Source organism: Promicromonospora panici (assembly GCF_900608595.1).
GTDB classification, from domain to species: Bacteria; Actinomycetota; Actinomycetes; order Actinomycetales; family Cellulomonadaceae; genus Promicromonospora; species Promicromonospora panici.
On sequence record NZ_UWYY01000018.1, the window covers coordinates 57,216 to 114,886 of the forward strand.

Consider the following 57,671-nt stretch of genomic DNA (forward strand, 5'->3'; position numbering starts at 1 on the left):
CGCGAGGACGTCACGGTGCCGGTGCGGGACGGCAGCCACCTGGTGTGCCAGCTGTACCGCCCGGGGATCTCCCCGACAGCCCCGGCCGAGGGTACGTACCCCGGGATCGTCTACGAGTTCACCGCCTACGCCCAGAACGCCGAGGCGTTCGGCGAGGGCGCGCGGTACTTCGTGGAGCGCGGGTACAACGCGCTGGTCTGCCAGGCGCGCGGCTCCGGTGACTCGCCCGGCACGCTCGACCCCTTCGGCCCGCAGGAGCAGCGCGACAACTACGACGTGATCGAGTGGCTCGCGGCGCACCCGGCGTCGACGGGCGACATCGGGCAGATGGGGGTCAGCTACGGCGGGCACAGCACGCTGCTGGCCGCCGTCAACCAGCCGCCGCACCTGCGGGCGATCATCCCGATCAACGCGATCCACGACTGGTACGAGAACACGATCTACCGCGGCGGCATCCCCAACGCGGCGATCCGGGACTGGCAGCGGAGCACCGCGCCCGACACCTTGGTGACCTATCCGCGGCACCCGCTGTACGACGACTTCTGGCGCGAGCGCAGCGTGATGTCCCGCTGGGACCGGCTGACGATCCCGACGCTGGAGATCAACGGCTGGTACGACCGGTACCGCGACGGCATGGTGAAGAACTACCAGGCCCGGCCCGACAACGTCTGGCTGGTGAGCGGCCCGTGGCAGCACGGGTACCCCGAGGGGCAGCCCGCCGACATCGGCCGCGGCGGCTACCTCGCGTGGTGGGACCGCTGGCTCCGGCACGACGACGGGGCGCCGCTCCCGGAGGCGCGGGTGATGTCGTACGAGGTGCCCGGCAGCGGCTGGCACCAGTTCGACGAGTGGCCGCCCGCCCAGGCCCGGGACGTGACGCTCGCGCTCACGCGCGGCGGGTCGCTCTCGACGTCGTCCGGGCGGCCGGGCCGCGCGGGGCCCGGGACCACCACGTTCGAGGTCAACACCGATCCTGCTTCGCCCGCACCCGGGGAGCAGCTGCTCTTCGCGACCGCCCCGGTGCGTGACGACGTCGTCCTGGCGGGCAGCCCGCGCGCCGAGATCCGCGCGGCGTTCACGGCCACGGACGGCAACATCGCCGCGATCGTCTACGACGAGGCGCCCGACGGCACCCGCACCCGGATCACCCAGGGCTGGCTCAAGGCGAGCCACCGGCAGTCGCATGCCGAGCCGGTGCCGGTCGAGCCGGGCAGGACGTACACGCTGGGCGTGCACGTCTGGCCCACCCACTACCGGCTCGACGCCGGGCACCGCCTGGTGCTGCGGGTCTCCAGCGACGACTACCCGGAGATCGACTCGGTGGCACCGACCGGAGTCGTCTCGGTGCGGGTCGGCGCGCGCGGCTCGACCCTGACCGTCCCGGTGCTGGAGGGTTCGCTGCGCTGAGGGCCCTGCGGCCCATCGATCAGGAATCGAGAAGCCCGACCTCGTCGTCGCGCATAACTTGGGAACCACTACCAGCGACCGAAGGGATCCACGCACGATGAGCGACACCTCGAAGACCAACGACCAGCGCGCCGACTCCCGAGCCGATCATCCGGCGGGGACGTTCTCCGAGCAGGAGCGTGCCGCGATGAAGGCGCGCGCCGCGGAGCTGAAGGCGGAGGCGCGCGGCAGCCGCGCCGAGAAGAAGGCGGCCAAGGACGAGGCGGCCTGCCTGTCCAAGATCGCCGACATGGCGTCGCCGGACCGGGAGGTGGCCACCCGCGTGCACGACATCGTCACCAACACCGCCCCGGAGCTGGCGCCGACGACCTGGTACGGGCAGCCCGCCTACGCGAAGGACGGCAAGGTGGTGTGCTTCTTCCGCAGCGGGCTGCTGGACAAGGAGCGCTACTCGACGCTGGGGTTCAGCGTCGAGGCGAACCTTGACGAGGACGGCGGCCTGTGGCCGACGTCGTACGCCGTGGCCGGGCTGGACGATGCGGGCGAGGCCACGATCGCGGAGCTGGTCAGGAAGGCTTTGCGCTGACGCGGCGGGCGCTCAGAGGCTCTGCGGAAAGTCGAAGACCCGGTCCGGGTCGTACCGTCGCTTGAGCCGCTCGAGGCGGTCCGCCGCTGACCCGTAGTACGCGCGGCGCCAGTCCGGGAGGCGAGGATCGAAGTCGTTCTGATACGCCTCCCCGGAGGCGTACGGCCGCATGGCGGAGTGGATCGCACCCAGCCATTCCTCGGCGGCGGCAGCAGCATCGGCATCGGCCGGCGTCGGGCGACCGACGCCCGCGTCGTCGAACGGGTCCCAGCTCGCCTCGTACTGCGCGAGAAAGCGGTGGTGGCGATGGACGAACGCCGTCTCGTGCGCGGGCCGCCGGTTCATCGCGCCGCCCATGGCGACGGCAGCCATGGACGCATCGACGTCGGCAGGGGCGTTCTCCACGGTCGTGATCGCCGCACCGATCGCCTCGGCGGGAAGCGACGCCGCGACGAAGTCGCTCCGGACGTCGTAGCACGGCCGGTCGGCCGGCCCGGGTATGTCCCCGGCGAACCGCCGGATCGTGTCGAAGTGCGGCTCGGTGCGGACCCCGTGGCGGGTGCGGCCGTCGGGGAGGGCCGCCAGCCGCGCGGCGAGGTCGTCGTGGCCGCCGAGCCCGAAGGCGACGACGGAGACCGAGGGGCCGCTCGCGTCCTTCTGGAGACGCAGGGCCGACCACATCTCGTCCGGCAGTTCGGGTGCCCAGTCCTGCCACGCGGCCAGCACGTCGGCCGCCCGCGACCACGGCCACGCCAGGTCCGCGGACGAGGACTCGTGGACGGCGTGCGTGCTCAGCCGCAGCTCCGTGACAACACCGAAGCTACCGTTCCCCGCGCCGCGCAGCGCCCAGAACAGATCGGGTTCCTGGTCCGGGCCGCAGGTCCGGACCGTGCCGTCCGCCGTCACCACGGTCGCCTCGAGGAGGTTGTCGCACGAGAGGCCGTACGCTCGCGACAGCAGGCCGTGCCCACCGCCGAGCGTCAGCCCCGATACGCCGACTGACGGGCAGGTGCCGCCGGAGATCGTGACGCCGTGCTCGGCGAGCACCGCATAGACGTCGCCGAGGCATGCACCGGCGCCGACGAGGGCGGCGCCCGGCTGGACGGTGATGTCGTCCATCCGTCGTACGTCGACGACCAGCCGGCCGTTCCCGCTGGACCAGCCGGCGTAGGAGTGGCCACCGCTCCGGACCGCCGGCGGTATGCCGTGTGCCCGGGCGAACCTCAGGCACTCCGCGACGTCGGCGGCCGAGGTCACGAAGGCGACAGCAGCCGGGCGGACGTCGTCGAACCGGCGGTTGAACAGCCGGCTCGCCTCGGCGTACCCGGCGGCGTCGGGCCGCAGCACCTCGCCGCCGATCGAGTGCTCCAGAGCCCGCCACGCGCTCGCGCTCGCCGCGCCGGACGCCGTCGTGTCCGAAGTCGTCGTGATGTGCGGTCTGCGGTGCGGCCGGTCTCGTGTCATGCCTGCCGATTCTGCCCGGGTCAGGAACCCAGGGCCTGCTGACGACGCAGCGCCAGGGCCTCCTCCACGCGTCGCACGTCACGCGGGTACACGCGATAGAGGGCACCGAGGACCAGTGCGTTCACGAGCATCAGGCCGACGAGGATCCACAGGAACACGGACTGGATGCCCAGTGAGTTCGCCAGCTGTCCTGCGCCGAGGGAGAACATTGCCCAGCCGATGGTCTCGAACACGGTGATGAAGATGGCGAACGCCTGGCCGCGCAGCTCGGGGACGATCACCGAGGCCACGATCGGCCGGTTGACCGGCGGGTTCAGGCCCTGGGCGATGCCCATCAGCGCCCAGAAGACCCCGTAGACCTCGATCCGCTCGTGGTCGAACTGCGTCCCGAAGAAGGCGGCGAGCGCGAACGCGACCTGCGCGGCCTGGATGTAGACGATGCGGCCCCGGTTCGGCAGGACGGCGTCCAGGCGGCCGACGATCCAGCCTCCGCCGAGCGTCCCGGCGACGTAGCCGACGCCGAAGGGGATCAGGACGACCGCCGCGGTCGGATTGTCGAAGCCGCGCTCGGTGACGAGGAACTGGATCCCGAAGACGCCGATCAGCAGGTGCCCCGACAGCAGCCGCGAGGCCATCATGATCGAGAACGTGGGGACGCGGAACAGGCCCAGCACCTCGCGGACGGAGACGCGGCGCCGCACCCGCTGCTCCTCGGAGATGTCCGTCAGCTGGGCCTCGGAGGCGCCCACCCCGGGGTCCTTGAACACCAGCGCCTGGGCCAGGGCGGCCAGCAGGCAGATGACGCCGACGGTGAACAGCCCGTACCGCCACCCGTCCGGGTCGCGGGTGAACAGGGCCAGCGCCGGCCCGAGGAACGCGGACACGGCGCTGATGGCCCCGTAGTAGTAGCTGATCGCGCGGCCGCGGCTCCGGTCGTCGAAGCTGTCCATGATGACGGCGTTCGCGATCGGCGCCCCGCCGATGATGGACGCCGCCAGCAGCGTGTTGAGGATCAGCAGCTGTGCGAAGTCCTGCGCGAATCCCGAGGCGATGCCGAAGACGCCGCCCAGCACCGACGTGAGCACGAGGACGAACTTCCGCGACGTCCTGGTCCCCAGCCACACCCACATCGGCCCGGCGGGAGCGGAGACCAGCTTGCCGAGCGCGGCGAGCGTACCGAGGTGACCGCTGTCGAGCCGCAGCGCGGCGGCGATCGCCGGGAACAGGGTGCTGGTGAGGCTGTTCTCGGTGTTGTCGACGATCGTCGCCCCGGTCAGCACCGACAGGTTGCGCCATCGGTAGGGCACTTTCACAGGGCTCGCGGCGGGGGTCGTGCGGCTGGACGTGGGGTCCGGCGTCGGGCCTGAGGCTGGTTCCGAGGCGGGCGCCGCAGAGGTGGGCTGAGTCATCAGGGTTCCTGTCGTCGTTGACAAAGGGGGGTTCGAACAGGCGGTCCGAGCTGCCGGGAGGTCAGCTGGTCGTGAGCGCCGCGAGGTCGTCGTCGAGTGCTCGCAGCACGGCGGCGGGGATGGTGGCGTGCGCGGCCAGGTCGAGCACGCTGAGCTGGACGGGAACCGCCACGAGCTCCGTGCCGCCGAGGTCCGGTGCGTGCCGTTCGACCGCGGCGCGCGCGGCCGGGATCTGGAGCAGCTCGACCAGCGGCAGCTCCAGGAGGTCCGCGGCGCGCAGCGTCGAGGTCGCCGGGAGCGGCTCGGCGACGTCGGCGGCCCGGCCGGCGTGCAGGCGCACGTGCAGATGTGTGGCGTCAGGGGCTCCCGTGACGGGCAGGCCGAGCCGCTGGAACTGGCTCACGGGCGCCTCGTTGGCGCGCATCAGGTCGAGCAGGAGCCCGATCATGCGCAGCTCCACTTCGTCGTCGGCGAGCGGGTGCTCCTGCCCGGGGTCGGTCTCCAGGTCGAACAGGAGCGTTCCGTGCTGCCACGGGCTCATCCACATCGCCGGGGCCGAGGTGCGCATGGTGCGCAGCCCTTTGGTGAACCCGAACGGCTCGGCCGGCTGCCACCCGGCCAGCTCGGTGGGGGAGAAGCGGGCACGCATCCGGGTGGGCATCAGGGTGAACTCCTCCAGCGGCGAGTTCGTGGCGTCGTCCGCGGCGCGCATGTAGACGTAGCGGCCGTCCGTGACGTTGACGTGCCCGCCGTGGATGCCGAACAGGGCGCCGTCCCGGGCGGGCGCGGCACTGCCGTCGGTCCTGGCTCCGCCGTCGTCGGCGTCAGGGCTCATCAGGCCGAGATCCCGGCCCTGCATGTCCGGCGTCGGCTCGACGCCGAAGAAGCGCAGCATGGTGGGGGCGATGTCGATGGTCTGGGCCAGCTCGCCGCGGCGGGAGTCCTGGCCGCTCAGCGCGCCGCGGGCGCGCGGGTCCCACAGGAACATGGGCAGGTGGACCAGCTCGTTGAACCACGGCTGCACCGACTTGGCCCACCAGCCGTGCTCGCCGAGCAGGAAGCCGTGGTCGGTGTTGACGATCAGCATCGTGTCGTCCCACAGGTCGTGGGCGTCCATCGCGTCGAGCACCCGGCCCAGCGAGCGGTCGCACATCGAGACCAGCGCGGCGTACTCCAGGCGGGCATGCTCGACCTGACCGGGGTCCTCGGTGACCTTCTTGTACCGGGGCCAGTCGAACTCCGGCCCGTCGTAGGAGTGCGGGTAGAGGTCCTTGTACCGCTGGTGGCTGAAGAACGGCTCGTGCGGGTCGAACAGCTCGATCTGGAGCATCCACCGGTCGGCGTCGGCATTCGTCTCCAGGAAGTGGAGCCCGGCGTCGACCGTCCGCGTCTGCGAGTGCTCCGCCTCGGTCGGCATGTAGGACCGGTTGATCGCGTCCTGCCGCCGCATCGGGTGGCCCTCGCCGCGCAGCGCGTCGGCGTCGCCCTTCCAGGGGTCGCCCTCCTGGCCGCGGAAGAACTCCCAGGTCGTGTAACGCGTGTGGTAGGTGGCGCCGCCGTCCTCCCAGTAGTGCGGGTGGTCGGAGGCCAGGTGCGTGTGCACGCCGGCCTCGCCGAGCAGCTGCGGCATCGAGTCGTCGAACGGCTCCAGCGGGCCCCAGCCCCGGTGCAGAAAGTTGTACCGGCCCGTGTGCAGCTCCCGGCGGGCCGGCATGCACGGCATCGACCCGGCGTAGAAGTTGTCGAACGTGACCGCACGCTCGGCCAGCCGGGCGAAGTTCGGGGCGTCCACGAAGGTGTGGCCATAGGGCGCGAGCAGGTGGCGGTTGAGGCTGTCGAACATCAGGACGATGGCGCGCACTCGGGTCTCCTTCGGGGCGGGTCAGGGCGTGCTGGGACCGGCGAGCTGCTCGCTCGCCTCGACGGGGTGGATCGGCTTACCGGGTGGGTCGGGTCAGGCTGGGGTCGTGGCCTCGTCGGCACGGTCCGACGTCGGCTCGGGAGCTGGGGACGACGCGCGGTCGAGCAGTACGCCGCGCAGCTCGTGCAGCCGGGCGACGTGGGCATCGATGGAGTCGGCGCCCTTGCGGTGGCTCCACCCCGCGACGAGGTCGCCGAGCTCGAGGTCGACGGGGACCGTCGTGTCCCAGGTGAGCGACCGGTCGCGATCGCGAAAGCGCGCGATCTGCGCCAGGCGCGCGTCGATCTCGATGTCGAGGAGCCGCAGCACCTGGTCGACCGACATGAACGCGGCGAACGAGAGGCGGACCCCGAAGTCCGGGTCCTCGAAGCGCGACGGAGGCGTGTACGGGCCCGTGAGCCAGTCGAGGAACACGGTCGCGCCCTCGTCCGTGACCCGGAACGTCTTCGCGTTCTGCGCACCCGGGCGGTGCTCGACGGCGTGCGTGACCCAGCCACGCTCCTCCATGCTGCCGAGCACGCGATACACCTGGCTCATCGTGGTGTTCGACCGCATGAACCGGCCCCCGACGTCCAGGAACTTCTTCAGGTCGTAGCCCGTGCTCGGCTGCCGCAGCAGCGTGCCCAGCAAGATGTGCTCCAGCTTCATTGCCGTCCTCCCGTCACGACGCCGTGGCTCCACGGGAGGCGGCCGGGCCGTCTGACTACCCCACTAGTGGAATGCCTCGACCATGACACAAGTGGAATGTGGAGTCAAGGGTCCGGAAATTCGGAGCCTGTGTCCGTGAGTCGGTACGGTGCATCGAGATCGGTCCAGTGCTGGACCGATCTCGATGCGACCGGCCGACCTCGTGGTCGGGCTGCCGGCCCGGGCGACCGGCGGCGCGCGCTGGGGGCGGGGACCCTACGCCGCCGCCGCGTCCCGCACGAGCGCCGTGTCGACGAACTGCTCGAACCGCACGATGAGCCCGCCCCGCACGACGAAATGGTGGGCGACGCGCACGTTCAGCGCCTTGCCGGTGCCGCGGTGCGCGGCGGTGTACCGCGCGAGCACCACCACGTTCTCGCCGTCGACCACATAGGTGTCGTCGTGCGCCGCCCAGCCGTCCCAGTCCTGCGCGAGCTTCGTCATGACGTTCGCGGTGACGCCGTCGGGCGTCCGGTAAGTGCCGGCCAGCGGGAACCCGGCCATCTCGGTCCACTCGACGTCGGGCGCGAGGGTGGCGCGCAGGGCGTCGAGGTCACCGGCCGCGGAGGCCAGGTACTGCCGGCGGACGACGTCGCGGGGCGCTGTGGAGGCCTCGAGCTCTGCGGTCCCCGGCGAGCTCTCGGTCAGTCCTGTGTCGTTCAGCCCCACGTCATCTCGCCCTTCGCGACCTTCGGCCCGAGCTGGGCGGCGATGAGCATGCCGGACTCCGGATAGGCCTCCACCAGTGCTGCCGTCGTGGCGGCTCCGTCGGCGGATCCGGCCAGGATGCGCTCGAAGTCTCGCAGGTACGTGCGGGTGTAGTCGATGGCGCTCGCGTCGTTGGCCGTGCCGGGCAGGCGGTGCCCGGCGACGACGAACGCGGGGTCGAGCGACTGCATCTGGTCGAGCAGCTCGATCCAGGCGGCGCGCTGCTCCGGCGTCGCCGTGTCCGCGACCCACACGTGCTCCTGCTGGAACAGGAGGACGCCGCCGATGACCGCGCGGTGCTCGGCGTTCCACAGGTAGTGCCGGTCGGGCAGGACGGCGTTGCCGCCCCTGAGCTCGAACCGGGCGCCGTCGACCTCGATGGCGTCGCCGTCGAGCGGCTCGATCTTCGCCAGGCGCGTCGGGAGGTTCGCGCCGAGCGCGGCCCATGCCTTCAGCTTGCCCTCGAACGAGGCCTCGATGTGCTCGATGACGACCGGCGTGGCGACGACCTTCGCGTCGGGGAAGGCGTCGGCGACAACTTCGAGCCCGAAGTAGAAGTCCGGGTCGGCGTGGCTCACGAACACGGTGGCGAGCGTCTTGCCGGAGTCGAGGACTGCCGCGACGAGACGGTGTCCGTCGGCCCGTGTGAAGCCGGCGTCGACGAGGAGGGCCTCGTTCTCGCCCGTGACGAGCACGGCGGACTTGTTCTTCGAACCGGCAGGGAAGTCGAGGTCGAAGACCTCGAAGGACAGCGACATGGTGGTTCCTCTCTCGGGGCGCCCGGGGGACCGGACGGCACGGCGTGGTGGCCGTGTGCCGAGGTAACAAAGGCTGACTAGTCAGCTATTCCCGAGACCGTCTTCGGTCCCTGATCGGCCCTTCGACGGCGGGTCGCGGGCTCGGCGCGCGCCACTACGGCATGACGGGGAGCTGCTGCTCGGCGTTCTTGCTGAGCGTGCGGATGGCGACGGCGAACACCTCGGCCTGGTCGGCCGGCAGCACGTCGACGAGGTACCGCTCGATGTTCCGCGCGTGGACCGCGCTCGCCCGGAGCAGCAGCTCTTCGCCGGCGGGTGTGAGGAGGATGAGCTGCACGCGCCTGTCCGCCGCGGACGGCTTGCGCTCGATGAGACCCTGCTCAGCCGCCCGCTGGACGAGGCGCGTCGCGCCGCCCGAGGTGAGGACGCGCGCCTGGGCGATGTCGCGCACCGGCGCGCCGTCTGGCCCGGCGCGGCCCACCACGAGCAGCAGCTCGAACAGCGTGTGGCTCAGGCCGGTCTCCTCCTCGAGGGCCCGGCCCAGGATGTACTCCAGCCGGTTTGCGGCGCCGAGCAGGCGGCCGAACACCAGGATCCGAGGGTCGTAGGCGGCCTCGCGGGGCGATGAGAACTCTGGCGGCGTGCTCATCAGGTCAGCGTAGGTGCAGGTCACGCGCTGCGCGTGCAGGCGGGTTGCGGGCCAACAACAACGCACGTTCTGTGTAAAGAAATGCATGTGCATGAACGGTTGAAACGCGTTCAGATTCTACTTCCGAAATTGATATTGACGATGTTCTGTATCTGCTGGCAGGCTGTCGCCCCCACCGATCGAGCTGGGTGTCACACAAGATCGCAAGATGTGCGCGACGTGGATCGGAAGGTCACGACAGAGAGAAGAAGTCAATGGGCAACGTGATTGCCGAGGGCGTCCGGGTGAGGGTCACCGGAATGTCGAGCACCGAGCGCGGTGCTGAGGGAATCGTGAAGACGATCCGGCGCGGGTGGACGGGGAAGGAAGCGGTGGTGGTGGCCCCCGGCGCTCTGCGGCCGCGAGAGTTCACCGTTCCGCTGGCCGACCTGTCGAGGAGCTGAGCCGGCGGGCACGCCGTGTGGTGCGCACGAGTCGGCGAGCCGTGCTGGGCTTTCCTTTATCGGCACATTGCTTCGGCTCGATCGTTGGCGCCTATCCACGTGGTGAAGAACAAATAGTATTGCTCAGGTCGTGCTCAATTGAGTCGAGATTGTCGTCCCTGATCGAGCCTGGACTATGCCGAGACGTAAGTCGCCCGGAAAGTAGGTGGCGAGAGCTCCGGCCGACGCATCACACTGGCCCGATGACTGACGTGACGGCCGGCGAAGGCGCCGGTCTGGGATCCCGGATCGGGTCACCACATCGCGCCGGGCCTGGTCGACGTCGTCCACCACGAAGGTCGTCCGGGCCTCGTGCTGGAGCGCATCACCGGGGCGGAGATGCTTGGACTCCTGCAGCGCCGGCCGTGGCGCATGCAAACACTCGGGCGGGGACTGGCCGAAGCGCATCTCGCCATCCACGGCGACCGGCTCAGCGTCATCGACTGGCCGAACGCGGCCCGGGGCGTGCCCGAGGCCGACCACGCGCGGGCGATCCTCCTGCTGCGGTGGGCGGACCCGCTGCCCGGCACACCGCTGGTGATCCGCGGGCTGGTGGCGGCGGGGCGTTCGCTCCTCGCCCGTACCTACGTGCGGGCCTACGCCCACGGTTCGCCGCGCCCGCCGCAGCAGGTCGAGTCGTGGCTGTTTGCGAGCAAGGTGCCGTGCTCAAGGCGCCGTGGGCGGTGTGTTCGTTGACTCGTAGGCGAGATACCGGCCCGGCTTGTCGGGCTCCTCGATCTCGAAACGTAGCTCGAGGCCGGCCCGTTCGATCATGCCGACCTGTTGGGCGAACTGTTCGTTGGTGACGAAGAGATGCCCGCCGAGGCTCCAGTCCTGCGCGAGCCACGTCCGAAGAGTGTCGAGCAGTGCGCGATCCGTCTCTGTCGCCAGGCGGGACCTGCGAACCCAGAAGTAGACCGCCGCGCCGTAGTCGTCCCACTGGCGGTCTGCTACCGGGGTGATGCGCGCCCCGGCGAACGTACGTGCATCGGGCGGCATGAGGTACACGCAGCCAAGACATTCGGCCCCAGCGGGGTCCAAGACCGTGTAGGTGAAGGCCTGGCGGCTCGCATGACGTTGCTCGAGCTTCTCCAGGTCCTCCCGGTTGGCGCCCACCGTGAAGTCATCCGCGGGCCAGCTCGACTGTTCCCACGTTCGCAGGTACTCCCGGCTCTCCATCACGGCCGCGTAGTCCATCTCGGCATCGGCGGCCGTGATCGGCCGGAGCACGAAGTCGTCCGTCTTCAGGCCGTCGGGTACGTCGAACTGCAGGTTCTCGAACAGCATGTCCTCACACCCCGGTCGCGTCCACGGTGACATCCATGGCGCAAACCCTGGCATGGTCGCCACCGCGGACCCAGGTCTTTTTCACCGGATCGCCTTTCTGGCAGATCGACTCCGGGACGGACCCGGTCGTCCGACGTCGTCATTCGATCCGCGTCAGGTCCTTGCCGCCGGCCCTGCTGTTCGTCCCGCTGTTCGTCCTGTCGTTCCCCAGGTCGATTCCCCGGTCGTTTCCCCTGGTGATCGCGCGGTCCCGGTCGCGGTCCGGCACCGGGACGACGTGCCCCGTGCCGAATCGCCGAGAGAGAGCGCCGCGCAGACGCTCGCCCCCGCGCAGCCGGCCGTTGCCGTCCCGGTGGCCCGGCGCGGGCGGGACCGGGACCACGGAGAGCAGCGCCCGCTCGGTCTCGTCGGCAGGCACGTGAACCTCGGCGTATCCGCCGTTCGGCATCCGGACTATCCGGCCCGACTCGTGCCCGTGCCGCACGATCTCGCGGTCCTTGCGCTGCAGCCCGACGCAGATCCGCCGCGTGACCTCGAACGCCAGCGGGGGACCGACGAGGAGCAGGACCTGCAGCGCCGTGATGACCGACTCGAAGCTGACGCCGAACTCGGTGGAGACGATATCGGCGCTCGCGGCACCCCACAGGATGCCGTAGAAGAGGGCGCCCGCCACGCCGATCCCGGTGCGGACCGGGACGTTCCGCGGCCGGTCGAGCACGTTGTGCGGCTCGCGGTCCTGGTTGACCCACGCCTCGACGTACGGGTAGACGATCAGGAGCCCGAAGTATGCGGCGACGACGAGCAGGGGGACCAGGGTCGCGAAGGTCACCGTCCAGCCCATCCACTCCGTCTCCCAGCCGACCGGGACGAGGCGCAGCGCACCGTCCAGGAACCCCATGTACCAGTCCGGCTGGCTTCCCGCACCGACCTCGCCCACGGACACCGGTCCGTACGCCCAGACCGGGCTGATCGTCGACGTCGCGCCGAGCAGGACGAGCACGGCGCCGGTGATCCCCGTCATTCCCAGGGCGCGGAGCGCGGCGTCGGGCCACAGCCGCAGCCCCAGCGAGCCCGACGCCGGGCCGGGCTGGTCCGCCTGCCCGTGCCGGAGTGCGAGCGCCGCGCGCGCGGCGATGACCACCGCGATCAGCGCCGGGGCGATCGCCACGTGCAGGGGGTACAGGTTCTCCAGGATCTGGCCCGGGAACCGCCCGCCGAACATCAGGTCGGCCCCCCAGGTGCCGATGAACGGGATGCTGAGGACGACACCCTCGACGATCCGCAGGCCGGTGCCCGAGAGCATGTCGTCGGGCAGGGCGTACCCGCTCCAGCCGGCGGCGAGCGTCAGGACGAAGACCCCGACCAGCAGGACCCAGCTCAGCTGCCGCGGACGGCGGAACCCGCCCGTGAAGAACGTGACGAGAAGCTGCATGATCACCGACGCGGGCATGACGAGCGCCGCCCAGTGGTGCGTCTGGCGCACCAGGAGGCCGCCGGCCTGCTCGAACGAGATGCGCATCGTCGAGTCGTAGGCGGCCGTCACGGTCGAGCCCTGAAGCGGTTCGTAGGGCCCGTCGTAGGTGACGAGCTCGTTCGACGGCGTGTACCAGAGCGCCAGCAGCACACCGGTGACCGTCAGGACGAGCAGGCAGGCGAACGTTACGACGCCGAACAGGTTCGACCAGCGCAGGTGCACGCGACGCCGGCTCAGGCCGGAGGCGAACGTGCGGAGGGCGGCGACCGTCGCGCGCGGGGTGGGGCGGGCGCGACGTCCGCCTGGGTCAGCTCGCATCGCGCACCACGCTCAGCTCGGGCTTCGCGCCGTCCGGCCCCGCGAACGGGTCGCCGCCCGCGAGGAACGCGGCCCGCGGCCGCTGCACCGTGGCGAGCGGGATGATGTCCCGTCCGAAGAACAGCGCGGACACCCAGACCAGCAGCACCCGGATCTTGCGCTCCCACGTCGGTACGGCCAGGACGTGGTATCCACGGTGCATCAGCCAGGCCAGGAAGCCCTTGATGACCAGGCGGCGGTACTGGAAGATGCCGCGCCCGATGCCGAGGGTGGCGACGACGCCGAGGCTGTGGTGGATGTAGGGGCGCACCTTCCTGCCGCGCAGGTCGGCGACCAGGTTGGCGGCCAGCAGCTTGCCCTGGCGCACGGCGTGCTGTGCGTTCGGCACGGTGCGCGCGCCCGGGACCGGCGAGGCCAGATCGGGCACGGCGGCGTTGTCGCCGGCGGCCCAGGCGTGGGGCACGGTCGCCTCGTCGGTGCTGGGGTCGCTGCTGACGCGGAGGTCGGCCCGGACGCGGACCAGGCCCCGCTCGTCGACGGGCAGGTCCGTATTGCGCGCGACGACGGGGTTGCTGCCGTTGCCGGCGGCCCAGATCAGCAGCCCGTTGCCGTACGACTCGCCGGTGGACAGCATGATCCGGCCGTCCGCGGCCGAGACGACCTGCGTGCCGAGGTGGATGTTCCCGCCCCGGCGCTTCAGGTGATCCACGACCCAGCGGCCGGGCTCGTCGGTCACCTCGGGCAGGATCCGGTCGTTCGCGTCGACGAGGTGGAAGCTCAGGTCGTCCAGGTCGAGCTCCGGATAGGACCGCAGCAGGCTCGTGGCCAGGGACAGCAGCTCGCCGAAGACCTCGACCCCGGTGAACCCGCCGCCGACGACGGTCACCGTCAGCAGGCGACGGCGCTCGACGCCCGGCGGAAGCAGGGCGGCCCGGTCGAACGCGGTGAGGAGCTGGTCGCGGATCGCGACGGCCTCCTCCACGTGCTTGAGGCCGATGGCTTCCTGCTCGATCCCGGGGACCGGGAACGTGCGGGTCACCGCGCCCGCGGTGACGACGATCGTGTCGTACCCGATCTCCCGCAGGGCGCCGTCGTTGGTCCGGACGGTGGCCGTGCGGTGCGCGTGGTCGATGGACGTCGTATGGCCGGCGATGATGGTGGTGCGCCGCAGGTGCCTGCGCAGCGACACCATGACGTGCCGCGCCTCGATCGAACCGGCGGTGACCTCGGGCAGGAACGGCTGGTAGGTCATGTAACCGTGCGGGTCGACGAGGGTGACCTCGGCCTCGCCCCGGCGCAGCTTCTTCTCCAGCTTCCACGCGGTGTAGAAGCCGGCGTAGCCGCCGCCGACGATCAGGATCTTCTCGATGCTCTTCGCCATGACAACCCTCCTGGTGGTCTTACTTGTTCGACAACACAGGGGGAGGAGATGTGACGTGGCGGTGGTCACATAACGGGCACGTCAGGGGAGCGACAGGGGAGCCGCGGGAGCCACGGACAACCTGAACCTGGATCCGGTCCCGGGCCGCGCACACGCTGGTGAGGACACACCAGACAGCCGCGAGAGGAACCCCTGTGAGCAAGAACCAGCCAGCCCCGACGAGCCCGGCCCGGAAGCGGCGGTACACCGACGTCGTCGTGCCGGACCTGACCGGCAAACGCGCCGTCGTCACCGGAGCCAGCGACGGGATCGGGCTCGGCCTCGCGGAGCGCCTCGGGCGCGCCGGCGCCGAGCTCGTGCTGCCGGTGCGGAACCCCGCCAAGGGCGCGGCGGCCGTCGAGCGGCTGCGGGCCGCCGTCCCGGGCGTGGTCGTCACGACCCGCCCGGGAGACCTCGCGTCGCTCGAGTCGGTGGCGGCACTCGCCGACGGCCTCCTGGCCGATGGCCGGCCCATCGACCTGCTGATCGCGAACGCCGGGGTGATGACCCCGCCGGTCCGGAACACGACGGCGGACGGGTTCGAGCTCCAGCTCGGCACCAACCACCTGGGGCACATGGCCCTGGTGGGCCGGCTTCTGCCGCTGTTGAGCAGCTCCCGGGCGCGCGTGACCACCATGTCCAGCGAGGCCGCCCGGTTCGGGCGCGTCGACTGGAGCGATCTGAACAGCGAGCGGGCCTACTCGGCCGTGCGCGCCTACAACTTCTCGAAGCTCGCCCAGCTCATGTTCGCCCTGGAGCTGGACCGCCGGAGCCGGGCGCAGGGCTGGGGGATCGTGAGCAACGCCGCCCACCCGGGCACCACGTACAGCGGCCTCTACTCCGCGGGCCCAGCTCTCACGGGCAGCAGGCAGGGAAGCGCAGGCCCGGGCAGTGCCGATCAGGGCAGCACCAAGCAGGGCAGCACCAAGCCCCCGCGCGTGGATACCGTCATGCGTCGGCTTCTCGCCCTGGGGGTGTTCGTGCAGCCCGTCGAGCAGGGGCTCCTGCCCGCACTGCAGGCGGCCACTGACCCGTCGGCCGACGGCGGGACGTTCTACGGGCCCGACGGCGTTGGCCACTTCACGGGCAGCTCCGCGCGGCAGCGCGTCTACCGTGCCGCCACCGACGAGGCTGCAGCCGCCCGGCTGTGGGCGGTCTCCGAGGACCTGACGGGCGTCCGCTTTCCTCGTTCGGTGTCGGATGTCGCGCCGGTGCCGGATGTCGCACCGGACGCCGCACTGGTATCGGATGTCGCGCCCGAGACGGCGCCCGTAGAACGAGATTGAGGTGACGACGATGGACCGCGAGCAGCTCGGCGACTTCCTGCGCACGCGCCGGGAGGCGCTCCAGCCCGAGGACGTGGGGCTGCCGCGCGGCCCGCGCCGGCGCACGAGCGGGCTACGGCGCGAGGAGGTGGCGGCGCTGAGCGGCGTCTCCGCGGACTACTACAGCCGCATCGAGCAGAGCCGGGGGCCGGTTCCCTCGGAGCAGGTGCTCGCGGCCATCGCCCACGGCCTACGTCTCACGCTCGAGGAGCGCGACCGGCTCGTGGAGCTCGCCGGGCACGCCCTGCCGCGGCGCGTCCAGCGCGGGGACCACATCAACGCCGGCCTGATGCGGATCCTGGACGGGCTGGCCGACGCGCCCGCCCAGGTCGAGAACGTGCTGGGGGTGACCCTCCGCCAGACGCGGCTGGCCGCTGCCCTCCTCGGCGACGAGACCTCGTACACCGGCCCCGAGCGCGCCCGGGTCTACCGATGGTTCACCGACCCGCGCGGCCGCGATCGGATCCCCGCGGAAGACCACGACCGCCACAGCCGCACGCTCACGGCCCGGCTGGCCGCGGTCCAGGCGCAGACCGGCGCGAGGTCTCCCGCGGGGGAGCTCGCCGCAGGGTTGCGGGGCCGCAGCGCGGAGTTCGCACGGTTGTGGGACGAGCATCCCGTCGTCGGGCCCTACTGCGAGCCGAAGCGGCTGAACCACCCGGAGGTGGGCCTCGTGGAACTGCACGGGCAGACGCTGCTGGACCCGGACCAGTACCAGGCTCTGACGGTGTTCACCGCGGTCCCGGGGACCGAGAGCCACGAGCGGCTCCGGCTGCTCTCGGTGGTCGGCGCGCTCTGAGCCGGATGTTCTGACGGTGACGCGGCGGACGCCGACCGGGGCTGGAGGGGTCCGGCCGGCGTCCGCCAATAGTGCTCCTGCTTGGTTAGTGCTACTGCTTGGTCGCCTCGACGGCGGCGAGGATCGTCTCGGCGACGACCACCGGGTGCGAGACGGCGAGCGCGTGCGACCCTCCGGGGACCTCAGTGGACGCGCGGGCCCCGGCCCGGTCGGCCATGAACCGGATCAGCTCCGCGGGGATGTTGCGGTCCGCGGATCCGAACACGAACCACGACGGGATCGTCCGCCACGCCGGGGTGGTCGTGGGCAGGTCGTCCGTGAGGGCGGTCTCGGTCACGGGCCGCTGGGTCGACGCCATGAGCGTGGCGAGGTCGTCGTCGACGTCGGCCGCGAACTGCGCGCCGAACACCTCCTGGCGGATGACGAGCTCGTTGCCGCCCGTCGAGACCGGGTAGGCCTTGAGCGCCTCGCCCAGGGTGCTGCCGGGGAACTTGGCGGACAGGGTGAACGCATTCTCGCCGGTGTCCGGCGTGAACGCCGCGACATACACGAGGCCGACCACCTTCGGGTTGGCGGCCGCCGCCTCGGTCACCACGAACCCGCCGTAGGAGTGGCCGACCAGGACGACGGGCCCGTCGATCGACGCGATGACGTCGCGCACGTACTGGGCGTCACCCGCGACGGAGCGCAGCGGGTTGGCCGCGGCGACGACTGGCACCATCTGCTGCTTGAGGTGTCCGACGACGGCGTTCCAGCTCGACGAGTCCGCGAACGCCCCGTGGACGAGGACGACGGTGGGGGTGGGCGTGGTCATGACCGTTCTCCCTTGCTCGGTTGTGGCTTGCTCGGTTGTGCCGCATGGATCTGGTGGGGTGAATCTCCGGGCGCCTGTCCGTTACGGCCGGTTTGCGCTGCGACAGACGTAGATCGCGGTGAGACGTTTGACCTCCGAGGCCTGATCGCCGAGACCTCCGTCTGACGGGGTGTCCGACCGGAGCCCGACCGGCCCCGCAAGTACGACCGGCTGGGGGCGCCGGCTGTGACGGCATCCACCACAAGGAGGGCCATGACGACATCGGACGCCTCAGACCTGGCCTCAGACCTGGATTCGGATCTGGCCTCAGACCTGGACTCGGATCTGGAGTGGGAGCTGGATGAAGCCGCCGCCGTCTTCACGGAGGCGCGGCCGCAGCTCTTCGGGATCGTCTACCGCATGCTCGGTTCCGTGGCCGAGGCAGAGGACGTGCTGCAGGAGGCGTGGATCCGGTGGCACACGACGGACCGGACCGTCGTCAAGAACCCGCACGCCTTCCTGACGACGACCACCACGCGGCTCGCGATCAACGTCCTGCAGAGCGCGCGGTCACGCCGTGAGACGTACCCGGGACCCTGGCTCCCGGAGCCGGTGGACACGAGCAACGACCCAGCTCTCGGCGCGGAGCAGGCGGAGGCGCTGGACCTGGCGCTACTGGTCCTGCTCGAACGCCTCACGCCGACCGAACGCGCCGCGTACGTGCTCCGGGAGGCGTTCGGCTACGCCTACGCGGACATCGCGCGGATCATCCAGCTGTCACAGGCGGCGGCACGCCAGCTCGTCAGCCGCGCCCGGAAACACATCGCCCAGGGAAAGCGGACCACCGTCGTCCCGAGCAAGCGCCGGGCGCTCCTGGACGCGTTCGTGGCGGCCGCCCGGGTCGGCGACCTGTCGCGGCTGGAACAGCTGTTCGCGGAGGACGTCGTCAGCCGGGCCGACAGCGGCGGCGTGGTGCGGCCGGCGGCACGCGTCCCCGTTGTCGGACGCCGGAAGGTCGCCCGCCTCCTGCAGGCGTACGCCGAGATCTTCTGGACCGGCGTCACCGCGCAGCCGCTGGACATCAACGGCGAGATCGCCCTGGGCCTGGAGCGGAACGGCGAGCTGTTCTGCGTGCTGACGCTCACGGCGTCGGCGGGCGGCGTGGACGAGATCCTGTGGCAGATGAACCCTGCCAAGCTCGACCGGGTCAGACGCTCGTGGCCGACGACGCCTGAGTCGCCGGCCACGGCGCCTGCTTGAGGCTGGCCTGCTCGAGGCTGCTGCTTGAGGCTGGACTGGTTGAGCTGGTCGCGGGTTATGCCGCCGGGTCGAACGGGATCCCGGAGGGCTTCATCCGCTCCAGCCACGACGTGAAGTCGCCGTCGTCGATCTTGATGGTCGCCCCGCCGAAGTCGGCGGACATCAGCTGGTCGCGCAGCGACGCGCTGGGCCAGCCGTCCCAGCCGACGATCGGCGGGTAGCGCCACCTGCCGTAGTGGTTCTCCGGAGGGTCGTCGTTGCCGTTGGCGAGCCGGAAGAGGTGCGTGCTGGGGCCGTCCTTGTGGTAGACGATCTTGGGGTGAGTGCCCTCGAACCGGACGTCGGACCGGGAATAGGTGGCCGACCCGCTGTGCTCCGTGATCGAGACGTACTCGACCTGGTTAGAGCCCTGGTCGACCCACACGACCACGTGCTCCCAGTCGTGCTTGTGGCTGCCGATCGCGATCGGCCCGTCCATGGTCTGGTCCTTCTCGAAGTAGCTCGCGTACATCACGGCGCACCAGCCGTTGTTGCACTTCTCGCGGGAATAGGTCTGTGAGTTGTCCAGGTCCCACTGGTCGCGGCAGTTCCCGTTGACGGCGCCGCCGATTTCGAGCCCGGGCGCGACGGTGCCGTCCGGGCCGATGGCGGACGTCGCGTAACAGCCGTCGCCGTCGTAGTCGTAGGCGGGGGAGAAGCTCTGCTCGGTTCCGGTCGCGATCTGCGGGAGGTTGGGCGGCGGGTCGGCGTGCGCGACGGACGCCGGGGCGGCCAGCGCGAGCGCCACGGCGGTGAGCATGGTCGCGAGCGCAGTGGTGAGGCGAGCCGGCCTGCGGTGCGGGCTGGTCGACGGCGGGGTTGCGTAGGGAGCGTCGTAGAGGGCGGCGGCGGAAGTAGTGGAGCAGGGAGGACGGTCCACGACTGACCTTTCCTGTGCCGGCAGGCGATCCGATGCGGTGGTGTGCGGCCGGGGCGATGTGCGACCGACGTGGTGTGCGACCGATACGCGTTGCCGGCTCATGTGTCCTGAGCGGGTGAAAAACAGGGCACGTGGATGCTATGGGCGGGCCAGGCCCCGGGCAATGAGGGTGACTACGTAGGCGAGTGGGGCGACGGCGTCGGAAGACGGATGACGGCGTGCCCGCCGCCGCACTACCTTGAGGCATGACCAGCGCGACCCCGCCCGTACCGGGCGGCCCTGATCCTGCCGGCCCGGGCTCTGCACCCCCAGACTCTGCCGGCTCCGGCGCAACCCTCACCCCTGGCTTCCACGGCCGGGCACGCCCCGAGGGTGTGATCCTGCCCCCGGGGCAGTACGCGGAGGAGGGCTTCCCCGTCCTCTCCGCCGGCCCCACGCCCAACGTGAACACGGCAACCTGGACCTTTACCGTCACCAACGAGTCGGGCATCGCGAAGTCCTGGACGTGGGCGGACCTGATGGCGCTGCCCCAGGACGAGGCGACCGTGGACATCCACTGCGTCACCCGCTGGTCCAAGTTCGGGACCCGCTGGCGCGGGGTCTCGCTCGACGTCCTGCTCGCCGACGTCGACTCCACCGCGGACTTCGCGATGGTCGGCTCCTACGGCGGCTACACGACCAACCTGCCCGTGGCCGACCTGCTGGGCGGCAAGGCCTGGATCGCGCACACCTTCGACGGCGCGCCTCTGCACCCCGAGCACGGCGGCCCGGCGCGGCTGCTGGTGCCGCACCTGTACTTCTGGAAGTCGGCCAAGTGGGTGCGCTCGCTGACCCTCATGCCGACGGACCGCCCCGGCTTCTGGGAGAAGCTCGGCTATCACGACCTCGGCGACCCCTGGCGGGAGCAGAGGTACCAGGGTGACTGACGCAACCGGCGCGCGGCTCGGCGAGCGTTACGCCGTCCGCTCCGGATGGCAGGTGGCCACCCTGGTGGAGCGGCGGATCGAGAGCCCGTCGGCGGCGACCCTCGTGCTGGACGTGCCCGGCTGGCCGGGTCACCAGGCCGGTCAGCACCTCGACGTGCGCCTCACCGCGCCCGACGGATACACCGCCGAGCGGTCGTACTCCGTCGCGAGCGGTCCGACGCTTGGGACCGGTCCGACGCTTGGGACCGGTCCGGACGAACCGAGCACCGGGCGCGTCGAGATCACCGTCCAGAGGGTGCGCGACGGCGAGGTGTCCCCGTACCTGGTCGATGCCTTCCCGCTCGGGGCTGCGATCGAGGTCCGCGGTCCTATCGGCGGATGGTTCGTCTGGGACGCCGCCCGCGACGCCGGCACACCGGTGTTCCTCCTGGCGGGCGGTTCCGGTCTGGTCCCGGTGATGTCCATGGTCCGGGCCCGGCGTCTGGCCGGGGACCGTACGCCGTTCCGCCTGATCTACTCGGTTCGGACGGCGGAGGACCAGCTGTACCCGGACGAGCTGGAGGCGCACGCCGTCCGTGGCGACGGCTTCGAGGCCAGCACGATCTTCACGCGAGCGGTCTCGCTCAAGGCACTGCGCGGCCCGCGGCGCCTCACCGCCTCCGAACTGGCTACCTGGGGCTGGCCGCCGGAGCTCGAGCCGCGGGTGTACGTCTGCGGGCCCACGGGGTTCGTCGAGGCGGTCTCGCGCATGCTCGTGGCTCAGGGGCATGACCCGGCCCGGGTTCGCACCGAACGGTTCGGCCCGGCGGCGGGGTGACGGCGGGGGGCCGGACGTGACCGTGGGGCCGGAGGAGAGCGTAGGGCTGGGGGAGGGGCGCAGGGCTCCGTCAGGATGCCCCGGATCCTGTCGGCTCCGTGCCGTCGAGCCACATGGGTTGAAGGACCGGACCGCCGTCGGGCAGATGGATGAGCACGGCGGGCAGCGTCACCCGCAGCCGGCGCGACACGCGCGAACGGGTCGTCACGACGCGCGCTCCCAGCTCGCCACCGGACCCGGGACGACGACGAACAGCGGGTGGGGCGTCGGCGGCTCGGCCGAGACGATGAGGGCGCGGTGCACGGGGGAGCGGGCGGCGAGCTTGTGCAGGAGGTGCTGCCACTCGCGGTCGAGCTGGCCGGTGGTCACCACGATCCGGGCGATGTCGCGGATCTGCCCGTCCAAAGGCTGCGAGATCCGCCGCTCGTCGAACCGGTACCCGCGCCGGGTCGCCTCGTCACGCACGCCGTGCAGATAGGCGGAGATGGCGGTGACGGGCTGCGGGTGCTCCCGGAACCGGTCGAGCTGCGGGTGCGCCGTGTACCCCTGGGTGCGACCGAGGAGCACCGCCTGCGCGAGCAGGCCCTCCCGCCAGCACGCGGTGAGGCCCTGCCGGTCGAGCAGGGCCGGATTTAGCGACCAGAGCCGCATGGGCCGGCACTCCTTCGACGGTTGTCGGATCGGACCCGCCCAATTTAGCTAGCCAGGCTATCCTCAAGCAAACGACGCAATAAGGTGAGCGGGGTAATATTCGACTGTGGATCCCGAACCTGTGCCGCGTGACCAGGCCGAGCTCTCGATGATGGATCCGCGCGTGATGGATCGGGACCAGGAGCTAGTGCGGCGAGCGGGCATGGCCGACGCCGACGTCGACCAGGTGGTGGGCGTGCTGGAGGCGCTGCGGCGGTGGAAGGAGACCGAGCGCCGCATGAGCGAGGCCTCGCGGCGGTACTGGAGGCTCGGCGAGACGGACATGCGCGCGCTGCGCTTCGTCATCGCGATGCAGAACCACGGGCGCGTCGTGACACCGGGCGCGATCGCCGAGCACCTGGGCATCACGACGGCGTCGACGACCAAGCTGATCGACCGGCTGGCCGCGGGCGACCACGTGCGGCGGTTCCCGCACCCGTCCGACCGGCGCAGCCTCGCCATCGAGGTGACCGAGGAGGCCCGGCGGGCGGCGCGCGAGACCGTGGGGCGCAGCCACGCCCGCCGGTTCGACGCCGCCGCGCGCCTGACCGTACGGGAGCGGGAGATCGTCACCCGCTTCCTCGACGACCTGGCGAGCACCGACGACGGCCAGCCCGCCGACCAGGTGCACGCCGAGCAGGGCGGGGAACGGTAACCCCGATCCCCGCCCTGCTCGGCGTGGGCTGATCCGCTGCCTCAGACCTCCAGCAGCACCCGTACGTCCCACGGCCCGAGCGTCAGCTCCGCACCCGCGCCCAGTTCCTCGCCGCTGAGGACGTCGCGCACCGCGCCGGGCAGAACGAACGTGCTCGGGTCCCACGACCACGAGTGCACGAACCGCACCCGCTCACCGGCGGGGTTGGTCGCCCCGGTCACGGTCTGCGAAGGCGCCTGCGGCCGCCACCGCGGTGCGTCGGACAGTGCGTCGGACGACTGTGAGCCACCGATCGCCTCGGGCCCGCCGGCCGACGTCGTCCCACCCTGTACCGCCTGCCCGCCGTGCTCCACGGCCCAGGCCAGCACCGTCCGGGCGAGTGCCGGATCGGGGATCGTACCGACGGTGGTGACCCGGCCCGAGCCGTGCGCGCGGGTGGTCACGGCCGGCCACCGGCCGAAGTGCGGGTGGTCGTAGCGGACCAGCACATCGGCGTCGACCACCTGCAGGCCGTCGACCCAGCTCGTCGCGTGAGCGCCGACGGGGAGGTCGAAACCATCCGCGCCGTCCACCGCGAGCGGCGTGTCGATGCTCGCGAACTCGTCGTAGAAGACACCAGCCGCCTCGCTCAGGTGCGCGGGCTTGCGCTCCGCCCGCGCGCGGGCCTCCTCGTCCTCGTACCCGGTGCGGATGCCCAGCACCAGGTGGCCGCCGGCAGCCGCGTACCGCTCCAGCCACCGGAGCCAGGCGTCGTCGGCGATCGTGACGCCGGCCGCGACCAGCACCGGCTGCTCGGCCGCGACCGCCTCGGGGCTGCTGTCGGTGAGGTGGGCGTCGTGCACCACCCGGGACTGCAGGCCGGCGTCGAACGCGCCGCGGTAGAAGGCGTCGAAGATGCGGTGGTAGCCGCGCCGGTCGGGTCCGGCGCCGCCGCCGATCTGCGGGAACTCCGCCAGCGACCACTTGCTCGGGTTGGACCAGACGAGCGCGACGTCGGCGTCCGGGGTCAGGTTCGCCACCGTGCTGCCGGCGGCGCGCAGCTCGGCGCCCAGGGCCGCGAGCTGCTGGTACACGCGCCCGGGCTCGAGGGAGTGCGGGAGTATCCCGCCCCAGTAGGTCTCGGTGCCGTAGGGCAGCGTGTGCCAGTGCCAGTACTCGATCATCGTGGCGCCGCGGGAGACCAGCGCCCAGGCGACCTGTCGCCACTGGCCGTCGTACGCCGGCTCGTGCTGCCACGGGCCGCCGATCGCCTGCGCGTTGGTCTCCGTGACGAGGAACGGCGCCTGCTTCGAGGAGTACATGCGGTCGGCCGTCGCGTACAGGGACCACGTGCCCGTCGTCATCCAGGAGTCGTCCTCGTCGACGGTCGGGGGCAGGGCCAGATGGTCCCGCATGCGGTAGTACGGGTTGCCCGCGGTGACGTCGAGCTCGCGCGTCAGCGCGTCGTCCTGCACCGTCGGGCGTTCGTAGGAGATGCACGTGGTGACGAACTGGTCCTCGCGCGCGTACTCCCGGACGACGTCGGCCTGCCAGCCGATGAAGTCGGTCGTGAGCTCCGCCTGGAACCTCCGCCAGGCGAGCGCGTACTGCGGCTGCGCGTTGCCCGACGGCGTCCAGAGTTCCGCCCAGGTGGACAGCCGGTGCGACCAGTACGTCAGGCCCCACTCGTCGTTCAGCCGCTCCACGCTGCCGTACCGGGTGCGCAGGTGGTCCACGAACCGCTCGAAGACCTGCCGGTTGTGGAAGATCTCGTTGCCCGGCTCGTTGTCCACCTGGTAGCCGACGACGGCGGGGTGGCGGGCGTACCGGGCGACGACGGCACGGATGATCCGCTCGGCGTGGAACAGGAACGCCGGGTGGGTGTAGTCGATCTCCTGGCGCGCGCCCCAGCCCATCGAGCTGCCGTCCTTGCGCACGACGTTGATCTCCGGGTACAGCCGCGCCAGCCACATCGGCACCGCGTAGGTCGGTGTGCCGAGCACCACCTTGATGCCCCGCTCGTGGGCGCCGTCGAGCACGGGCTGGAGCCAGTCGAGGTCGAAGCGGCCGTTCTCCGGCTCCCAGGTGGACCAGACGGACTCACCGACCCGGATCACCGTGAAGCCCGCCTCGACCATCAGGTCCAGGTCGCGCGTCAGCCGCCGGGCTCGGCGGTCCTCGGTGCCGAGATCCTTTGGGCGGTGGTACTCGTAGTAGTAGGCGGCGCCGAACAGGACTCCGTCGTTCAGGTGTTGTGCGCTCATGCTGTCCTCTCGGGTGGTGGTGCTCGGTGGCTCGCTGGCACCTGTCAGACCCACAAGTCCACTCCGGTGACCTGCGGTTCTGACACGTCCGCGGGTTGCGGTCGGCGGTCATTACGGCGGCGGGGCCGCACTCTGGCGGACGACCAGCTGGGCGGGGACGAGCCGGCGCCGCTCGGCCGGGGGCCGGCCCTCGATGGTGCGCACCAGACGGTGCACGGCCAGGCGGGTCACCTCGGCGAAGTCCTGGCGCACCGTGGTCAGGGGGGTGGAGAGGAACTCGGCCTCGGGGGCGTCGTCGAAACCCACGATGCTGACGTCGCCGGGTACGCGCAGGCCCGCCTGCTCCACGGCACGGATCGCGCCGATCGCCATGTGGTCGTTGGCGGCGAAGATCGCGGTGACATCGCCGAGGCGCAGCAGCTCGGTCGTGGCCTCGTGCCCGGACCGGGGGGTCCAGTCGCCGTGCATCACCGGCGGCGCCTCGATCCCGGCGTCGGAGAGGGCGCTGCGCCAGCCCTCGACCCGCCGCGCCGTCGCCGCCCACCCCTCGGTGCCGCCGATGTGGTGCACCGTGTGATGCCCGAGGGCGAGCAGGTGCTCGCTCGCGGACCGCGCCCCGGCGATCTCGTCGGCGCCCATCACGAGCTCGTCGGGTCGCGCGTCGGTCTCGAGCGAGCCGGGGACGGGCGAGTCGAAGCTGAGCACGGGCAGCCCGTTCGGGATGCGCAGGTCGGGACGGCCCAGGTCGATCGGCTCGGAGAGCACGAGGCCCGCGATGTCCTGGGTGACGAGCTCGTCGATGGCGGCCTGCAGGTCGGCGACGCGGTTGCCCTGCGTGCGGGCGACGCTCAGGTAGTAGCCGGAGCCGCGCAGCGCGCTGTCGACACCCTCCAGGATCGACGCCGGTCCGTACAGCGACGTGCTCATCGTGACCATGCCGATGCGCTGGTTGCGCCGGGTGACCAGGGCGCGCGCCGCCGCGTTCGGCCGGAACCCCAGCTCGTCGATGACCGCCTGGACCTTGGCCCGGATCGCGTCGGCCACGTGTGGTTCGCGATTGACGACCCGCGAGACGGTCTTCTGCGAGACCCCCGCGCGGCGGGCGACGTCGGTCATCGCCACCCGTTCTGTGGCACCCCGTTCTGTGGCACCCATGTGCAGCTCCCTTGCTGGCGTCTGACTACGTAGTCAACGCGCGAGAGCCAAGCACGGCCTTGACTACGTAGTCAAGGCCGTGGCTGACCCCGGTCAGGACAGCGTGATGCTGTCCAGCTCCGCGTAGCCCGTACCACCCGGGAAGTGCGGCGAGCCCTTCGCGAGCCGGATCACGTTGTACCCGGCCCGCAGCGAGACGGTGACGTTCGTCGTCGCGAACTGGCCCCAGCCCGCCGTCGGCGGATAGGACACGGTCGAGAGGGCGCCGCCGTTGTAGGCGAGCCCGTGGGTCGACGTCGACCCGGTGCCGTTCGCGTACCGGACCGCCATCGTGTAGCTACGGGCCGTCGGGACGTTCACCGTGAAGTCCACGAAGCTCTGCGAGCGCATGTCGGCGGCGCCGTCGATGCCGCCCACGTACGAGCCGTTCGAGGCGCCCGAGGAGCTGCGCGTCTGCGCATTCACCACGTTCGCGTTCTCCGCCTCGTAGACCTGCTGCCAGCTCGACGTCGGCCCGCCGGCCGGCGTGACGACCACCTGGTAGGCGCCCTCCGCCGTCATCCCGTTGACCGGAACGGTGACGCTGCCGTTCGAGACCTGCATGGTCGACGTCGACAGCACCGTCGGGGCCGCCACGTGCGTGTTGCGGCCGCTGCCGGGCACCGCGTTCACCGTCACCTGGACCGATGACCCGAACGAGCCGAGCCCGTTGACCCGCACGCTGTTGTTGCCGCTGTCCCCGCCGAGCACGACGTTGACGATCTTGCGGCTCGAGTCGTACGCCGCGACGCCGTCGAGCCAGCTCTGCGGCGTCGTCCGCACGACGTTGCCCGCTTGTCCGCCGTACCAGCGGTAGGCCCAGTACGAGGCGGTCGGCTGACCCTGGAGCGTGAACAGGCCGTCGAACGTGCCCGCCTCGAACCAGTACGCGCGGTGCGCCTCCCGCGCGCCGTGCCGCTCCAGCACCGAGATCCAGTGCACGGCCACGCTCGGGATGTCCATCTGGTTGAACGAGTTGTACTCGTTGATCGCGATCGGGCGCGGGCTGATGCCGAGCTGGTTCTCGAGGGCCCGGTAGTCGGCGACGTGGTCGTCGAACGAGTTCCAGTCCATGTCGCCGAGCTCGTGCCAGACGATGACGTCGGGCAGCGTCCCCGTGTCCCGCGCGTGCGTCAGGAACGACAGCATCCGGTTGTGGTTGTAGGTCGCGTCGCTCGGGCCGACGATCGGCGTCACGGGGTCGAGTGACCGGACCAGGCGGAACGTGCGCGTCCAGCCGTCATTGAACGATCCCGCCGCGGCGGTGTCCCACGTCCAGTCGGGCTCGTTCCACAGCTCCCAGCCGCGGATGTTCGTCGTCGTCGTGGCTGCGAGGCGGTCCTGGACCATGGTCCGGACCTTCTGCTCCCAGTCCGCCCAGCCCTGCCACCGGTACGGGAACGTCGGGTAGATGTCCGGCATCCGGATGAGCTGCTGCGCGCCGGCGCGGGTGATGTTGTCCGCGACGTGGAGCGAGTCGCAGCAGGGCTCGGTGGCGCCGTTGCCCAGGTGGGTGGTGCCCGGCGCGGGCTGCGTGAACCCGTTCGGGCTCAGTGGCAGGAGCTGGGCAGTGGTGGGCTTCGTGTCCGAGCCGACGCCGTACAGGCCGCCCGCCCCGACGTGGGTCACCGGACGAACCACCGAGCCGACGTCGACGGTGAGCGTGTTGCCGGCGGCCGCGGCCGGACCGGCGGGGGAGACCAGCGTGGCCCCCAGGACCAGGGCGAGAACGCTGATGCGGGACAGGGCGCGCCGAGCCGGCGCGCGCCTGGGCAGAGCTCGTTTCATGGCGTCTCCTCGTTGAGATCGAACCTTGCGGTGAGCTTGTGACAGGCAGTTCTTGTCGTGTGGATCTTGTAGTCGGAGTGCGAACCGGTTCGACGTTCCGGCCTGCCATGACGCTAGTTTCGAACGCCGTCCGCCGCAAGAGTCCCAAATATTCGATCTTGGTTCGATCTTGCGAAGGGTGGATCGGTGTGGTTAGAGTCGAACCGGTTCGCAACGGATGCGAGCCGAGCAGCTTCAGAGCCGAGCAGCAGTCGAGCGGCGGTCGAGCGGCGGAGTCGAGCAGCACAGAGGAGGCGGAGTGGCCACCATCGGGGATGTCGCGCAGGCGGCGGGGGTGTCCCGCAGCACGGCGTCGTACGCGCTGTCGGGCAAGCGGGCGATCTCGGCGGACGTGCGCCGTCGGGTCGAGGAGGCCGTGCGGCAGCTCGGCTACACGCCGAACGCGGGGGCGCGGGCCCTGGCCACGTCGCAGACGATGGTGATCGGCCTGCTCGCCCAGTTCCTCGAGGACGAGTTCGCGCCCGCGATGCTCCAGTACATGCTGGGCGTCTCCAACACTGCGCGCGAGCTCGGCTACGACATCCTCCTGGTGTCCGACGCCGACGGCACACGCGCACTGCGCCGCATCACGGACTCGCGCATGGTCGACGGCATCGTGCTGCTCAACGTTGCCGAGCGGGACGAGCGTCTGCCGATCCTGCGCTCCGCGACCCAGCCGGGTGCGCTCGTCGGGCTGCCCGCCGACTGCAGCGGGGTGGACGTGTTCGACCTCGACTTCGAGGAGGCGGGCCGCCTCATGGTGGACCACCTGCACCGCCTCGGGCACCGCGAGGTGGCGCTGGTGTCGCAGCCCGAGCACGTCATCGAGCGTGGCGGCGCCTACGTGTGGCGCCTGCAGAACGCCGCGGTCGAGGCGGCCAAGGCCCGCGGCATCACGCTGCACACAGTCGCCGGGTCGTCGCACCAGCCCGACGTCGGCCACGATCTGAACGCCTTGCTCGACGCGCACCCCGGCGTCACGGGGCTGCTGATCAACAACGAGGCGGCGGCGGCCGCCCTGCCCACCGTCCTGCACGAGCGCGGGCTGACGGCGCCCGAGGACCTGTCCGTCGTCGGGCGGTACTCGGACGAGTTCGCCCGGACCTTCTCCCTGCCGTACTCCTCGATCGAGAGCGCCCCCGACCGGCTCGGCCGCATGGCCGTGCGCCAGCTCGTGCGCCGCATCGAGGGCGACGTCGCGGCCGACGAGCCGCACGTCGTGCGCTTCGTGACGCCGGAGCTCGTCGACCGCGGCAGCACGGGCGCGCCCCGGACGGCCTGACCGCACACCGAGCCGGTCCCTAGCACGCACAGTTCACCCCACGTCACACACAGCACCCCCAGCCGGTCGACGACGCCGTCGGGCCGGACCTGTTCAAGGAGGAACCATGCACCACCCGAGGCGCAAGCCCACCACCACCCTCGCGGCAGTGGCCGCACTCTCACTGGTCGGCGTGCTCAGCGCCTGCTCGTCCGGCGACCCCGCCGGGGGCGGTAACGATGCCGGCGGCGACGACAGCACCTACACCTGGTGGGACCCGTACCCCCAGCACGACGACGCGTCCGACTGGACCGGCCGCGTCCAGGCCTGCGGCGAGGAGGCCGGCGTCACCATCGAGCGCACGGCCTACGACACGACGGCGCTGACCAACCAGGCGCTGCTCGCCGCCCAGGAGGGCACGTCGCCCGACATCATCCTGCTGGACAACCCGGCGGTCTCGACCCTTGCCGACACCGGCATACTGACCACGGTCGACGAGCTCGGGCTCGACGTCTCCGGCGTCGACGAGAACCTGCTCGCGGCCGGCGTCGTCGGGGGCGAGACGTATGGCATCCCGATCGGCGCGAACACGCTGTCGCTGTACTACAACGCGGACATCCTGAAGGAGGCCGACGTCGACCCGGCGTCGATCACCGACTGGGCCTCGCTCACCGAGGCCCTCGGGAAGGTCACCGACGCCGGAAGCAAGGGCATCACGTTCGCGGGTATCGGCACCGAGGAGGGCTCGTTCCAGTTCCTGCCCTGGTTCTGGGGCGCCGGCGCCGACCTGCGCGACCTCGACTCGCAGGAGGCCGTCGAGGCGCTCGAGCTGTGGAAGGGCTGGCTGGACGAGGGCTACGCGCCCAACTCCGTGATCAACAACTCGCAGAACACCGTGTGGGAGGAGTTCCTCACGGGCGACTTCGCCTTCGCCGAGAACGGGACGTGGCAGGTCAACAGCGCGGCCGAGGCGGACTTCGAGACCGGCATCGTGCAGCTTCCCGCGCGCGACGGCGGCGTCGCGCAGGCACCGACGGGCGGCGAGTTCATCCTGGCGCCCGTCCAGGAGGACACCGCGCGCTACGACGTCACCCGGCAGATAGTCGAGTGCATGACGACGCCCGAGGGCTTCGTCGAGACCGCGAACACCTTCGCCTACTACGTGCCGCCGACGGCGGACGGGCAGGCCGCGCTGGTCGAGGAGAACCCGGACCTCGAGCCGTGGGTCGAGGCCGTGCGCAACGCGAAGGGCCGCACGAGCGACGACCTCGGCACCGACTACCCGGTGATCTCCGAGGCGCTGTGGACCGCTGTCCAGAACGCCTTGTCCGGCGCCGCCACCCCGGAAGAGGCCCTGAAGACGGCCCAGACAGAAGCGGAAACGGCCACCAGCTAACCGCACCCGCCTTCGTTCAGCGCTGGATATTCGCCCCGAAAGCGCCCGTCGAAGGGCGAATATCCAGCACTCAACGACGGCGGGGAGCTGCCCCGTCCGACACCTACGAAGGAAACCTCTGATGACTGCCATCGAGGCGCCCGCCACGGCGGGCGCGCCGCCCGGCGTCGGCCGGGCGCCGGCCGCACGGCGGCGCCGCCGCGGGCCGGCCGCGTCCCAGTGGGCCGCCGTCGGCTTCGCCGCGCCGCTGCTCGTGTACCTGATCCTCTTCTACGCCTATCCGCTCGCGCGGAACATCGACCTCAGCGTCCACGACTACACGATCCGTGCGTTCGTCCAGGGCAACGCCGAGTTCGTCGGGTTCGAGAAGTACGTCGAGGTGTTCACCTCCTCGACGTTCCCGACCGCGCTGTGGAACACGGCGGTCTTCACCGTCGTCTCCATCGTGTTCCAGTACGCGATAGGCCTGGCGCTCGCGGTGTTCTTCCGGTCCGGGTTCCAGCTGTCCGGCGTGCTGCGCGCGATGTTCCTCGTGCCGTGGCTGCTGCCGCTGATCGTCTCGGCGTCGACGTGGGCGTGGATGCTGAACAGCGACAACGGCATAGTGAACTCGGTGCTGGCGGCGTTCGGCGCGGAGCAGATCAACTGGCTCACCTCCCCGGACACGGCGCTGGTGTCGGTGATCATCGCCAACATCTGGCTCGGCATCCCGTTCAACCTCGTGATCCTGTATTCCGGCCTGCAGAACATCCCGGGGGAGGTGTACGAGGCCGCGTCGCTGGACGGCGCCGGCCCCTGGAAGCAGTTCTGGAGCATCACGTTCCCGTTGCTGCGCCCGGTCTCGGCGATCACGATCCTGCTGGGCCTGATCTACACGCTCAAGGTCGTCGACGTCATCTGGATCATGACCACGGGCGGGCCGGGCGACGCGTCGACCACGTTCGCCATCTGGTCCTACCGGGAGGCGTTCGGCACCGGTCAGCCGGACTTCTCGCCCGCCGCCGCGGTGGGCAACCTGCTGATCCTCATCGCGCTCGTCTTCGGGTTCCTGCACCTGCAGCTCCAGCGCCGTCAGGAGGACTCATGACCAGCCTCACGACCAGCCCTCGTCCGATGCGACGAGCAGGGGGAGGGCTACAGCGAAAGCCCTGGTGGAAGACCGCCCTCGGCGTCGTCTTCACCGTGCTCATGCTGTTCCCCGTCTACTGGATGGTGAACGTCTCGCTGACGCGGACCAGCGACCTGCGGGCCGACCCGCCGCACTGGTTCCCCTGGGACCCGACGTTCGAGGGCTACACGGCGGTGTTCGGCCAGCAGCTCCCGGCCCTCGGGACCAGCCTGCTGGTCGGGCTCGGCTGCGTGGTGCTCACCGTCGCGATCGCCGCCCCGGCGGGGTACGCGCTCGCGCTGCTGAACCTGCGCGGCGGACGCACGCTGAACTTCCTGCTGCTGGTCGCGCAGATGATCCCCGCCGTCGTCATGGCGATGGGCTTCTACGCGGTCTACAACAGCCTCGGCCTGCTCAACACGGTCGGCGGCCTGATCGTCGCGGACTCGACCGTCGCGGTGCCGTTCGGCGTCCTGCTGTACACGGCGTTCATGTCGGGCATCCCGCGCGAGCTGCTGCAGGCGGCGCGGGTCGACGGCGCGGGGCCCTGGCGCACCTTCCGCTCCATAGTGCTGCCGGTGAGCCGCAACTCGACGCTCACCGTCGCGCTGTTCGCGTTCCTGTGGGCGTGGTCGGACTTCATCTTCGCCTCGACCCTGAACCGCAACGGCGAGCTCATCCCGATCACCCTCGGCATCTACAACTACATCGGCAACAACACGACGCAGTGGAACGCCATCATGGCGACCGCCGTGGTCGCGTCCGTGCCGGCGACGATCCTGCTCGTCGTGGCGCAGCGCTACGTGGCGGCGGGTGTCACGGCCGGCGCGGTCAAGGACTGACCGGCGTCGGCACCCGGAAGACCGCGCGAGACCGCGCGAGAGACCCACCGCCCGCGAGACCACACCCGAGAGACAAAGGGACCCGTGACACAGCATTTCTCGACGCGCACCGCCGCGTCCCAGCACCGGGAGGCCCAGGCACGCCCGGTCGACCCGGTCGGCCCGCGCCGCGGGCTCGGCGTCGGTGAGCTGGTCCTGGACGGCGGCTTCTGGGGCGCGCTCCAGGAGACGAACGCGCGCGCCACGCTGCGGCACTGCCTCGACTGGATGGAGCAGCTCGGCTGGCTGGGCAACTTCGACCGCGTCGCCGAGGGCGCCACGGGCGGGGAGCGGCCGGGCTGGCAGTTCTCCGACTCCGAGGTGTACAAGCTGCTCGAGGCGCTGGCCTGGGAGCACGGCCGCACGGGTGACCCGGCGGTCGAGGCGCTGCTGAACAAGGTCGTCGACCGGGTGGCGGCGGCGCAGGACGAGGACGGCTACCTGAACACGTGCTTCGGGCACGCCGGCCAGGCCGGCCGGTACACCGACCTCTCGACCGGCCACGAGCTGTACTGCACCGGACACCTGCTGCAGGCGGCGGTGGCCCGCGTGCGGACCCTCGGGCACGCGGTGGGTCGCGCGGCGGGCGAGGACCGGCTGGTCGAGGTCGCGCGCCGCGCCGCCGACCACGTGTGCCGCGAGTTCGGCGCCGATGGCCGGGGCAGTGACGGCCGGGACGGCATCTGCGGACACCCCGAGATCGAGCTCGGCCTGGCCGAGCTCGGCCGCGCGCTCGGCGAACCCCGCTACACCGAGCAGGCCCGGCTCTTCGTCGAGCGCCGCGGGCACGGCACCCTCGCGCCGATCGCGCTGCTCAGCCCCGCCTACTTCCAGGACGACGTGCCGGTGCGCGACGCCGACGTCTGGCGTGGCCACGCGGTACGCGCCCTGTACCTCGCGGCCGGGGCCGTCGACGTCGCCGTGGACACGCACGACGACGACCTGCGCGCCGCCGTCGAACGGCAGTGGACGCGCACCGTGGAGCGGCGCACCTACCTCACGGGCGGCATGGGCTCGCGGCACCAGGACGAGGGCTTCGGCGACGACTGGGAGCTGCCGCCCGACCGCGCGTACTGCGAGACGTGCGCGGGCGTCGCCTCGGTCATGGTCTCCTGGCGCCTGCTGCTGGCCACGGGCGAGGTACGTTACGCCGACCTGATCGAGCGCACCCTCTACAACGTCGTGGCGACCTCGCCCCGCGCGGACGGGCGCGCGTTCTTCTACGCCAACCCGCTGCAGCAGCGCGAGCCCGGCGCGGACGTGCGGCCGGACGCCGTCAACCCCCGCGCCGAGGGCGGCGTCCGGGCGCCGTGGTTCGACGTGTCGTGCTGCCCCACCAACGTGGCGCGCACGCTCGCGTCGTGGCAGACGTACGCGGCGTTCGTCGAGGAGGCGCCTGGCGGTTCTTCCGGCGGCGGTTCCTCGGACGGTGGAGTCGTCGTGTCCCTGGCCCAGTACGCCGCGGGCGACCTGCGGCTGTCGGTCGACGCCCGCGACCCCGGGCAGGCCGGCGGCGAGCTCGCCCTGCGGGTGACCACCGAGTACCCGCACGACGGCCGCATCCGCGTCGAGGTCACGGCCGTCCCCGAGCGGCCGGTCACCTTGCGGCTGCGCGTACCGCACTGGGCGGACGGCGCCACGCTCACCGGCCCCGACGGCTCCACCGCCGCCGTCGGCCCGGGGTGGGCCGACGCCGGCACGGCGCAAGCCACCCTGGTGCTCGGCGACGTGGTGACGCTCGACCTACCTGTGGCCCCCCGCCTGACCTGGCCCGATCCCCGGGTCGACGCCGTGCGGGGAACCGTCGCGGTCGAGCGCGGGCCGCTCGTGCTCGCGCTCGAGTCGGCGGACCTGCCCGACGGCGTGCTGCTCGACCAGGTACGGCTCGACCCGGCGGTCGCGCCTTGTGCGCAGGGTGACGGCGCCGTCGTCCGCGCGCGTGCCGCCGCGCTGCCGGGGGCCGGTGCGGGGACGCCGCCGTTCGCCTCCGAGAGCGCCGCTGACGCCGACGACGGCGGGCCGGCCCTGCTGGACCTGCCGCTCGTGCCCTACCACCGCTGGGCCGAGCGCGGCCCGTCGACGATGCGCGTGTTCATCCCCACGACCCCCTCCGAGGAGACCCGATGACGACCGATCTGCCCGTCCGCGCCGACGCCGCCCGCCTGATCTGGCGGGGTGGCGGCGAGACCCTCGTCGTCGAGCCGTGGGGCCGGGACAGCGTCCGGGTGCGCGCGACGCTCCTGGGCGACGTCGCGGACACCGACTGGGCGCTGCTGCCCCCGGACCCCGAGGCGCACGCCGAGGCCCGTGCCGAGGTCCGCGAGGACGGCGCGACACTCGTCAACGGCGCGATCCGGGTGGAGCTCACCACGACCGAGTTCCACGGCGAGCTGGCCTTCTACGACGCCGACGGCCGGCTCCTGCTGCGTGAGATCGACCGCGGCGGCTCGCTCCAGCTGCGCGCCCGGAACTTCCGCCCGCGGCTCGGCGACGACAGCCACATGCTCACCGCGTCGTTCGAGTCCGACCCCGACGAGAAGCTGTACGGGATGGGGCAGTACCAGCAGCACGTGCTGGACCTCAAGGGCTCCACGTTCGAGCTGGCGCACCGCAACTCCCAGGCGAGCGTGCCGTTCGTGCTCTCCAGCGGCGGGTACGGGTTCCTGTGGCACGACCCGGCGATCGGGCGCGCGACGTTCGCGCGCAACCGCACCGAGTGGCACGCGGAGTCCACCAGGCAGCTCGACTACTGGGTGACCGCCGGACGCACGCCGGCGCAGATCTCCCGCGCCTACGCCGACGCGACCGGGCACGCCCCGATGATGCCCGAGCGGGGGCTCGGGTTCTGGCAGTGCAAGCTGCGGTACTGGAACCAGGAGCAGCTGCTGGAGGTCGCGCGCGAGCACCGCCGTCGTGGCCTGCCGCTGGACGTCATCGTCGCGGACTTCTTCCACTGGCCAAAGATGGGCGACTACCGGTTCGAGGACGAGTTCTGGCCGGACCCGGCGGCGATGGTCGACGAGCTGCGGGAGCTCGGCGCCGAGCTCATGGTCTCCGTCTGGCCGCAGGTCTCGCTCGACTCGGAGAACAACTCGTACCTGCGGCGGAACAACCTGCTGGTGCGCGCCGACCGCGGGCTCGACGTCCACATGTCGTTCGAGGGGCCGAGCAGATTCCTCGACGTGACCAACCCCGAGACCCGGCGCTGGCTCTGGGAGACCTGCCGGCGCAACTACGGCGCGCACGGCATCCGCACGTTCTGGCTGGACGAGGCCGAGCCCGAGTACGGGGTCTACGACTACGACGCGTTCCGCTACCACCTCGGCCCGGCGCTACGGGTGGGCAACGTGTACCCGCAGGCGTTCGCGCGCGCCTTCTACGAGGGGCAGCGCGCCGACGGCGAGACTGAGGTCGTCAACCTGGTGCGCTGCGCCTGGGCCGGCAGCCAGCGCTACGGAGCCCTCGTCTGGTCGGGCGACATCTCCTCGACGTTCGAGGACCTGGCGCGGCAGGTCACCGCGGGCATCCACATGGGCGTCGCCGGGATTCCGTGGTTCACCACCGACATCGGCGGGTTCCACCGGGGCGACGTCACCGACCCGGCGTTCCACGAGCTCCTCGTGCGCTGGTTCCAGCTCGGCGCGTTCAGCCCCGTCATGCGGCTGCACGGCGACCGGCTGCCGCGCGAGGACGTCGTCGCGGCGGACGGCTCTCGGCGCCTGGAGTCGGGCGGCCCCAACGAGCTGTGGAGCTTCGGCGAGGAGGTCTACGGCGTGCTGGAACGCTACGTCCACCTCCGCGAGACCCTGCGCGACTACGTCCGCGACGCCATGCGCGCCGCGCACACCGACGGCCAGCCGGTGATGCGGGGCCTGTTCCACGACTTCCCCGAGGACTCCCGGGCGTGGGACGTGGACGACCAGTTCCTGCTCGGCCCGGACATCCTGGTCGCGCCGGTCCTGGTGGCCGGTGCGCGTGAACGCGACGTCTACCTGCCCGCGGGTTCGCGCTGGACCGACGCCGCCACCGGTCGGGTGCACGACGGCGGCGTGACGGTGCGCGCGGACGCCCCGCTCGACGTCGTGCCCGTGTTCCTGCGCGACGGCGCGCTGCCGGAGGTCGTCGGTCGCACGACGGGTCGGGTGGCGCCGGGCGCGCCCGTGGCCGGGCCAAGCACGGCGGGGGCTGCCTAGGTGCGCCCGGTGTGCGAACTGCCGACCTCGGCGGAGACCCGCAGCGGCCTGCCGACCACGGGGCCCAGCGTCCGGGGCGCCGTCCGGCTGGGCGTCGTCGAACCGGTTCGACTGCGTGGGTTACCAACTCGTGGGCCGTCCGCTGCGCCTTCGTGGCCTGAGTTCGGCCACATGCACTGCGTCAGATCTGACTTCGGTCCTTCGAACTGCGCCAGATCTGACTTCGGTCCTTTGCTTTGAGATCGGTCAATCAAACGACCGATCTCAAGGCAACCGACCGATCTCGACGGTGCAGGCCGAGCACCCGAGCCGCATCCCGTCCCCTGAACCTCGTTCCACCCACGATGAGAAGGAAGGCACTCAACGATGAGCACGACACCTTCATGGCACAGCGGTTCGCGTAGCGAACCAGCACCGCTCAGCAGACCCGCCTGGCGCAGATCGCGGCGCACCGCCGTCGCGGCGCTCGCGGCTCTGGCGCTTGCCGGCAGCACGGCCGGTGCGGCACTGGCGGCCCCGGCCGCCGTAACCGCCAGCATCACGGCGGGCGCCGGCACCGCGGCCACGAGCACCGCAACCGCCACAACCCCTACCGCCACAACCACGGCAGCACAAGAGCTGCCCGCACCCGACCTGCACTACACGATGGACGACGTCACGGGCGCCGTCGTGCCCGACTCCTCAGGGAACGGCCTCGACGGCGCGATCTCCGGCGCCACCGGCGTGGTCGGCGCCGAGGGCGGCGGCAGCGCGCTCGACCTGCCCGGCGGATCGGGCGGCGGTTACGTGACGATCCCGCGCGGTGCGCTCGAGGGTGCGACGGACCTGACCGTCTCGGCGCGCGCCCAGTGGGGCGGAACGGGCGGGGCGTGGCAGCGGTTCTTCGACCTCGGCACCAACACGACGCGCTACCTGTTCACGACGCCGTCGAACGGCGACGGGCGGCTCCGCGCCGCGATCACTACCAACGGCGGTGGCTCCGCCGAGGCGCAGGTGACAGGCTACGGCCCGCTCAAAGCCGGCGACTGGGTCACCCTGACCACCTCGCTCGACACCGCGGCGGACCGGGTCACGACCTATCTGGACGGCGTCGCCGTCGGATCGGCGACTACGACCATCTCGGCGGGGGAGCTCCTCACCGCAACCGCGCCGTCGGCGGGCTACCTCGGCAAGTCGTTCTGGCCGGACCCGCTGCTCGACGGCGCGATCGACGACTTCCGTATCTACCGCGGCGCGCTGGACGCCGGGCAGATAGCGGAGCTGGTGGGGGAGACTCCCGACATGGTGGAACTGACCGAGAACACCTTCGAGGTGCGCACGACGGTCGCCGCGGCGCCCGAGCTGCCCGTGGCGGTGCGGGCCTCCTTCACCGACGGGTACGACCGCGACGTGCCGGTGACCTGGGACGACGTCGACCCGGCGCGGTACGCGCAGCCGGGCGAGTTCACAGTCGACGGCGACGCGGCCGGGACGCCGGTGACCGCAACCGTCACCGTGCACCGGGGCGAGCTGCGCGTGGACCTCGGATCGGCGACCGGGCCGTTCCACGGCGGAGCGTCCGGCACGCTGTACGGGCTGTACGGCGACGGGCTCCCGAGCGACAACCTCATCGAGGGCATGGGCATCCGGACCGTCTCGACCAAGGCGCAGGACGGGCCGCAGCACCCTGGCGCCGACGCGCTCGAGGTCGTCCGGCCGCTCGCCGACGCGACCGACGGTGACGTCTACATCTACATGACCGACATCCACCGTGGCTTCCCGTACGAGTGGCCCGGCGACACCCCGCAGGAGAAGCTCGACACCTTCGTCGAGAAGATCGCGACCCAGGTCGACCAGGTGCTGGAGCTGCCGGAGGAGTACCAGGACAACGTGGTCTTCGTGCCGTTCAACGAGCCCGAGGGCAACATGTTCGGCACGGGCCAGTGGAGCTACAACAGGGTGAGCTGGCTGAACGACCCGACCGACTACTTCGCCGCCTGGGACCGGGTCCACGCGGTCATCAAGGAGCGGATGCCGCAGGCGCGCATCGCGGGCCCGAACACCAGCATCCTGTACGGCCAGGTGAAGGGCTACCTCGAGCACACCGTCGAGGCCGGGACCGTCCCGGACGTCATCACGTGGCACGAGCTGTCCCACCCGGAGAAGATCCGGGAGTCGGTGGCGACCTACCGCGGCTGGGAGGCCGAGGTCTTCGCGGGCACGGCGCACGAGGGCACCGAGCTGCCGATCAACATCAACGAGTACGCGTTCAACTACCACACCTCGGTGCCCGGCCAGATGATCCAGTGGATCTCGGCCATCGAGGACTCCAAGGTCGACGCCGACATCGCGTACTGGAACATCGACGGCAACCTGTCCGACTCCGCCGTCCAGTCCGACCGCGGCAACGGGCAGTGGTGGCTGTTCAACGCCTACGCCCAGATGACCGGGGACACCGTCGAGGTCACGCCGCCGTTCCCGGGCCAGAACTACACGCTGCAGGGCGTGTCGACCCTGGACACGGACCGCGCGATGTCGCGCACCATCGTCGGCGGGGCCGACGGCGCCGCGCCCGTCGAGCTGGTGAACGTCCCCGAGGCCGTGTTCGGCGACGACGTGCGCGTCACGGTGCGCGAGATCCCGTGGACCGGCCAGCTCGGCGACTCGGCCCAGCCGCGTCACCTGGCTGAGCTGACACTGCCCGTCACCGACGGGAAGGTGGCGCTGGAGTTCGACGGCGGCGCCACGCTGCCGCTGCTGCGGGAGTCGTCGGCGTACGAGATCGTCGTGACGCCCGCGGGCGTCGGCGAGTCCACGAGCACGGCGCCGACTTCGTGGGAGGCCAGCTACGAGGCCGAGGACGCCACCTACACCGGGTCGGGCTACTCGAAGAACGGCCCGGAGGGCTCGCCGTCCGACGTCGCGAAGTTCTACACCTCCGGCGGGTACGACGTCGGCGGGCTGCGTACCGGGTCGGACGGCGTCCTGGACTTCGAGGTCACGGTGCCCGAGGACGGCACGTACGACCTGTCGGTCTTCGCCAACAGCCTCAACACCTTCGACAGGGTGGCGGAGCAGGGCCCGACCAACGTGTTCGTGCGGGTCGACGGCGCCGCCGAGCAGGAGCTCCACCTGCCGCTCGCCTACAAGTGGGTGGTCTGGGACCACGCCGACACGACCGTCGACCTCACGGCGGGCACGCACACCATCTCGCTCGCGGCGCGGAGCCTCGACGGGACCGGCACGACCAAGGGCGACGCGATCCTCGACCGCATCACCCTGGCCCTGCCGAGCCCCGACGCCGGCCGCTCGGTGTACGAGGCGGAGCTCGCGACGCTCGACGGCGGACGGGCCGTGTACGAGGCCCCCGACGGGGTGGACCCGGCTACGGTCTCCGGCGCCGGCGGCGTCGAGCTGGCCGACGGCGAGACCGCGACCTTCTGGGTCTACGGCGCGCGTGACGCCGAGGCGACGCTCGGCGTCGACCTGCTGGGCGGCAGCGGGAGTGGCAGCAGCGGGACCCTCGCGGTCAACGGCCGCGAGGTCCTCGACCTCGCGCGGGACCGGCAGGTCGCGGCGCACCTGACCGGAGGCGTGAACAAGGTGGTCGTGACGGGCGGCGCCGGTGGCGTCGTCGTCGACCGGCTGACGGTCGCGCCGGGGGCCGGGACGCTCACGGCGACCGAGTACCAGGCCGAGGACGCCGAGCTCGCCGGCTCCGCGAAGGTGTCCGGGCTCTCGCTCGCCGAGGGCGGCAAGGTCGTGACCGACGTCGGGGGCGATCCCGGCAACAACAGCAGTCTGACGTTCCGGGTCGCGGCGGGACAGGCCGGCCCGCACGCCGTCGTCCTGCGGTACTCGAACCCGGAGCAGTCGCCGGCGTCGCACTACAACCCGGACCCGATCGCCCGGCGGGCGGACGTCTCGGTGAACGGCGGGGCGTCGACGCCGGTCCTCTTCCCGCACTCGTTCCACGCGAACAACTTCTGGGAGAAGACCGTCGTGCTCGACCTGGAGGAGGGCGAGAACACCATCACCCTGAGCTCGCAGGAGGCGCCGAACTTCGACGGCGTCACCTACGCCTCCGACGTCTGGCCCGACTTCCCGCTGCGGTCCCGCTGGGCTCCGGTCGTCGACCGGATCACGGTGTCGCCGCTGGCGGCGCCGGTCCGGACGGAGGTCACGACGAAGACCGCCTGCGTCGCGTCACGGGCCTTCCTGATGGTGAGCACTCGGAACGTCTCGGCGGCGCCGCTCGACGTGCGGGTCGAGGGTGAGCTCGGGAAGCGTTCGACGCGGGATCTGGCGCCGGGTGAGACCTGGCGGCAGACGTTCGCGGCCCGCGCGACATCGCTGGCGGCGGGCTCGGTCACGGTGACGGCGTCGGGCGTCGCCACGGAACACGCCTACCCGGCGGTGACCTGCGACTGACCCCTTTGGTTGTGGGCGTGATCGTTGCGGCTAAAACGGGCAGGTAGTCGCAACGGTCGCGCCCACAACAAAGTCTGTCTGGCCCTCAGGCGGGCGTTCGCGGTGTGCGGAGGAACGTCGCGACAGCCAGGGCGGCGGCGAGGCAGATCCCGCCGTTGACCCAGACGGCCGTGGTGACGCCCGAGAGCACCGCCTCGGCGTGCGGAGCCGCACTCGCGAGCGCCACAGCCGTGAACACGGCGCTCATGATCGGAGTGCCCATCGTGATGCCGACCTGCTGGCTCATCGTCGTCAGGCCGGTCGCCAGCCCCTGCTCGGAGCTTGGTACGCCGGATGTGGCAGTGACCATGAAGCCGACGATGACGACCAGGTTCGCGACGCCACCGATGAAGGTCGCGACGAGCACGAGCCAGATCGACGCGGGCGCGTCGGAGATCAGCACCAGTGGCAGGTCGCGGCGGCCTGCACGAGGAATCCTCCGACGATGGCGGCCTTGTTCCCGAACCTGCCGATCACTCGGGGACCGAGGAGCCCGCCCAGGACGGTGCCGAGGCCGAGGACGGCGAAGGACAGGCCCGCGCCGAGCGGTGTGTATCCGAGGGTCTCCTGGAGGTAGAGGGTGAGGAGGAAGACCAGCGACGTCTCGGTGACGAACGCGAGCGTGCCCGCGACGTTGCCCCTTCGGGTCCGTCGCGCCGCCCTGCAGCCCGAGGACGTCGGGCTGCGGGGTCATGGCGTGCGCCGGGTGCCCGGGCTACGCCGCGAGGAGCTCGCGATGCTCGCGGGCGTGAGCCCGACGTACTACTCGCGCCTCGAGCAGGGGCTGAGCACGAACGCGTCGGAGGCGGTGATCGCCTCGATCGCGCGGGCACTGAACCTGACCCGGGACGAGCAGGCACCTGTTCAACGTCGCTAGGCCGGAACGGTCGTCCAGGCGGAGGGCCGCGGCGAAGCCCGACCGCGCACGGACCGGGACCCTCCGGCTGATCAGCTCCCTGCACGGCACACCGGCGGTCATCATCGGCCGGCGCAGCGAGGTGCTCGGCTGGAACCGGCTCGGGCACCGGCTCGTCGCTGGCCATCTCGACTTCGAAAGCCCGGGACACGTCGCGGACCGGCCGAACATGACGCGCATGCTCTTCCTCGACGAGCACACCAAGGAGCTGTACGCCAGATGGCACGAGGAGGCGGTTCGTGCCGTGGCGTCGCTCCGCGTTCTCGGCGGAAGGAGCCCGGAGGACGCCGAGCTGACCGCACTCGTCGGGGAGCTCACGGTGAGGAGCCCGGAGTTCAGCACGCTGTGGGCCAAGCACCCCGTGGAGAGGTGCGTCTCGGCCCTGAAGTACTTCCGGCATCCAGAGGTCGGCGAGCTCGAGCTCACCTTCGAGGTGCTGACGCCCCCGGACGACTCCGGTCACCGGGTCCTGCTGTACACCCCGGACCCTGGCACCGGGGCCGAGGCGCTCGAGCTGCTCGCCCGCGACGTCGAGACGACGGGTCCCGCCGCGCCCGTGGCGCGCTGAGCAGGCCCGCCAGATGGCGGGGAATGCGCGTCGACAGCGCCACGTTCGGCTGATGTTCCCGGCGCGATCGAGGTCAAGACTGGCCGACCAGATGCCGCCGTCGATCACACCTGAGATGATCCCGCTGCTGCGCCAGGGCCGGTCTCCGATGGATCTGGACGTCGACGACGTGCTGGAGCAGGCGGGCGTCGAGCGCCGGGACGTGACCGTCCCCGGGTACGACGGCGACGAGATCGAGGTGACGGTCCTGCGGCGTGCGGGCCGGACCGGCGTCGGGCCAGGGGTCTACCACACCCACGGCGGCGGCATGATCCTGGGGGACAGGTTCGTCGGCCTGGACCAGATCATCGGCTGGGTCACCGACCTCGACGCTGTCGTCGTGACCGTCGAGTACCGCCTCGCGCCAGAGTTCCCCGACCCGTACCCCGTGCGCGACTGCTACGCGGGTCTCGTGTGGACGGGGAAGCACGCCGAGGAGCTGGGCATCGATCCCGACCGCCTGATCATCGCCGGGGCGAGCGCCGGCGGCGGCCTCGCCGCGGGCACCGCCCTGATCGCCCGGGACGAGGGCGGCCCCGCCCTGGCAGGGCAGGTGCTGATCTACCCCATGCTGGACGACCGCGACCAGACCGTCTCGACCGCCCAGATCGACGGCGTCGGCGTCTGGGACCGGGTCTCGAACGTGACCGGGTGGTCGGCGCTCCTCGGTGACCGCCGGGGGACCGACGGCGTCTCGGTCTACGCCGCCCCCGCGCGGGCCGCCGACCTGTCCGGGCTGCCGCCGGCCTTCATCGACTGCGGCAGCGCCGAGGTGTTCCGGGACGAGGACGTCGCCTACGCCACCGCGCTGTGGGCGGCGGGCGTGCAGGCGGAGCTGCACGTATGGCCCGGCGGGTTCCACGGCTTCGACATGATGGCGCCGCACAGCATGCTGGCCGAGGCGATGCGCACGGCACGCGACTCCTGGGTGGCGCGGGCCTTCGGCGTCTGAGGCTCGCCGCGGAACGTACCGTTGCTCCCATGAGCCCTAGCGTCGAGATCACCGCGGACCTGATCCGGGACCTGCTGCGCGAGCAGCACCCCGATCTGGCGGACCGCCCGCTGCGGCTCGGCGCGAAGGGCTGGGACAACCAGCTGTGGCGGCTGGGCGACGACCTCGCCGTCCGGATGCCGTGGGCCACCCAGGCGGCCGACTCCCTGCTGCGCAAGGAGCACGCCTGGGTGCCCGGGCTCGCGCCGCGTCTGCCGCTGCCGGTCCCCGTCCCGCAGCGCCTGGGCGAGCCGGCCGCGCGCTTCCCGCGCTCCTGGATCGTCACCACCTGGGTGCCGGGCACGCCGGCCGACCACGCCCCGGCGACCCGGGCGGCCGAGGCCGCCAGGGCTCTGGCCGCCTTCCTGTCGGCCCTCCACCGGCCCGCGCCGGAGGAGGCGCCGGCCGGCCGCGGCCGGGGCGGACCGCTGGCCGAGCGCTCCGCGGAGTTCTCCGACCGGCTGGCCGCCGCCGTTGAGCTCGACCTCGTCGCCGACCCGGACGCGCTGTGCGCCGTCTGGGACGACGCGGTGGCCGCGCCCGAGTGGGCGGGCCCGCCGGTGTGGCTGCACGGCGACCTGCACGCGGCCAACATCCTCACCGCGGACGGCACCTTCTGCGGCGTCATCGACTTCGGCGACCTGTGCGCGGGCGATCCGGCGACCGATCTGGCCGCCGTATGGTCCCTGCTGCCCGACGGCGCCGCGGCCGCGTTCCACGAGGCCTACCGGCCGGCGGGTGGTGCGGACCGTGCTGTCGGCGCCGACGACGCGACGCTCCGGCGGGCCCGGGGCTGGGCCGTGCTGACCGCGCTGAGCGGCATCCTGATCGGCGAGGCCGAGGTGCACGGCCGCCCGGGCGGCAAGCGGTCGTGGGGCCCGCCCGCACACGCCGCGGTGCGTCGCCTCCTGGCGACCGGTCGGTAGGGTTGGTTCACACGCGCGATGGAGCGAACATGCAAGAGCTCGTGGGCCGGCTGACGGCGCTCGACCCCGAGGCCAGCGAGACCCTCAAAGTCGTGGCCTACTTCGACGTGCTGGTCGCGGGCGGTGTCGGGCTCCAGGCGCTGCTGCGCGGCGCGGCGGTGCTCAGCGGCGCGGTCGCCGGAGCGTTCGACGGCCGTCGGACCTACCGCATCGGGCCCGACGGCGGCCGGCTCGCGGACCGCACCACTTCGGACGGCACCGCGGCTCAACAGCAGTGGCCGACCCGGACCATCAACAACGGGCGCGTCTGGCTCGAGCGCGAAGGAACTCCGCACGCCAACGACGAGATGGTCATCGAGCGGCTGGCGCTCGCGGTCGACCTGGTCGGTGCACGCGGGCCCGGCCGGCATGGCAGCGCCCTCGAGATCGCCGTCGACGCCGCCCGCGACGTCGCGGAACGCCGGATCGCGCTGTCCCGTCTCCGGCTCGATCCCGCGCGCGAGACCCGCATCGCCGCCCTCCCGTTGTCGCACGACCCGGGGACGGCCCTGCCGACGGCGGCGTCGACGGTCGTGGCGACACCGTACGGCCTGGTCCGCGCTGTGATCCTCGGCCGGGACGCGACCATCTCCGGCCCGGCCGGCGTCGGCGTCGCGCGACGTGGCGACCAGCTCCCGGAGTCCTTCCGGACGGCGCTGCTCGCCCTGCGGCTGCTGCCCGCCAACGACGCCGTCGTGGACGCCGCCGAGCTCGGCGTGGTCCTGGCTGCCGTCAGCGCGCTCGAACCCGTCGCCGCGCTGGAGCCCGACGTCGCCGCGCTCGCGCGGCTCGACGCCCGCGCCCGCGCGGTGCTCGACGAGCTCGCCGCGGCGGAGAGCGTGCGGGCTGCGGCGACGGCGCTCGGCATGCACCACTCCACGCTCCAGGCCCGCCACGACACACTGACGAGCGAGCTGGGCTACGACCCGCGGACCCTGGACGGCCGGGCACGGTACCGGCTGGCGCGCCTGCTGCTGCGTCTCGTCGAGAACCACTGACCAGCAACCGCGTGGTGGCGGCGGACCATTCGGGCCGCGGATTCGGGCCTCGGGTATAGGTTCTGCCGGGCCGGTCGGCCGGCCCCGGCTGCCGCGTGTGGTCGGACGCGGGTGCGGTCAGACGAAGGCCCCCAGCACCAGGACCACGACCAGGGCAACCACCGAGAGCACCGACTCCATGAGCGACCAGGTCTTGAACGTCTGGCCGACCGTCATGCCGAAGTACTCCTTGACGAGCCAGAAACCGGCGTCGTTCACGTGGGAGAGGAACACCGAGCCGGCGCCGATGGCGAGGACGAGCAGCGCTGCCTGCGTGGGCTCCAGGCCCGCGGCCAGGGGCGCCATGATGCCCGCGGCCGTGATCGTCGCGACGGTGGCCGACCCGGTCGCGATCCGGATCAGCGCCGCGACCATCCAGCCGGCCAGCAGCGGGGTGATCCCGGCTTCCGCGATGCCGGAAGCGATGACGTCGCCGACACCGGAGTCCACGAGCGTCTGCTTGAACCCGCCGCCCGCACCGACGATGAGCAGGATCCCGGCGATCGGCGCGAAGGACGAGCCGACCAGGTCGCCGAGCTGCTGCCGCGTGCGGCCGACGGCGGTGCCGAAGGCGAACAGTGCGAACAGCGACGTGATGAGGAGCGCCACGAGGGGCTCGCCGAGGAACTCCAGCACCGTCCCGTAGCCGGTATCGGTGGCGCCCGCGATCTCGACGACGGACCGCGCGAGCATGAGCAGCACGGGAAGCAGCACGACCAGGACCGAGAGGCCGAAGGACGGCTTGCGCAGCCCGGTGGCGGCGTCCGGCAGCACGGCGACCGCCGAGCTCCCGTCGCCATCGCTTCCACCAGCGCTCCGGCCGGTGCTCCCGCCGGCAGCGCCCGCGTGCTCGTCGCGGTCGCCGTCGGGTACACCCAGGATGGTGGTGGGCGGCGCGAGCCGCACCCACCGGGTGAGCGGGATCGCGAGGAGCGGGCCGGCGACGATCACGGTCGGGACGGCGACCAGCAGGCCGAGCCCGAGCGTGAGCCCGAGGTTCGCGCCGAGGGCGTCGATCGCGAGCAGCGGGCCGGGGTGCGGCGGCACCAGGCCGTGCAGCGCGGACAGTCCGGCCAGCGCCGGGATGCCGACCAGGACGGGGTTCGCGCGCATGCGCCGCGCCACGATCATCACGACAGGGATGAGCAGCACGACGCCGACCTCGAAGAACAGCGGGATGCCGACCACGAACGCGATGAGTGCCATGGCCCAGGGCAGCCGCTTGGCCGGCGTCTTGTCGAGGATGGTGTCGACGATCCGGTCGGCCCCGCCGGAGTCGATGAGGAGCTTGCCGATGATCGATCCGAGCGCGATGAGCACGCCCACGCCGGCGACCGTCGTCCCGAGGCCCGTGGTGAAGCTCGTGAACGTGTCGGTGAGGCCGATCCCGGCCACCAGCGCGAGCACGCCGGACCCGAGCACGAGGGCCAGGAACGGGTGCATCTTGAGCCACACGATGAGCGTGATGATGACGGCGATGCCGGCGACCGCCGCGAAAACGAGCTGCGGCGTCGACGCGGTGGGACCGGCATCGGCGGCGGCCTGGGGGAGGGTGGCCGCCGCGGCGGCACCCTGAGCGAGGAGGTGGGTGGAGTGGAACATCAGCGGTCCTCGGGCTCGGTGGGTGCGGTAGTGGGTTCGGTGACGATCCCGGCGTCGAGCCGGTGCAGGATCTCCTCGACGATCTGGTCGGGCCGTGGCGTGATGTCGACCGTGAACCCGGGCTCGTCGTCCTGCAGCCGTTCGAGCGCGGCGAGCTGGCTGTCGAGCATCTCGGGCTTCATGAAGTGCCCGGCCCGGCCCTGGATCCGCTCGCGGAGCAGGTCGTAGGAGCCGGTGAGGTGCACGAACTGCACGGTGCCGGTCGCGTCGCTGCCCGCCGTCTCCAGCAGCTCCCGGTAGCCACGCCGCAGGGCGCTGCACGGCACGACCGCGCTGTGGCCATCGGCGAGCTCCTTGGCGAACCAGTCCCGGATGCCGCGCAGCCAGGGCCAGCGGTCGTCGTCGTCCAGAGGGTGGCCGGCCGCCATCTTGGCGACGTTCGCCGGCGAGTGGAAGTCGTCGCCCTCCGCGAACGACGCGCCGAGCCGGCCCGCCAGGAGGGCGGCGACCGTGGTCTTGCCCGACCCGGCCACGCCCATCACGACGATGGCCCGCGGCGGGCGGTCCGTCCCGCCGCCAGGTGTCCCGCTGCTTGTCTGGGTTGAGAACATCGCTGTCTCGGTGACGTCTGTGTCCATCCCACCATCTTCGCCCATTGATGACACCATTAATGCGTGATTCATGTCACCAATGCCGAGCGGGCGGGCCGCGGCGCGCCGCCCAATTAGGCTTGGAGGATGCCCCCAGTGCTGCACAGCCCCGTTCTCGACTCCCTGGGCCGCCGCATCACCGGTGGCGAGCTCCCGGCCGGGACCGCGCTGACGCTGGACGGCATCGGCACCGAGTTCAACGTGTCCCGCACGGTCGCGCGCGAGGCGATGCGCCTGCTCGAAGGGCTGGGGCTGGTCCGGTCCGGTCCCCGGGTCGGCATCGTCGTGCTGCCGCACGAAGCGTGGAACGTCCTTGACCCGCGGGTCATCGCGTGGCGCCTGGACGGTCCGGGACGGGCGTCGCAGCTGCGCTCGCTGACCGAGCTGCGCCAGGCCGTCGAGCCGCTCGCCGCGGCGGGCGCGGCACGCGGGGCGTCGGCCGCCGTCCGCGACGAGCTGGTCGCGATCGCACGCCGCATGCGCACGCTCGGCGAGGCCGGCGAGGGCGACGGCGAGGAGTTCCTCGCGCTCGACATCCAGCTGCACGAGCTGCTCCTGCGGTCCAGCGGGAACGAGCTCTTCTCCGCGCTGGCCGACGTCGTCGCCGTCGTCATCTCCGGGCGCACCCACCTCGGCCTGATGCCGGCCTTCCCCGAGCCGGTGGCGCTGGACTCGCACGAGGCGGTGGCCGCCGCGGTCGCCCGGGGTGACGCCCACGCCGCCGAGGAGGCGATGGCCCGCATCGTGCGCGAGGTGCGCGGGGCGCTCGACAACGGGGCGGGGCCGGCACCCGCCGGCGGTCGCACGGCGGTCCTGCCTCCTGTATGAATGGGGCGTGCCCGCGCCCCGACGACTCCGCGACGCGCGGGGTCCCGTCGCGGCCTCGGTAGCGACGGCGGCCGCGCTGCTGACCCACCTCGCCGGAGGTGGTGCGCTCCCCGGCTGGCTGGGGATCCTCGTCCCGTGGGCGCTGTCGCTGGCGGTGTGCACGTTCCTCGCGGGCCGTCGCCTCTCGCTGTGGCGGACGACGGCGTCGGTCGCACTGAGCCAGGTCCTGTTCCACACGCTGTTCGTGCTGGGTACGCCGACGGCGGCGGGCGGCTCGGCGGGCGGGCACCTGGGCCACGGGGTGCCGGCCGGCTTGGCGACGTCGCCGGCGGGGATCGTGGCGGGCTCGTCGGAAGGGTCCCCGTCAGGTCTCGCGGAGCTGCTCCAGGCGAGCCCCGCGATGTGGTTCTGGCACGGGGCCGCCGTGGTGGCGACCGTGGCCGCCCTGTACAGCGGTGAGCGAGTGCTCGTCCGGCTCCGGGAGCTCGCCGGGCGGATGGCGCAGTGGGTGCGGCGTCGCTTCGCGGTCCCCGCGAGCGTCGTCCTGCCGTATCCCGTCGTGCGCACGCCGGCGCCGGCCTGGTTCGACGATTCGTTCTCGGCTCGTCCCGGGAGGTCACCGCTGCGGCGTCGCGGGCCGCCCCGCGCGCACGCCGCCTGACCTTTTCTCCACCGATCGGCCCCGCCGTGCCCGCCGTCCTGCTCGGACGTGCCCGCGCCCGGGGTATCGGTGCTGCCCTGACGACTCGAAAGCAACCCCCTCACATGACCACCACTGTTCTTGCCGCGCCCGAAGCCGGGCGCGAGGCCGGCCGCACCGACCCGCGGCGGACCGAGCGCCGGCACGTGCCCGGCCCCGGACGGCGTTCCGGCTGGTTCGGCCAGCTGCTGCTGCGGCTGCACTTCTACGCCGGCATCCTCGTCGGCCCGTTCATCCTCGTCGCAGCCCTCAGCGGCGCGCTCTACGCCCTCACGCCGGCGATCGAGCAGGTCGTCTACCGGCACGAGCTGCACGTCCCCACCACAGACACGTCGGTCTCGGACGGTCAGCTGACCCTGGCCGAGCAGACGGCGATCGCCCAGGCGTACCTCGGCGACGGCGCGACGCCGTCGGCCGTGCGCCCCGCGCCCGGACCGGGCGACACGACCCGGATCATGTTCACGGGGGAGGGCCTCGGCGACAGCGAGTCCCGCGCCGTGTTCGTCGACCCGAGTACGGGCGAGGTGCGCGGGGACCTCACCGTGTACGGCACCAGCGGCGCCCTCCCGCTGCGCAACTGGGTCTCCAACCTGCACGGCGACCTGCATCTGGGCGATGTCGGCCGCGTCTACAGCGAGCTCGCCGCGTCCTGGCTCGCGGTCGTCGCGCTCGCGGGCCTCGGGCTCTGGGCGCACCGTTTCCGCACGTCCCGCGCCCGGAGGGACTTCGTGCGGCCGGCCCGCGGGCGTAGCGGGTACCGGCGCGTGTTCACGTGGCACGCCTCGGTCGGCATCTGGGTGCTCCTGGGAGCGGTGTTCCTCTCCGCGACGGGTATCAGCTGGTCGCTGTACGCCGGGGACCGGGTCGGCGACCTGCGCGCGGCGCTCGACTGGGAGACGCCCGCGGTCGACCCAGTGCTGCCAGCGGGTGCGGGTGCGGGTGCAGGTGCCGGGTCGCCGGACGCCGGGGCTGACGGCGGCACGGGTGACGCCGCCAGCCCTGACGCGGGTGGGCATGCCCACCACCGGACCGACGCGGCATCCGGCGCGACACCGGGCGCGGCGTCCGAGGCGACACCCGGGGCGACGGCGGCTGATGCCACTGCGGACCCGGCAGCCTGGGGCGAGCGGCTCGACGCCGTGCTCGCGACGGCCCAGGGCGTCAACGTCAACACCGGCCTCGTCGAGATCAGGCCGCCCGCGGAGCCCGGCACCGCGTGGGTGGTGCAGGAGGTCCAGCGCAGCTACCCGAGCGAAGTCGACGCGGTGGCGATCGACGGCGACACCCTGCGGGTCACGGACCGCACGGACTTCGCCGACTTCCCGCTGGCCGCGAAGCTCACCCGCTGGGGTATCGACGCACACATGGGCTCGCTGTTCGGCCTGGCCAACCAGATCGCGCTCTTCGGGCTCGCGTGCGGTATCGCGGCGATGGTGGTGCTCGGCTACCTCATGTGGTGGCGGCGCCGGCCGACGCGCGAGCCGCGCCCGCTCGCCGGACGGCCGCCCCGCCGGGGTGCGCTCCGCCGCGCGCCCTGGTGGGGGACCGCCGCCGTGGTCGCGGTGGCGGTCCTCGTGGGCTGGTGGCTGCCGCTGGTCGGGTACCCGCTGGCGGGCTTCGTGGTCCTCGACGCGCTCGTCGGGGCCCGGTCCGGCCGACGGGGCGCCGAGGTCGGCGCAGCGCGGCCGTCAGTGGCAGCCGCACGGCGGGCGGCAGTGGTCCGCCGTCCGGGTGGGCGCTGATCGACTGGAGCTGCAGCGCCACGAACCAGCGCGAGGCGGCCACAGCCGCCTCGCGGGAGGCCGCCCGGATGCCGGAGTTGGCCATGATCAGCAGGCGCCTAAACCGGACGGGTAGTCGCAAAGATCCCGCCCACAACCAAGGACCGCTCCTCCCGGGCGGCGGGTGGTGGCAGATCTGACCGCGTGCCTACCATGAGTCACGTCCGCCGGCACAGGGTCGCAACGCAGCGAGCCGTGGTTCCGCGCCGGCCCGCCGGGAGGTCCGACATGAGCGTCGACGCCGTGCACCAGTCCTCGACACCGGGTGAGCGCAAGGCCCGTGAGGTCGCCGAGGAAGCCCGCGAGAAGGAGTGGGCGCGTCCCAGCTTCGCCAAGGGGATCTACCTCGGCGCCTTCGACGTCACGCTGATCCATCCCTACCCGGTGCCCGACCCGGAGGTCGCGAAGCGGGGCACGCAGTTCCTCGAAACCCTGCGAGAGGTCTGCGAGACCATCGACGGCGCACGGATCGAGCGCGAGGACCACATCCCCGACGACACCATGGCCGCCCTGCGCCGGATCGGCGCCTTCGGCATGAAGATCCCGCGCGAGTTCGGCGGCCTCGGGCTGTCGCTCGTGGACTACGGCCGGGCGCTGATGCTGATCAGCACCGTGCACCCGAGCCTCGGGGCGCTGCTCTCGGCGCACCAGTCGATCGGCGTCCCGGAGCCGGTCAAGATGTTCGGCACCCCCGAGCAGATGCAGGAGTACCTGCCCAGGTGCGCGGCGGGCGCCGTCTCGGCCTTCCTGCTCACGGAGCCCGACGTCGGCTCCGACCCCGCCCGGATGAACTCGACCGCGACCCCGACCGAGGACGGCTCGGCGTACCTCCTGGACGGCGTCAAGCTCTGGACGACGAACGGCCCGATCGCCGAGCTGCTGGTCGTCATGGCCGCGGTGCCGCCGCACGACGGCGACGGGAGCGGTCGCGGGCGCCGGCGCGGCGGCATCAGCGCGTTCGTGGTGGAGGCCGACAGCCCCGGGATCACCGTCGAGCACCGCAACAAGTTCATGGGGCTGCGCGGCATGGAGAACGGGGTCACCCGGTTCCGGCAGGTGCGCGTGCCGGCGGCGAACCGGCTCGGCCGCGAGGGCCAGGGCCTGAAGATCGCGCTCACCACACTCAACACCGGCCGGCTCTCGATCCCCGCCATCGTCGCCGGCGCCGGCAAGTGGTCGCTGGGCATCGCCCGCCAGTGGTCGACCGAACGGGTCCAGTGGGGCCGGCCCATCGGCGAGCACGAGGCCGTCGGCTCGAAGGTCGCGTTCATCGCGGCGACGGCGTTCGCGCTCGAGTCGGTGTTCGAGCTGTCCGCGGCGCTCGCGGACGCCGGCCAGAAGGACTTCCGGATCGAGGCCGCGCTGGCCAAGCTGTGGTCGAGCGAGATGGGCTACCGGGTCGCCGACGAGCTGGTCCAGATCCGCGGGGGCCGCGGCTTCGAGACGGCGGACTCCCTCGCCGCCCGCGGGGAGCGGGCCGTGCCCGCCGAACAGCTGCTGCGGGACATGCGGATCAACCGCATCTTCGAAGGGTCCTCGGAGATCATGCGGCTGCTGATCGCCCGCGAGGCGGTCGATGTGCACCTGCACGCCGCCGGCGAGCTCGCCTCACGGGAGGCCCCGATCCTGGCCAAGGCTCACTCGGCGGTCGGCGCAAGCCGGTTCTACGCACGCTGGCTGCCGACGCTCGTGGCCGGCCAGGGGATGCGGCCCGGCGCCTACGGCGAGTTCGGGCAGCTCGCCCGGCACCTGCGCTTCGTGGAGCGGTCCTCCCGGACGCTGGCTCGGCGCACCTTCTACGCCATGGCCCGCTGGCAGGCGCGCCTCGACCGGAAAGAGGTGCTGCTCGGCCGCATCGTCGACGTCGGCGCCGAGCTGTTCGCGATGTCGGCGGTCTGCACGAGGGCCGACGCGATGCGCCGCCAGGACCCGGCGCCGGGCGCCGACGCCGTCCGGCTTGCTGACGCCTTCTGCGAGCAGTCCCGCGAGCGGGTGGCCGAGACCTTCCGCAGGCTCAACGCCTCCACGGACCGGACCGACACCCGGCTGGCCCGGGCCGTGCTGGACGGCCGGCTTCGCTGGCTGGAGGACGGCGTGATCGACCAGTCGGAGGGCACCGGCCCCTGGATCGCGCCCAGCGCCCCCTGAGCTGTCGCTCGGCCGGCCGGCGGAGCGTCAGGTGTTCGGCCCGGAATGCCGAACACCTGACGAACTACCGACCACCCGGGACCGTTTACCCGGCACCGTTCATGCGGCGCAGCGGGTCACGCGTGCGCGGCGCGCACCACGTCTGCCAGCGGCGTGAACGGGCGGCCCAGGAGGCGGGCCAGATCCTCGCTGTCCGTCTCGAGGTCCCCGGCGGCGATCGAGGCGTCGAGGCCTGCGACGAACCCGGCAGTGCCGGCGTCGAGCCCGACCTGCTCCAGCGCGGCCGCGTACTCCTCGACGGACAGGTCGCGGGGGGCGACCTTGGTGCCGGTCACGTCGCTGACCGTCGCGGCGAGCTCGTCGAACGTGAACGCGGGGCCGCCGAGCTCGTGGACGGCGTCGCCGTCGTCGTCGGTCAGGAGGGCGGCCGCAGCGGCCGCGGCGAAGTCGGCGCGGGCAGCGGCCGAGACCTTGCCGCCGGCGGTGGCACCGACGATCTCGCCTCGCTCGAGGTACTGGCCGAGCTGCGAGGTGTAGTTCTCGAAGTACCAGCCGTTGCGCAGCAGGGTGACCGGGATGCCGCAGGCGCGTAGCGCCGCCTCGGTGGCCTCGTGCTCCCCGGCGAGCGGGTTGGAGGTGTTGCCCGCCTTGAGGATGCTGGTGTAGGCGATGCGCTCCACGCCGGCGGCCTTGGCGGCGTCGATCACCGCGGTGTGCTGGGCGACGCGCGACCCGATCTCGCTTCCGGAGACCAGCAGCAGGCGCTGCACGCCGGCAAGGGCCGCGGGCAGGGTCTCGGGGCGCGAGTAGTCGCCCTCGCGAACCTGGACGCCGCGCTCGGCGAGGTCGGCGACCTTGCTGGGCGTGCGGACGATCGCCACGACGTCCGAGGCGGGAACACCGCGGGACAGGAGCTCCTCGACGACGAGGCGACCGAAGGGACCCGATGCACCGGTGACGGCGTAGGTGGTCATAACACTCTCCATTGCTTGGGTAGTTGCCAGCGGGTAGCACTAACGAAACGAAAGTACACCACATTCCGAGTGCGCGCGGTACTCTGGCTTCGTGAGCATCGCCGACCTGGAATCCGCAGACCTCGAATCTGACGACCGGGAGTCCGCCGTGCCCGGCGACGGCGCGACCGACGGCCCGACGCAGGAGCTGGTGACCGACGTGTTCGCGCGGGGGTGCGGCTCGCGGGCCGCCTTCGAGGTCGTCACCTCCAAGTGGTCCTCGCTCGCCCTGCTCGCGCTGGGGGAGGGCAGCTACCGGTTCAACGCGCTGCGCCGCCGCGTCGAGGGGGTCAGCGAGAAGATGCTCTCCCAGTCGCTGCAGGCCCTCGAGCGGGACGGCATGGTCACGCGCGACGTCGTCACGAACATCCCGCCGCGCGTCGAGTACTCGCTGACGCCGCTCGGCGAAGCCGTCGCGGAGCGGCTGCGCTCCCTCGCCGACCTGCTCCAGGACGCGGTCGCCGAGCGCGCCGTCGAGCAGGCCCGGTCGGCGTCGGACGGGGACGGCGCGTAAAGCCTCGCCGGGACCGCGGTGGAGGCATAACCTCCGCTCATGGTGAGCATCAGTATCGAGACCGCCGAGCAGATCGAGGCGCGGCTGGTCGAGGTCATCTCCGAGGCCGAGCTCGTCGTGCACGACGGGTCCTGGACGTTCGAGGAGTCGGTCGACCCGCCGGTTCTGACGCCCGAGACGCTGGCCGTCGTGCGGGACGAGGACGTGTGGAGCAGCCTCGTGCCCGCGCCCGCGCCCCCGGACGAGGCGGGGGACGGGGCATCGGGTGCGGCCGGCGCCGAGCGATTCGGGCTGTTCTCGTTCCACTTCCCGCACGCCGCCGACAACAGCGGCTTCGTCGGTTGGCTCGCCTCGCACCTGAAGCAGGAGCTGGGCACCGGAGTGTTCGTGGTGTGCGGGAGCAACACGTCGCGCGGGGGCATCTTCGACTACTGGGGCTGCCCCGACACGCTGCTGGCCGACGCGGTCGCCGTCGTCGAGAGGCTCCGATCGAGGGGCGCCCAGGGCTGAGCCGGCCCCCACGTGAGCGGGCTGACCCCTACGATCATCTCGTGACAAACCAGGACACGACGGGCCACGCGTCAGGCGCCCCGGCTCAGGTCGGATCAGCTCAGGTGAGCCCGGCCCAGGTCGACCCCAGGCCGGACGCGGAACCGGCCTTCTCCCCGGACGCGCACCGGCTCGACCTCGGACGCCTCGGCGCCATCACGCTCGTGGTCGGCATCGCGCTGACCGGACCGCTGGCGTGGGCCTGCGGGTGGGCCGTGGTGACCGACCCGGACCCGGCCGCCAAGGCGATCGCGGGTTTCTTCGGGCTCTTCTTCGGCGGCCTGTGCCTGCTCTTCGTCGCCAACTTCTGGAAGGTGACGCGACCGCGCGGCATCGTCGTCGACGCCGCCGGCATCTGGTTCTGGCACGGCACGACGTGGGACGTCGTCCGCTGGACGCAGGCTGCTCGCGTCGGCCTGTCGTACGAGATGCCGCCCAGCCTGCCGACGATCGGTGGACCCTTGGCCCACCTGAAGGCCGCCGTGAGCGGCTGGCTGAAGGACCGGATCTACGGCTTGCTGCGCATCACCGACAAGCGAGGCATCGCCCTGGAGATTGTCCCCATGCGCGAGGAGGAGCTGCTCGAGCTGACCCGCCTGAAGCGCTACCGCGCCAAGGACCCGGCGCCGACGCCAGGCGTACCTCGGTTGCTGTGGCGCGTGCGGCTGCCCGGCGGCTACCACTCGTTCGAGAAGCTGATCACGGCGGGCGAGCGGTTCGGCGGGCACACGTGGGAGGGCTGGTTCCGCAGGCAGTGGAGCGGCGGCGCCGGGCGCGGGGCGCGCGAGGCGGGCTGAGCGCTCGTCCCTGATTGGCTGGGGTGCCCTGCGATGTCCGGGCATACGCTTTCGCCATGGCGGTGGCAGCCTCCTCACCAGCCCTGGTCGGCCGTACCGCGGAGCGGGCGGTGCTCGACCAGCTCGTGCATTCTGCCGCGCGGGGCTCTGGATCCGTCGTCTTCATCGAGGGCGAAGCGGGGATCGGCAAGTCCCGCCTCGTCCAGAGCGTTCGTGAGTCGGCAGGGCGCCGCGGGTTCAGCTGTCTGGTCGGTGCGGCTCGGCCGCTGGAGACGACTCGGCCGTTCGGGGCTGTCGCAGAGGCACTGGGGATGCGGCGCGGATCGCCCGATCCGCGCCGCGCCGAGCTCGCGGCACTGCTGAGCGGCAGACAGGGGTCGGACGTCCGGTACGACGTGCTGGAGGCGGCCATCGAGCTCGTCGAGGTGGAGTCCCGAGCTGCATCGACGCTGCTCGTGCTGGAAGACCTGCACTGGGCGGACGAGTCCACGTACCTGGTCCTTCGAGCGCTGCTCCATCGGGCAACGCTTCTGCCCGTGCTGGTCGTCGTGACGCTGCGGCCGACACCTCGGACCGCCGAGCTCGACCTCGTTCTGGCCGAGGCGATCGCCGCTGGCGCGGTATCGCTGCAGCTTGGTCCGCTGGCACCGGCCGAGGCGCTCGAGCTGGTTCGCGCCGAGTCCGGGCACGACCCCGCCCTCGAGCTGGTGGTGAAGAAGGCGGGCGGCAACCCGCTCTGGGCCTTGGAGATCGCGCGATCGGTCTCCGCCGACGGATCGCTCCCCGATTCGTTCGGCAGCCTGGTGCTGCGCCGTCTGCGATACGTGCCGGACGCGACCCTCGCAACCTTGCGCGTGGCCGCGGTACTGGGGGACGTCTTCTCGCTGGTTGACCTGTCCACGGTGACGGGCCGGCGCGCCGTCGATCTCCTGGGAGACCTGCAGCCCGCGGTCGAAAGCCGGTTGCTCCGCGAAGAATCAAGCAACCTGGCCTTCCGGCACCAGCTCGTGCACGAGGTGATCTACCACGATATTCCCGAAGCTGGGCGGGTGGCGCTGCATCGAGAGGTCGCCCGGGTGCTCGCCGGCGCTGGAGCTCCGGTCACACAGATCGCTGCCCACGTGCTTCGCGGTGCCGTGCCCGGTGACGCCCAAGCGGCTGCCTGGCTACGCTCCGCGGCAGCAGAGGCGCTCCCGCGGGCGCCCGAGGTCGGGGTCGAGCTGCTGCAGCGGGCCCGTCTGCTCGCGCCATCGGACGACGTCGAGGT

At 71.9% G+C, this 57,671-nt stretch carries 51 protein-coding genes (2 of these 51 cut by a window edge); 30 read left to right on the top strand and 21 right to left on the bottom strand.

The genetic code is table 11. The features are described from left to right. Window positions 1–1,407, top strand: the 3' portion of a protein-coding gene (locus tag EW117_RS20755) for a CocE/NonD family hydrolase (protein WP_129788605.1). 210 nt of this gene lie to the left of the window's left edge; only the last 1,407 of its 1,617 coding nucleotides appear in the window; its start codon lies off the left edge, out of view; the stop codon is at window positions 1,405–1,407. Between the two features lie 97 nt (window positions 1,408–1,504). Next, window positions 1,505–1,993, top strand: a complete 489-nt coding sequence (locus EW117_RS20760) for a DUF1801 domain-containing protein (protein WP_129788606.1) — start codon at window positions 1,505–1,507, stop codon at window positions 1,991–1,993. Window positions 1,994–2,005: 12 nt separating this feature from the next. Here the strand turns inward: EW117_RS20760 and EW117_RS20765 are convergent, their stop codons facing one another. The 7 genes from EW117_RS20765 to EW117_RS20795 form a co-directional block, all read right to left on the bottom strand. Further along, entirely contained in the window at window positions 2,006–3,457 is a 1,452-nt protein-coding gene (locus EW117_RS20765) for an FAD-binding oxidoreductase (RefSeq protein ID WP_129788607.1), read from the bottom strand. A gap of 20 nt (window positions 3,458–3,477) precedes the next feature. After that, complete coding sequence (locus EW117_RS20770; protein WP_129788608.1) at window positions 3,478–4,866, bottom strand: MFS transporter; 1,389 nt, start codon at window positions 4,864–4,866, stop codon at window positions 3,478–3,480. 61 nt (window positions 4,867–4,927) lie between these two features. Next, window positions 4,928–6,727: a sulfatase gene (locus EW117_RS20775; protein ID WP_129788609.1), complete on the bottom strand. Its 1,800-nt coding sequence runs from the start codon at window positions 6,725–6,727 to the stop codon at window positions 4,928–4,930. Between the two features lie 93 nt (window positions 6,728–6,820). Continuing rightward, window positions 6,821–7,435, bottom strand: coding sequence for a PadR family transcriptional regulator (locus tag EW117_RS20780; protein WP_129788610.1), 615 nt, complete (start codon window positions 7,433–7,435; stop codon window positions 6,821–6,823). Window positions 7,436–7,690: 255 nt separating this feature from the next. Continuing rightward, complete coding sequence (locus EW117_RS20785; protein ID WP_242504416.1) at window positions 7,691–8,143, bottom strand: nuclear transport factor 2 family protein; 453 nt, start codon at window positions 8,141–8,143, stop codon at window positions 7,691–7,693. Next, window positions 8,134–8,940, bottom strand: coding sequence for an MBL fold metallo-hydrolase (locus EW117_RS20790; protein WP_129788611.1), 807 nt, complete (start codon window positions 8,938–8,940; stop codon window positions 8,134–8,136). The genes EW117_RS20785 and EW117_RS20790 overlap by 10 nt, the downstream gene beginning before the upstream one ends. A 154-nt stretch (window positions 8,941–9,094) precedes the next feature. Further along, window positions 9,095–9,589, bottom strand: a complete 495-nt coding sequence (locus EW117_RS20795) for a MarR family winged helix-turn-helix transcriptional regulator (protein ID WP_129788612.1) — start codon at window positions 9,587–9,589, stop codon at window positions 9,095–9,097. A 254-nt stretch (window positions 9,590–9,843) separates the two neighbouring features. Here EW117_RS20795 and EW117_RS20800 point away from each other — a divergent pair, with 254 nt between their 5' ends. After that, window positions 9,844–10,032, top strand: a complete 189-nt coding sequence (locus tag EW117_RS20800) for a hypothetical protein (RefSeq protein ID WP_129788613.1) — start codon at window positions 9,844–9,846, stop codon at window positions 10,030–10,032. A gap of 351 nt (window positions 10,033–10,383) precedes the next feature. Further along, on the top strand, window positions 10,384–10,767 hold the full coding sequence (locus tag EW117_RS20805; protein WP_129788614.1) for a hypothetical protein: 384 nt from the start codon (window positions 10,384–10,386) through the stop codon (window positions 10,765–10,767). Here the strand turns inward: EW117_RS20805 and EW117_RS20810 are convergent. From EW117_RS20810 to EW117_RS20820, 3 genes are all read right to left on the bottom strand, one after another. Then, complete coding sequence (locus EW117_RS20810; protein ID WP_129788615.1) at window positions 10,738–11,358, bottom strand: GNAT family N-acetyltransferase; 621 nt, start codon at window positions 11,356–11,358, stop codon at window positions 10,738–10,740. The genes EW117_RS20805 and EW117_RS20810 overlap by 30 nt on opposite strands. 139 nt (window positions 11,359–11,497) lie before the next feature. Next, on the bottom strand, window positions 11,498–13,150 hold the full coding sequence (locus EW117_RS20815) for a cytochrome b (RefSeq protein ID WP_242504417.1): 1,653 nt from the start codon (window positions 13,148–13,150) through the stop codon (window positions 11,498–11,500). Further along, window positions 13,140–14,531, bottom strand: a complete 1,392-nt coding sequence (locus EW117_RS20820; RefSeq protein ID WP_242504418.1) for an NAD(P)/FAD-dependent oxidoreductase — start codon at window positions 14,529–14,531, stop codon at window positions 13,140–13,142. Before EW117_RS20820 ends, EW117_RS20815 begins: the two co-directional genes overlap by 11 nt. Window positions 14,532–14,725: 194 nt before the next feature. Between EW117_RS20820 and EW117_RS20825 the strand changes: the two genes are divergently transcribed. Next, window positions 14,726–15,856, top strand: a complete 1,131-nt coding sequence (locus EW117_RS20825) for an SDR family oxidoreductase (RefSeq protein ID WP_129788616.1) — start codon at window positions 14,726–14,728, stop codon at window positions 15,854–15,856. Between the two features lie 10 nt (window positions 15,857–15,866). Beyond that, window positions 15,867–16,694, top strand: coding sequence for a helix-turn-helix transcriptional regulator (locus EW117_RS20830; protein ID WP_129788687.1), 828 nt, complete (start codon window positions 15,867–15,869; stop codon window positions 16,692–16,694). A 91-nt stretch (window positions 16,695–16,785) separates the two neighbouring features. Here the strand turns inward: EW117_RS20830 and EW117_RS20835 are convergent, their stop codons facing one another. Further along, a complete protein-coding gene (locus EW117_RS20835) occupies window positions 16,786–17,508 on the bottom strand; it encodes an alpha/beta fold hydrolase (protein WP_129788617.1) in 723 nt (240 codons plus the stop codon). Window positions 17,509–17,760: 252 nt separating this feature from the next. Between EW117_RS20835 and sigJ the strand changes: the two genes are divergently transcribed. Beyond that, a complete protein-coding gene (gene sigJ, locus EW117_RS20840) occupies window positions 17,761–18,747 on the top strand; it encodes an RNA polymerase sigma factor SigJ (RefSeq protein WP_129788618.1) in 987 nt (328 codons plus the stop codon). 55 nt (window positions 18,748–18,802) lie between these two features. On the opposite strand, the gene EW117_RS20845 is transcribed toward sigJ, so the two are convergent. Beyond that, window positions 18,803–19,666, bottom strand: a complete 864-nt coding sequence (locus EW117_RS20845; RefSeq protein WP_242504419.1) for an NPP1 family protein — start codon at window positions 19,664–19,666, stop codon at window positions 18,803–18,805. Between the two features lie 245 nt (window positions 19,667–19,911). Between EW117_RS20845 and EW117_RS20850 the strand changes: the two genes are divergently transcribed. Continuing rightward, on the top strand, window positions 19,912–20,592 hold the full coding sequence (locus tag EW117_RS20850; RefSeq protein ID WP_129788619.1) for a sulfite oxidase-like oxidoreductase: 681 nt from the start codon (window positions 19,912–19,914) through the stop codon (window positions 20,590–20,592). Further along, entirely contained in the window at window positions 20,585–21,409 is an 825-nt protein-coding gene (locus tag EW117_RS20855; protein WP_129788620.1) for a ferredoxin reductase, read from the top strand. Before EW117_RS20850 ends, EW117_RS20855 begins: the two co-directional genes overlap by 8 nt. Before the next feature lie 70 nt (window positions 21,410–21,479). On the opposite strand, the gene EW117_RS29505 is transcribed toward EW117_RS20855, so the two are convergent. Next, window positions 21,480–21,617: a hypothetical protein gene (locus EW117_RS29505; protein WP_165362798.1), complete on the bottom strand. Its 138-nt coding sequence runs from the start codon at window positions 21,615–21,617 to the stop codon at window positions 21,480–21,482. Then, on the bottom strand, window positions 21,614–22,060 hold the full coding sequence (locus EW117_RS20860) for a pyrimidine dimer DNA glycosylase/endonuclease V (RefSeq protein ID WP_129788621.1): 447 nt from the start codon (window positions 22,058–22,060) through the stop codon (window positions 21,614–21,616). The genes EW117_RS29505 and EW117_RS20860 overlap by 4 nt, the downstream gene beginning before the upstream one ends. A gap of 106 nt (window positions 22,061–22,166) precedes the next feature. Between EW117_RS20860 and EW117_RS20865 the strand changes: the two genes are divergently transcribed. Continuing rightward, window positions 22,167–22,754, top strand: coding sequence for a MarR family winged helix-turn-helix transcriptional regulator (locus EW117_RS20865; protein ID WP_129788622.1), 588 nt, complete (start codon window positions 22,167–22,169; stop codon window positions 22,752–22,754). A gap of 41 nt (window positions 22,755–22,795) precedes the next feature. Here the strand turns inward: EW117_RS20865 and EW117_RS20870 are convergent, their stop codons facing one another. From EW117_RS20870 to EW117_RS20880, 3 genes are all read right to left on the bottom strand, one after another. Next, window positions 22,796–24,997, bottom strand: coding sequence for a beta-galactosidase (locus tag EW117_RS20870; protein WP_129788623.1), 2,202 nt, complete (start codon window positions 24,995–24,997; stop codon window positions 22,796–22,798). 111 nt (window positions 24,998–25,108) lie between these two features. After that, a complete protein-coding gene (locus tag EW117_RS20875; RefSeq protein WP_207211967.1) occupies window positions 25,109–26,152 on the bottom strand; it encodes a LacI family DNA-binding transcriptional regulator in 1,044 nt (347 codons plus the stop codon). 93 nt (window positions 26,153–26,245) lie between these two features. Continuing rightward, window positions 26,246–27,979 (bottom strand): carbohydrate-binding protein, encoded by a 1,734-nt coding sequence (locus tag EW117_RS20880; RefSeq protein WP_129788624.1) that lies wholly within the window; start codon window positions 27,977–27,979, stop codon window positions 26,246–26,248. 298 nt (window positions 27,980–28,277) lie between these two features. On the opposite strand from EW117_RS20880, the gene EW117_RS20885 reads away from it, so the two are divergent. The 7 genes from EW117_RS20885 (at window position 28,278) to EW117_RS20915 (ending at window position 41,267) form a co-directional block, all read left to right on the top strand. Beyond that, window positions 28,278–29,300: a LacI family DNA-binding transcriptional regulator gene (locus EW117_RS20885; protein WP_129788625.1), complete on the top strand. Its 1,023-nt coding sequence runs from the start codon at window positions 28,278–28,280 to the stop codon at window positions 29,298–29,300. 106 nt (window positions 29,301–29,406) lie between these two features. Continuing rightward, window positions 29,407–30,675, top strand: coding sequence for a sugar ABC transporter substrate-binding protein (locus EW117_RS20890; RefSeq protein ID WP_129788626.1), 1,269 nt, complete (start codon window positions 29,407–29,409; stop codon window positions 30,673–30,675). Between the two features lie 121 nt (window positions 30,676–30,796). Then, a complete protein-coding gene (locus tag EW117_RS20895) occupies window positions 30,797–31,762 on the top strand; it encodes a carbohydrate ABC transporter permease (RefSeq protein WP_129788627.1) in 966 nt (321 codons plus the stop codon). Continuing rightward, window positions 31,759–32,625, top strand: coding sequence for a carbohydrate ABC transporter permease (locus EW117_RS20900; protein WP_165362800.1), 867 nt, complete (start codon window positions 31,759–31,761; stop codon window positions 32,623–32,625). The genes EW117_RS20895 and EW117_RS20900 overlap by 4 nt, the downstream gene beginning before the upstream one ends. An 84-nt stretch (window positions 32,626–32,709) precedes the next feature. Then, window positions 32,710–34,791, top strand: a complete 2,082-nt coding sequence (locus EW117_RS20905) for a glycoside hydrolase family 127 protein (protein ID WP_129788628.1) — start codon at window positions 32,710–32,712, stop codon at window positions 34,789–34,791. After that, entirely contained in the window at window positions 34,788–36,857 is a 2,070-nt protein-coding gene (locus EW117_RS20910; RefSeq protein ID WP_129788629.1) for a glycoside hydrolase family 31 protein, read from the top strand. Before EW117_RS20905 ends, EW117_RS20910 begins: the two co-directional genes overlap by 4 nt. 366 nt (window positions 36,858–37,223) lie before the next feature. Next, entirely contained in the window at window positions 37,224–41,267 is a 4,044-nt protein-coding gene (locus EW117_RS20915) for a LamG-like jellyroll fold domain-containing protein (protein WP_129788630.1), read from the top strand. Window positions 41,268–41,352: 85 nt separating this feature from the next. On the opposite strand, the gene EW117_RS30675 is transcribed toward EW117_RS20915, so the two are convergent. Next, window positions 41,353–41,709 (bottom strand): MFS transporter, encoded by a 357-nt coding sequence (locus EW117_RS30675; RefSeq protein ID WP_340641102.1) that lies wholly within the window; start codon window positions 41,707–41,709, stop codon window positions 41,353–41,355. Window positions 41,710–41,886: 177 nt separating this feature from the next. On the opposite strand from EW117_RS30675, the gene EW117_RS30680 reads away from it, so the two are divergent. From EW117_RS30680 to EW117_RS20940, 5 genes are all read left to right on the top strand, one after another. After that, on the top strand, window positions 41,887–42,183 hold the full coding sequence (locus EW117_RS30680; RefSeq protein WP_340641103.1) for a helix-turn-helix domain-containing protein: 297 nt from the start codon (window positions 41,887–41,889) through the stop codon (window positions 42,181–42,183). Window positions 42,184–42,286: 103 nt separating this feature from the next. After that, window positions 42,287–42,790 carry an MmyB family transcriptional regulator gene (locus tag EW117_RS30685; RefSeq protein WP_340641105.1) on the top strand — a complete coding sequence of 168 codons (504 nt, stop codon included), beginning with the start codon at window positions 42,287–42,289 and terminating at the stop codon, window positions 42,788–42,790. Between the two features lie 52 nt (window positions 42,791–42,842). Beyond that, window positions 42,843–43,781: an alpha/beta hydrolase gene (locus EW117_RS20930; protein WP_129788631.1), complete on the top strand. Its 939-nt coding sequence runs from the start codon at window positions 42,843–42,845 to the stop codon at window positions 43,779–43,781. A 29-nt stretch (window positions 43,782–43,810) separates the two neighbouring features. Then, window positions 43,811–44,746: an aminoglycoside phosphotransferase family protein gene (locus tag EW117_RS20935; protein WP_207211968.1), complete on the top strand. Its 936-nt coding sequence runs from the start codon at window positions 43,811–43,813 to the stop codon at window positions 44,744–44,746. A gap of 29 nt (window positions 44,747–44,775) precedes the next feature. Beyond that, the gene (locus EW117_RS20940) at window positions 44,776–45,783 is read left to right on the top strand and encodes a hypothetical protein (protein WP_129788633.1); all 1,008 of its coding nucleotides are present in this window, start codon (window positions 44,776–44,778) and stop codon (window positions 45,781–45,783) included. Window positions 45,784–45,900: 117 nt separating this feature from the next. Here EW117_RS20940 and EW117_RS20945 read toward each other — a convergent pair whose 3' ends face one another. Beyond that, entirely contained in the window at window positions 45,901–47,424 is a 1,524-nt protein-coding gene (locus tag EW117_RS20945; RefSeq protein WP_129788634.1) for a GntT/GntP/DsdX family permease, read from the bottom strand. Continuing rightward, window positions 47,424–48,062 (bottom strand): gluconokinase, encoded by a 639-nt coding sequence (locus EW117_RS20950; protein WP_340641104.1) that lies wholly within the window; start codon window positions 48,060–48,062, stop codon window positions 47,424–47,426. The genes EW117_RS20945 and EW117_RS20950 overlap by 1 nt, the downstream gene beginning before the upstream one ends. A gap of 99 nt (window positions 48,063–48,161) precedes the next feature. Here EW117_RS20950 and EW117_RS20955 point away from each other — a divergent pair, with 99 nt between their 5' ends. The 4 genes from EW117_RS20955 to EW117_RS20975 all read left to right on the top strand — a co-directional run bounded on the left by EW117_RS20955 (window position 48,162) and on the right by EW117_RS20975 (window position 53,531). Then, window positions 48,162–48,902, top strand: coding sequence for a FadR/GntR family transcriptional regulator (locus EW117_RS20955; RefSeq protein WP_129788635.1), 741 nt, complete (start codon window positions 48,162–48,164; stop codon window positions 48,900–48,902). Window positions 48,903–48,909: 7 nt separating this feature from the next. Next, on the top strand, window positions 48,910–49,563 hold the full coding sequence (locus tag EW117_RS20960) for a hypothetical protein (RefSeq protein WP_129788636.1): 654 nt from the start codon (window positions 48,910–48,912) through the stop codon (window positions 49,561–49,563). 104 nt (window positions 49,564–49,667) lie between these two features. Then, entirely contained in the window at window positions 49,668–51,344 is a 1,677-nt protein-coding gene (locus EW117_RS20965; RefSeq protein ID WP_129788637.1) for a PepSY-associated TM helix domain-containing protein, read from the top strand. Between the two features lie 267 nt (window positions 51,345–51,611). After that, entirely contained in the window at window positions 51,612–53,531 is a 1,920-nt protein-coding gene (locus EW117_RS20975) for an acyl-CoA dehydrogenase family protein (protein ID WP_129788638.1), read from the top strand. A 116-nt stretch (window positions 53,532–53,647) separates the two neighbouring features. Here the strand turns inward: EW117_RS20975 and EW117_RS20980 are convergent, their stop codons facing one another. Then, entirely contained in the window at window positions 53,648–54,505 is an 858-nt protein-coding gene (locus EW117_RS20980; RefSeq protein ID WP_129788639.1) for an SDR family oxidoreductase, read from the bottom strand. Between the two features lie 91 nt (window positions 54,506–54,596). Between EW117_RS20980 and EW117_RS20985 the strand changes: the two genes are divergently transcribed. The 4 genes in view from EW117_RS20985 to EW117_RS21000 are tightly spaced (at most 56 nt apart) and all read left to right on the top strand, a layout consistent with a single transcriptional unit that may run on beyond the window. Beyond that, a complete protein-coding gene (locus EW117_RS20985; RefSeq protein WP_277986482.1) occupies window positions 54,597–55,058 on the top strand; it encodes a winged helix-turn-helix transcriptional regulator in 462 nt (153 codons plus the stop codon). A 39-nt stretch (window positions 55,059–55,097) separates the two neighbouring features. Beyond that, entirely contained in the window at window positions 55,098–55,568 is a 471-nt protein-coding gene (locus EW117_RS20990; protein WP_129788640.1) for a DUF6196 family protein, read from the top strand. Between the two features lie 41 nt (window positions 55,569–55,609). Continuing rightward, window positions 55,610–56,404: a hypothetical protein gene (locus EW117_RS20995; protein ID WP_129788641.1), complete on the top strand. Its 795-nt coding sequence runs from the start codon at window positions 55,610–55,612 to the stop codon at window positions 56,402–56,404. Window positions 56,405–56,460: 56 nt separating this feature from the next. Then, on the top strand, window positions 56,461–57,671 hold the 5' end (the start) of the coding sequence (locus EW117_RS21000) for an ATP-binding protein (RefSeq protein ID WP_129788642.1). 1,522 nt of this gene lie beyond the right edge of the window; the window shows 1,211 of its 2,733 coding nt (coding positions 1–1,211); it begins with the start codon at window positions 56,461–56,463; its stop codon lies off the right edge, out of view.

Excerpts from the sequence above, each read along its gene's own strand:
- EW117_RS20980 (WP_129788639.1), bottom strand. The coding sequence starts at position 54,505 with ATGACCACCTACGCCGTCACCGGTGCATCGGGTCCCTTCGGTCGCCTC.
- EW117_RS20990 (WP_129788640.1), top strand. The coding sequence starts at position 55,098 with ATGGTGAGCATCAGTATCGAGACCGCCGAGCAGATCGAGGCGCGGCTG.
- EW117_RS20795 (WP_129788612.1), bottom strand. The coding sequence starts at position 9,589 with ATGAGCACGCCGCCAGAGTTCTCATCGCCCCGCGAGGCCGCCTACGAC.
- EW117_RS20765 (WP_129788607.1), bottom strand. The coding sequence starts at position 3,457 with ATGACACGAGACCGGCCGCACCGCAGACCGCACATCACGACGACTTCG.
- sigJ (WP_129788618.1), top strand. The coding sequence starts at position 17,761 with ATGACGACATCGGACGCCTCAGACCTGGCCTCAGACCTGGATTCGGAT.
- EW117_RS20780 (WP_129788610.1), bottom strand. The coding sequence starts at position 7,435 with ATGAAGCTGGAGCACATCTTGCTGGGCACGCTGCTGCGGCAGCCGAGC.
- EW117_RS20850 (WP_129788619.1), top strand. The coding sequence starts at position 19,912 with ATGACCAGCGCGACCCCGCCCGTACCGGGCGGCCCTGATCCTGCCGGC.
- EW117_RS20820 (WP_242504418.1), bottom strand. The coding sequence starts at position 14,531 with ATGGCGAAGAGCATCGAGAAGATCCTGATCGTCGGCGGCGGCTACGCC.
- EW117_RS20935 (WP_207211968.1), top strand. The coding sequence starts at position 43,811 with ATGAGCCCTAGCGTCGAGATCACCGCGGACCTGATCCGGGACCTGCTG.
- EW117_RS20800 (WP_129788613.1), top strand. The coding sequence starts at position 9,844 with ATGGGCAACGTGATTGCCGAGGGCGTCCGGGTGAGGGTCACCGGAATG.
- EW117_RS20830 (WP_129788687.1), top strand. The coding sequence starts at position 15,867 with ATGGACCGCGAGCAGCTCGGCGACTTCCTGCGCACGCGCCGGGAGGCG.
- EW117_RS20900 (WP_165362800.1), top strand. The coding sequence starts at position 31,759 with ATGACCAGCCTCACGACCAGCCCTCGTCCGATGCGACGAGCAGGGGGA.
- EW117_RS20930 (WP_129788631.1), top strand. The coding sequence starts at position 42,843 with ATGTTCCCGGCGCGATCGAGGTCAAGACTGGCCGACCAGATGCCGCCG.
- EW117_RS20975 (WP_129788638.1), top strand. The coding sequence starts at position 51,612 with ATGAGCGTCGACGCCGTGCACCAGTCCTCGACACCGGGTGAGCGCAAG.
- EW117_RS20810 (WP_129788615.1), bottom strand. The coding sequence starts at position 11,358 with ATGCTGTTCGAGAACCTGCAGTTCGACGTACCCGACGGCCTGAAGACG.
- EW117_RS20910 (WP_129788629.1), top strand. The coding sequence starts at position 34,788 with ATGACGACCGATCTGCCCGTCCGCGCCGACGCCGCCCGCCTGATCTGG.
- EW117_RS20815 (WP_242504417.1), bottom strand. The coding sequence starts at position 13,150 with ATGCGAGCTGACCCAGGCGGACGTCGCGCCCGCCCCACCCCGCGCGCG.
- EW117_RS20965 (WP_129788637.1), top strand. The coding sequence starts at position 49,668 with ATGACCACCACTGTTCTTGCCGCGCCCGAAGCCGGGCGCGAGGCCGGC.
- EW117_RS20880 (WP_129788624.1), bottom strand. The coding sequence starts at position 27,979 with ATGAAACGAGCTCTGCCCAGGCGCGCGCCGGCTCGGCGCGCCCTGTCC.
- EW117_RS20895 (WP_129788627.1), top strand. The coding sequence starts at position 30,797 with ATGACTGCCATCGAGGCGCCCGCCACGGCGGGCGCGCCGCCCGGCGTC.
- EW117_RS20950 (WP_340641104.1), bottom strand. The coding sequence starts at position 48,062 with ATGGACACAGACGTCACCGAGACAGCGATGTTCTCAACCCAGACAAGC.
- EW117_RS20860 (WP_129788621.1), bottom strand. The coding sequence starts at position 22,060 with ATGCGGCTCTGGTCGCTAAATCCGGCCCTGCTCGACCGGCAGGGCCTC.
- EW117_RS20870 (WP_129788623.1), bottom strand. The coding sequence starts at position 24,997 with ATGAGCGCACAACACCTGAACGACGGAGTCCTGTTCGGCGCCGCCTAC.
- EW117_RS20940 (WP_129788633.1), top strand. The coding sequence starts at position 44,776 with ATGCAAGAGCTCGTGGGCCGGCTGACGGCGCTCGACCCCGAGGCCAGC.
- EW117_RS20835 (WP_129788617.1), bottom strand. The coding sequence starts at position 17,508 with ATGACCACGCCCACCCCCACCGTCGTCCTCGTCCACGGGGCGTTCGCG.
- EW117_RS20915 (WP_129788630.1), top strand. The coding sequence starts at position 37,224 with ATGAGCACGACACCTTCATGGCACAGCGGTTCGCGTAGCGAACCAGCA.
- EW117_RS20955 (WP_129788635.1), top strand. The coding sequence starts at position 48,162 with ATGCCCCCAGTGCTGCACAGCCCCGTTCTCGACTCCCTGGGCCGCCGC.
- EW117_RS20875 (WP_207211967.1), bottom strand. The coding sequence starts at position 26,152 with ATGGGTGCCACAGAACGGGGTGCCACAGAACGGGTGGCGATGACCGAC.
- EW117_RS20945 (WP_129788634.1), bottom strand. The coding sequence starts at position 47,424 with ATGTTCCACTCCACCCACCTCCTCGCTCAGGGTGCCGCCGCGGCGGCC.
- EW117_RS20760 (WP_129788606.1), top strand. The coding sequence starts at position 1,505 with ATGAGCGACACCTCGAAGACCAACGACCAGCGCGCCGACTCCCGAGCC.
- EW117_RS20790 (WP_129788611.1), bottom strand. The coding sequence starts at position 8,940 with ATGTCGCTGTCCTTCGAGGTCTTCGACCTCGACTTCCCTGCCGGTTCG.
- EW117_RS20770 (WP_129788608.1), bottom strand. The coding sequence starts at position 4,866 with ATGACTCAGCCCACCTCTGCGGCGCCCGCCTCGGAACCAGCCTCAGGC.
- EW117_RS20890 (WP_129788626.1), top strand. The coding sequence starts at position 29,407 with ATGCACCACCCGAGGCGCAAGCCCACCACCACCCTCGCGGCAGTGGCC.